54 protein-coding genes (1 of these 54 running past the window's edge) are annotated in these 57,671 nt (G+C 41.5%); 5 read left to right on the top strand and 49 right to left on the bottom strand.

Going from position 1 to position 57,671, the window contains the following annotated elements; all coding sequences use genetic code 11:
• From AB5Y61_RS08110 to AB5Y61_RS08025, 18 genes are all read right to left on the bottom strand, one after another.
• Window positions 1-363: the 5' portion of an Hsp70 family protein gene (locus AB5Y61_RS08110; RefSeq protein WP_368403805.1), read on the bottom strand. The gene continues 1,320 nt to the left of window position 1, outside the view; only the first 363 of its 1,683 coding nucleotides appear in the window; its start codon is at window positions 361-363; its stop codon lies beyond the left edge, outside the window.
• Between the two features lie 172 nt (window positions 364-535).
• Window positions 536-2,503 carry a peptide ABC transporter substrate-binding protein gene (locus AB5Y61_RS08105; RefSeq protein WP_368403804.1) on the bottom strand — a complete coding sequence of 656 codons (1,968 nt, stop codon included), beginning with the start codon at window positions 2,501-2,503 and terminating at the stop codon, window positions 536-538.
• 266 nt (window positions 2,504-2,769) lie between these two features.
• On the bottom strand, window positions 2,770-3,393 hold the full coding sequence (gene nth / locus AB5Y61_RS08100) for an endonuclease III (RefSeq protein ID WP_368403803.1): 624 nt from the start codon (window positions 3,391-3,393) through the stop codon (window positions 2,770-2,772).
• 104 nt (window positions 3,394-3,497) lie between these two features.
• Window positions 3,498-3,806: a hypothetical protein gene (locus AB5Y61_RS08095; protein WP_049486392.1), complete on the bottom strand. Its 309-nt coding sequence runs from the start codon at window positions 3,804-3,806 to the stop codon at window positions 3,498-3,500.
• Window positions 3,807-3,827: 21 nt separating this feature from the next.
• Window positions 3,828-4,520 carry a 5'-methylthioadenosine/adenosylhomocysteine nucleosidase gene (locus AB5Y61_RS08090; RefSeq protein ID WP_049486391.1) on the bottom strand — a complete coding sequence of 231 codons (693 nt, stop codon included), beginning with the start codon at window positions 4,518-4,520 and terminating at the stop codon, window positions 3,828-3,830.
• A gap of 23 nt (window positions 4,521-4,543) precedes the next feature.
• The gene (gene macP / locus AB5Y61_RS08085; protein ID WP_049486390.1) at window positions 4,544-4,879 is read right to left on the bottom strand and encodes a cell wall synthase accessory phosphoprotein MacP; all 336 of its coding nucleotides are present in this window, start codon (window positions 4,877-4,879) and stop codon (window positions 4,544-4,546) included.
• 11 nt (window positions 4,880-4,890) lie between these two features.
• Window positions 4,891-5,436, bottom strand: a complete 546-nt coding sequence (locus AB5Y61_RS08080) for an NUDIX hydrolase (protein WP_368403802.1) — start codon at window positions 5,434-5,436, stop codon at window positions 4,891-4,893.
• A gap of 9 nt (window positions 5,437-5,445) precedes the next feature.
• Entirely contained in the window at window positions 5,446-6,825 is a 1,380-nt protein-coding gene (glmU, locus tag AB5Y61_RS08075; protein ID WP_368403801.1) for a bifunctional UDP-N-acetylglucosamine diphosphorylase/glucosamine-1-phosphate N-acetyltransferase GlmU, read from the bottom strand.
• Between the two features lie 103 nt (window positions 6,826-6,928).
• The gene (locus AB5Y61_RS08070; protein WP_368403800.1) at window positions 6,929-7,369 is read right to left on the bottom strand and encodes an ASCH domain-containing protein; all 441 of its coding nucleotides are present in this window, start codon (window positions 7,367-7,369) and stop codon (window positions 6,929-6,931) included.
• Entirely contained in the window at window positions 7,311-8,213 is a 903-nt protein-coding gene (locus tag AB5Y61_RS08065) for a putative PEP-binding protein (protein ID WP_368403799.1), read from the bottom strand. The genes AB5Y61_RS08070 and AB5Y61_RS08065 overlap by 59 nt, the downstream gene beginning before the upstream one ends.
• Window positions 8,214-8,254: 41 nt before the next feature.
• Window positions 8,255-8,983, bottom strand: coding sequence for a GNAT family N-acetyltransferase (locus tag AB5Y61_RS08060; protein WP_368403798.1), 729 nt, complete (start codon window positions 8,981-8,983; stop codon window positions 8,255-8,257).
• A 7-nt stretch (window positions 8,984-8,990) separates the two neighbouring features.
• Window positions 8,991-9,470 carry an NUDIX hydrolase gene (locus AB5Y61_RS08055; RefSeq protein WP_368403796.1) on the bottom strand — a complete coding sequence of 160 codons (480 nt, stop codon included), beginning with the start codon at window positions 9,468-9,470 and terminating at the stop codon, window positions 8,991-8,993.
• 9 nt (window positions 9,471-9,479) lie between these two features.
• Window positions 9,480-10,178 (bottom strand): 3-oxoacyl-ACP reductase, encoded by a 699-nt coding sequence (locus tag AB5Y61_RS08050; protein WP_368403795.1) that lies wholly within the window; start codon window positions 10,176-10,178, stop codon window positions 9,480-9,482.
• Window positions 10,171-10,407, bottom strand: a complete 237-nt coding sequence (locus AB5Y61_RS08045; RefSeq protein ID WP_000141913.1) for a DUF2829 domain-containing protein — start codon at window positions 10,405-10,407, stop codon at window positions 10,171-10,173. Before AB5Y61_RS08045 ends, AB5Y61_RS08050 begins: the two co-directional genes overlap by 8 nt.
• Window positions 10,408-10,511: 104 nt before the next feature.
• Window positions 10,512-11,903: an APC family permease gene (locus AB5Y61_RS08040; RefSeq protein ID WP_368403794.1), complete on the bottom strand. Its 1,392-nt coding sequence runs from the start codon at window positions 11,901-11,903 to the stop codon at window positions 10,512-10,514.
• A 117-nt stretch (window positions 11,904-12,020) separates the two neighbouring features.
• Entirely contained in the window at window positions 12,021-12,848 is an 828-nt protein-coding gene (locus AB5Y61_RS08035) for a hypothetical protein (RefSeq protein ID WP_368403793.1), read from the bottom strand.
• Window positions 12,845-13,645: a hypothetical protein gene (locus AB5Y61_RS08030; RefSeq protein WP_368403792.1), complete on the bottom strand. Its 801-nt coding sequence runs from the start codon at window positions 13,643-13,645 to the stop codon at window positions 12,845-12,847. Before AB5Y61_RS08030 ends, AB5Y61_RS08035 begins: the two co-directional genes overlap by 4 nt.
• Window positions 13,642-13,968, bottom strand: coding sequence for a PadR family transcriptional regulator (locus AB5Y61_RS08025; RefSeq protein WP_368403791.1), 327 nt, complete (start codon window positions 13,966-13,968; stop codon window positions 13,642-13,644). Before AB5Y61_RS08025 ends, AB5Y61_RS08030 begins: the two co-directional genes overlap by 4 nt.
• A 258-nt stretch (window positions 13,969-14,226) precedes the next feature.
• On the opposite strand from AB5Y61_RS08025, the gene AB5Y61_RS08020 reads away from it, so the two are divergent.
• On the top strand, window positions 14,227-16,191 hold the full coding sequence (locus AB5Y61_RS08020) for a peptide ABC transporter substrate-binding protein (protein WP_368403790.1): 1,965 nt from the start codon (window positions 14,227-14,229) through the stop codon (window positions 16,189-16,191).
• Between the two features lie 356 nt (window positions 16,192-16,547).
• On the opposite strand, the gene AB5Y61_RS08015 is transcribed toward AB5Y61_RS08020, so the two are convergent.
• The 6 genes from AB5Y61_RS08015 to AB5Y61_RS07990 all read right to left on the bottom strand — a co-directional run bounded on the left by AB5Y61_RS08015 (window position 16,548) and on the right by AB5Y61_RS07990 (window position 23,753).
• Window positions 16,548-18,551, bottom strand: a complete 2,004-nt coding sequence (locus tag AB5Y61_RS08015) for an FtsX-like permease family protein (protein WP_368403789.1) — start codon at window positions 18,549-18,551, stop codon at window positions 16,548-16,550.
• On the bottom strand, window positions 18,544-19,311 hold the full coding sequence (locus tag AB5Y61_RS08010) for an ABC transporter ATP-binding protein (RefSeq protein WP_014713035.1): 768 nt from the start codon (window positions 19,309-19,311) through the stop codon (window positions 18,544-18,546). Before AB5Y61_RS08010 ends, AB5Y61_RS08015 begins: the two co-directional genes overlap by 8 nt.
• A 328-nt stretch (window positions 19,312-19,639) precedes the next feature.
• Window positions 19,640-20,200, bottom strand: coding sequence for a hypothetical protein (locus AB5Y61_RS08005; RefSeq protein ID WP_368403788.1), 561 nt, complete (start codon window positions 20,198-20,200; stop codon window positions 19,640-19,642).
• A 214-nt stretch (window positions 20,201-20,414) separates the two neighbouring features.
• Window positions 20,415-21,533 carry a DUF4767 domain-containing protein gene (locus tag AB5Y61_RS08000; protein WP_368403787.1) on the bottom strand — a complete coding sequence of 373 codons (1,119 nt, stop codon included), beginning with the start codon at window positions 21,531-21,533 and terminating at the stop codon, window positions 20,415-20,417.
• A gap of 83 nt (window positions 21,534-21,616) precedes the next feature.
• The gene (locus AB5Y61_RS07995; protein ID WP_368403786.1) at window positions 21,617-22,474 is read right to left on the bottom strand and encodes an alpha/beta hydrolase; all 858 of its coding nucleotides are present in this window, start codon (window positions 22,472-22,474) and stop codon (window positions 21,617-21,619) included.
• On the bottom strand, window positions 22,461-23,753 hold the full coding sequence (locus AB5Y61_RS07990) for a PTS transporter subunit EIIC (RefSeq protein ID WP_368403785.1): 1,293 nt from the start codon (window positions 23,751-23,753) through the stop codon (window positions 22,461-22,463). Before AB5Y61_RS07990 ends, AB5Y61_RS07995 begins: the two co-directional genes overlap by 14 nt.
• 312 nt (window positions 23,754-24,065) lie before the next feature.
• On the opposite strand from AB5Y61_RS07990, the gene AB5Y61_RS07985 reads away from it, so the two are divergent.
• On the top strand, window positions 24,066-25,460 hold the full coding sequence (locus tag AB5Y61_RS07985) for an MFS transporter (protein ID WP_368403784.1): 1,395 nt from the start codon (window positions 24,066-24,068) through the stop codon (window positions 25,458-25,460).
• A gap of 437 nt (window positions 25,461-25,897) precedes the next feature.
• Window positions 25,898-26,593 carry a VIT family protein gene (locus AB5Y61_RS07980; RefSeq protein ID WP_368403783.1) on the top strand — a complete coding sequence of 232 codons (696 nt, stop codon included), beginning with the start codon at window positions 25,898-25,900 and terminating at the stop codon, window positions 26,591-26,593.
• Window positions 26,594-26,787: 194 nt separating this feature from the next.
• Here AB5Y61_RS07980 and AB5Y61_RS07975 read toward each other — a convergent pair whose 3' ends face one another.
• The 15 genes from AB5Y61_RS07975 to AB5Y61_RS07905 all read right to left on the bottom strand — a co-directional run bounded on the left by AB5Y61_RS07975 (window position 26,788) and on the right by AB5Y61_RS07905 (window position 42,821).
• Window positions 26,788-27,327: an NADPH-dependent FMN reductase gene (locus tag AB5Y61_RS07975; RefSeq protein WP_368403782.1), complete on the bottom strand. Its 540-nt coding sequence runs from the start codon at window positions 27,325-27,327 to the stop codon at window positions 26,788-26,790.
• 168 nt (window positions 27,328-27,495) lie between these two features.
• Window positions 27,496-28,419 (bottom strand): L-lactate dehydrogenase, encoded by a 924-nt coding sequence (locus AB5Y61_RS07970; protein ID WP_368403781.1) that lies wholly within the window; start codon window positions 28,417-28,419, stop codon window positions 27,496-27,498.
• A 153-nt stretch (window positions 28,420-28,572) separates the two neighbouring features.
• On the bottom strand, window positions 28,573-29,520 hold the full coding sequence (locus AB5Y61_RS07965) for an Rpn family recombination-promoting nuclease/putative transposase (RefSeq protein WP_368403780.1): 948 nt from the start codon (window positions 29,518-29,520) through the stop codon (window positions 28,573-28,575).
• Window positions 29,521-29,632: 112 nt separating this feature from the next.
• Window positions 29,633-31,234: a type I restriction-modification system subunit M gene (locus tag AB5Y61_RS07960; RefSeq protein WP_368403779.1), complete on the bottom strand. Its 1,602-nt coding sequence runs from the start codon at window positions 31,232-31,234 to the stop codon at window positions 29,633-29,635.
• 21 nt (window positions 31,235-31,255) lie between these two features.
• On the bottom strand, window positions 31,256-31,549 hold the full coding sequence (locus tag AB5Y61_RS07955) for a helix-turn-helix domain-containing protein (RefSeq protein ID WP_021144391.1): 294 nt from the start codon (window positions 31,547-31,549) through the stop codon (window positions 31,256-31,258).
• On the bottom strand, window positions 31,539-31,895 hold the full coding sequence (locus AB5Y61_RS07950) for a type II toxin-antitoxin system RelE/ParE family toxin (RefSeq protein ID WP_368403778.1): 357 nt from the start codon (window positions 31,893-31,895) through the stop codon (window positions 31,539-31,541). Before AB5Y61_RS07950 ends, AB5Y61_RS07955 begins: the two co-directional genes overlap by 11 nt.
• Window positions 31,896-32,086: 191 nt before the next feature.
• Window positions 32,087-33,943 (bottom strand): P-loop NTPase fold protein, encoded by a 1,857-nt coding sequence (locus AB5Y61_RS07945; RefSeq protein ID WP_368403777.1) that lies wholly within the window; start codon window positions 33,941-33,943, stop codon window positions 32,087-32,089.
• A gap of 14 nt (window positions 33,944-33,957) precedes the next feature.
• Complete coding sequence (locus tag AB5Y61_RS07940) at window positions 33,958-35,178, bottom strand: restriction endonuclease subunit S (RefSeq protein WP_368403776.1); 1,221 nt, start codon at window positions 35,176-35,178, stop codon at window positions 33,958-33,960.
• Window positions 35,179-35,201: 23 nt separating this feature from the next.
• A complete protein-coding gene (locus AB5Y61_RS07935; protein WP_368403775.1) occupies window positions 35,202-36,572 on the bottom strand; it encodes an SIR2 family protein in 1,371 nt (456 codons plus the stop codon).
• Between the two features lie 24 nt (window positions 36,573-36,596).
• Window positions 36,597-37,751: a hypothetical protein gene (locus tag AB5Y61_RS07930; RefSeq protein ID WP_368403774.1), complete on the bottom strand. Its 1,155-nt coding sequence runs from the start codon at window positions 37,749-37,751 to the stop codon at window positions 36,597-36,599.
• A gap of 100 nt (window positions 37,752-37,851) precedes the next feature.
• Window positions 37,852-38,430: an HNH endonuclease family protein gene (locus tag AB5Y61_RS07925; RefSeq protein WP_368403773.1), complete on the bottom strand. Its 579-nt coding sequence runs from the start codon at window positions 38,428-38,430 to the stop codon at window positions 37,852-37,854.
• Between the two features lie 10 nt (window positions 38,431-38,440).
• Window positions 38,441-41,434: a type I restriction endonuclease subunit R gene (locus AB5Y61_RS07920; protein WP_368403772.1), complete on the bottom strand. Its 2,994-nt coding sequence runs from the start codon at window positions 41,432-41,434 to the stop codon at window positions 38,441-38,443.
• A gap of 126 nt (window positions 41,435-41,560) precedes the next feature.
• Window positions 41,561-41,926, bottom strand: coding sequence for a TIGR02328 family protein (locus AB5Y61_RS07915; RefSeq protein WP_368403771.1), 366 nt, complete (start codon window positions 41,924-41,926; stop codon window positions 41,561-41,563).
• Window positions 41,927-42,304 carry a YbgA family protein gene (locus AB5Y61_RS07910; protein ID WP_227038145.1) on the bottom strand — a complete coding sequence of 126 codons (378 nt, stop codon included), beginning with the start codon at window positions 42,302-42,304 and terminating at the stop codon, window positions 41,927-41,929.
• 259 nt (window positions 42,305-42,563) lie between these two features.
• A complete protein-coding gene (locus AB5Y61_RS07905) occupies window positions 42,564-42,821 on the bottom strand; it encodes a SemiSWEET family transporter (protein WP_040803284.1) in 258 nt (85 codons plus the stop codon).
• Between the two features lie 281 nt (window positions 42,822-43,102).
• Here AB5Y61_RS07905 and AB5Y61_RS07900 point away from each other — a divergent pair, with 281 nt between their 5' ends.
• Window positions 43,103-43,366: a SemiSWEET family transporter gene (locus AB5Y61_RS07900; RefSeq protein WP_003012241.1), complete on the top strand. Its 264-nt coding sequence runs from the start codon at window positions 43,103-43,105 to the stop codon at window positions 43,364-43,366.
• A gap of 370 nt (window positions 43,367-43,736) precedes the next feature.
• On the opposite strand, the gene AB5Y61_RS07895 is transcribed toward AB5Y61_RS07900, so the two are convergent.
• The 8 genes from AB5Y61_RS07895 to AB5Y61_RS07860 all read right to left on the bottom strand — a co-directional run bounded on the left by AB5Y61_RS07895 (window position 43,737) and on the right by AB5Y61_RS07860 (window position 51,812).
• Window positions 43,737-45,722 (bottom strand): FtsX-like permease family protein, encoded by a 1,986-nt coding sequence (locus AB5Y61_RS07895; protein WP_368403770.1) that lies wholly within the window; start codon window positions 45,720-45,722, stop codon window positions 43,737-43,739.
• Window positions 45,723-46,481 carry an ABC transporter ATP-binding protein gene (locus AB5Y61_RS07890; protein WP_302990885.1) on the bottom strand — a complete coding sequence of 253 codons (759 nt, stop codon included), beginning with the start codon at window positions 46,479-46,481 and terminating at the stop codon, window positions 45,723-45,725. It abuts the gene before it with no gap.
• 15 nt (window positions 46,482-46,496) lie between these two features.
• Window positions 46,497-46,625 (bottom strand): hypothetical protein, encoded by a 129-nt coding sequence (locus AB5Y61_RS07885; protein WP_256263169.1) that lies wholly within the window; start codon window positions 46,623-46,625, stop codon window positions 46,497-46,499.
• A 113-nt stretch (window positions 46,626-46,738) separates the two neighbouring features.
• A complete protein-coding gene (locus tag AB5Y61_RS07880; RefSeq protein ID WP_368403769.1) occupies window positions 46,739-47,827 on the bottom strand; it encodes an AAA family ATPase in 1,089 nt (362 codons plus the stop codon).
• A 4-nt stretch (window positions 47,828-47,831) separates the two neighbouring features.
• Window positions 47,832-48,518, bottom strand: a complete 687-nt coding sequence (locus AB5Y61_RS07875) for a hypothetical protein (protein ID WP_368403768.1) — start codon at window positions 48,516-48,518, stop codon at window positions 47,832-47,834.
• Window positions 48,519-48,526: 8 nt separating this feature from the next.
• Window positions 48,527-50,152, bottom strand: a complete 1,626-nt coding sequence (locus AB5Y61_RS07870) for a hypothetical protein (protein ID WP_070450363.1) — start codon at window positions 50,150-50,152, stop codon at window positions 48,527-48,529.
• A 15-nt stretch (window positions 50,153-50,167) separates the two neighbouring features.
• On the bottom strand, window positions 50,168-51,142 hold the full coding sequence (locus AB5Y61_RS07865) for a sensor histidine kinase (protein WP_061604881.1): 975 nt from the start codon (window positions 51,140-51,142) through the stop codon (window positions 50,168-50,170).
• The gene (locus AB5Y61_RS07860; RefSeq protein ID WP_368403767.1) at window positions 51,135-51,812 is read right to left on the bottom strand and encodes a response regulator transcription factor; all 678 of its coding nucleotides are present in this window, start codon (window positions 51,810-51,812) and stop codon (window positions 51,135-51,137) included. Before AB5Y61_RS07860 ends, AB5Y61_RS07865 begins: the two co-directional genes overlap by 8 nt.
• Before the next feature lie 168 nt (window positions 51,813-51,980).
• On the opposite strand from AB5Y61_RS07860, the gene AB5Y61_RS07855 reads away from it, so the two are divergent.
• A complete protein-coding gene (locus AB5Y61_RS07855; RefSeq protein WP_368403766.1) occupies window positions 51,981-53,165 on the top strand; it encodes a DUF2974 domain-containing protein in 1,185 nt (394 codons plus the stop codon).
• Window positions 53,166-53,246: 81 nt separating this feature from the next.
• Here the strand turns inward: AB5Y61_RS07855 and AB5Y61_RS07850 are convergent, their stop codons facing one another.
• Both AB5Y61_RS07850 and AB5Y61_RS07845 read right to left on the bottom strand, forming a co-directional pair.
• Window positions 53,247-56,462 (bottom strand): pneumococcal-type histidine triad protein, encoded by a 3,216-nt coding sequence (locus AB5Y61_RS07850; RefSeq protein WP_368403765.1) that lies wholly within the window; start codon window positions 56,460-56,462, stop codon window positions 53,247-53,249.
• A gap of 7 nt (window positions 56,463-56,469) precedes the next feature.
• Window positions 56,470-57,405 carry a metal ABC transporter solute-binding protein, Zn/Mn family gene (locus AB5Y61_RS07845; protein ID WP_368403764.1) on the bottom strand — a complete coding sequence of 312 codons (936 nt, stop codon included), beginning with the start codon at window positions 57,403-57,405 and terminating at the stop codon, window positions 56,470-56,472.
• Between the last annotated feature and the right edge of the window lie 266 nt (window positions 57,406-57,671).

The raw sequence follows: 57,671 nt of genomic DNA, 5'->3' as shown, positions 1-57,671 counted from the left end.
ATTGAAATAAGCTGGAACACTAACAATAATTTCTTCAACTTTCTCACCTGTGTAGCGTTCCGTATCTTCAATTAATTTGCGAATCACAAAGGAACTCAATTCTTCTGCTTGATAGGTCCGATCTCCCAGTTGAATGGGATGCTTCGTCCCCATAAAGCGTTTGAATTGTGCTACCGTCTGATCTGGCTTTGTCACAAGACGTTCTTTGGCTAGCTTGCCAACAATCAGTTCGCCGTCATCATCTAGTCCAACTACAGAAGGAGTTAGAAAATCACCAAAAACATTTGGGACCAACTCTACTTTTCCATTTCGAAAAATACCAGCTAATGAATTTGTTGTCCCTAAATCTATTCCTACTATCATGGTACACCTCTACTAACAAACATTAATTCTTTTATTATACAGGAAAAAATGCCTATTTAAAAGTTTGTTCCTAATTAATGATAGTTTTCACTTCTCTTAGGACAGTGCAAAAAAGCCAGACCCCAACCAAAGGGTCCGACTTTTGTTGATCATCTTCAATGAGAAAGCGATCTTATTTTTTCTTCTCAATATGATCTTTGAGATCTTCTTGAGCTTTTTTATTGGATTCTGCTTTTTTCTTCAACCATTCTTCTTTGGCCTTGTTAAAGTCTTTTGTTGTGACAACATCTTTGGACATTTCAAGGTATTTGTAGAAGGTTCCTGTTCCTTTTGTACCAACCCATGAAGCAGCACGGCTGTATGGTACGGTCCGTTGAAGCATTGGAGCACCACCATTTGAAACAGTTGGAAGCGTAATCGAGCTATCTGTCAACCAAGCTTGCGCTGCTGCATATTTTTCATAGCGTTTTCCTTGATCCAACAATTCAGCATCGGCGTCTTTCAACATGTTAGCGTATTGATCCAAACCAACTGTTGCAATGGCTGGATTGTTTGAACCTGCATCAATACCAAGATAGTAGAAGACAGAACCATTTACTGGGCTGATACTTTCGAGGTAAGTCGATGGGTCTTGGTAGTCAGGAGCCCAACCACCGCCTGAGATATCGTAATCTCTCGCAGCCGCTGTATCGCTGAAGTAGGTGATATTTTGGAAATCATCATCCGATACCTTTTGAAGGTCCACAACGACATTGTCTGCACCAAGCGCTGACTCTACAGATTGTTTGAAGGAGCTAGCTTGTTGGACCATGCTGTTGTCCACTTGGCTAACAATGTAGTCCAAATGAATTGGGAATTGAACGCCTTGTTTTTGCAATTCAGCTTTAGCTTTCGCAAATGAAGCCTTAGCTTTTTCTGGGCTGTAAAGGCTCGTTTGACCATCGGCCAGACTCACACCCTTCCATTGATCCCCATAGGTAACCAATTGTTTTTCAACGACCTTACCAAAATCTTCTCCATTGACTTGGACATAAGTTGGTGGCACCAAAGTGCTACGAAGGGTATTTTCAGCCGCATCAGATCCAGATACTTGTGCCGCATATGATTTGCGGTCAAAACCAAAGTTCACCGCTTGACGGAAGTCCTTGTTCAGGATTGCTTTCTTGGTAGAAGCCTTTTGTTCATCCGTTGTTTTGGCAGTATGGTCATACTTTTGACGGTCCAAGTTGAATCCAAGATAGTAGGATGTTCCCAATTGCAAACCGTAGACAATGTTGTCGCCAAAGTTTTTCTTGACACTCTTATAAGTCGAGCTGTTTGGCATAACAGATGCAAAGGAATATTGACCTTTTTCAAAGTTCTTAATGATAGAATCTGGGTTTGATCCATCGTTAAAGGTCAATTTGACATTGTCGATATGAACATTTTTCGCATCGTAATAGTCTTTGTTCTTGACCAATTCAATTTCAGATTTTGAAGTCAAAGATTTCAAGTAGAATGGACCATTGTATAAGATGCTGCTAGGTTTCAACGAACCAAAATCTTTTCCTTGAGATTTCAAGAAATCCGCATTGACTGGGAAAAGAACACCTGAGGTTGTTTTTGAGTTCCAGAAGCTTTCTGGACGGACCAAAGTATATTGAATGGTGTGGTCGTCTAAGGCTTTGACTCCAACTGTGTTAAAGTCTTTGGTTTCCCCTTTTACGTAGGCATCCAAACCTTTGATCGAATTTTGAATCAAGAAGAGACCTTCTGATTTAGACTCAACCGCATGTTTGATCCCTGTAACAAAGTCTTGAGCCGTTACAGCACCATATTCTTCTCCTTCACTCGTATACCATTTGGCATCCTTACGAAGTTTGTAAGTATAGGTTAATCCATCTTCAGAGACAGTCCAATCTTCTGCTAGACTTGGCACAAAGTTTCCGTATTGGTCATTTTCAAGAAGACCATCTACAAGGTTACTTGTGACATCTGAAGTCGTTGTACGAGTTGCAGCGATGTAATCCAAGGTATTTGGATCTGCTGAATAAACGAATGAGTAAGTTGCTTGGTTGCTACTACCTCCGCTACACGCTGCTAAGAGAAAGGCACCTGCAACAGAAACTCCTGCAAGAGCTAACAGTTTTTTTGCTTTCATCACTATCTCCTTATGTTAGATTTTCTACCATTATACACTATTCCTAAAAAAAAACCAAATATATTTTAAAAAAGTTCGTTATTTCTGAATGAATATAATAAGATATAAAGAAAAAGCATCTTGAAATCGATCTCAAAGAAGCCGGATAGGCGAATCTAGGCACCTACCACCAGATCCAACAAAGATATCACCTTTCAATCCTTTTTATAAATATACGTTTCATTACAAAAAAGAACCTCTGCTCTTTCGAGCAGAGGAACTGATTCCTAATCAAAATGATAGAGTTGAGGATACTGGTCACATTCAGGATTTTTGGGGTGGCAGATAGCCCGTCCAAAATAAATCATGGCTTGATGGGCAGCTAGCCATTCGCTCTTTGGCAGAACATCCATAACCCGCTTTTCAACTTCTAATGGCGTCGCTGATTTCTTTACAATATCATGGTGCTTGCAGATCCGCTCCACATGGGTATCGACAGCAAAAGCTGGAATACCAAAACCTACACTCATGACAACATTAGCTGTCTTGCGCCCTACTCCTGCTAGGCTTTCTAACTCTTCACGAGTCTGAGGCACTTGCCCATCAAAGTTATCCAGCAATTGCTGGGCACATTTTTTGAGAAATTTGGCCTTATTTCGATAGAGGCCTAATTTAGAAATATGCTTGGCGATATCGACTTCACTGGCTGCTGCCATGGCTTGTGGGGTTGGAAAAGCCGCAAACAAACCTGGTGTCGCTTTGTTAACAGCCGCGTCTGTCGTCTGAGCTGAGAGCATGACTGCTACTAGTAATTCAAAATGATTACGAAAATCCAGACTTGGCTTGGCATCTGGAAAGAGGGCGATAATTTCTTCAATCACATGACGTGCCCGTTTCTTTGATAAAACCATATTCTCTCCTTTACATTACTAGTCTTTATTATAGCATGAAAGTTCCCTATTTCTGAAAGATTCGGCTTCAGAAAAGGACTCGTCCTTGGACAAGCCTTTTTCGATCAGTCTATAAAATGAGTATGCTTGGTAACCCATTGAGTGACCTTGATATTTAACCAGAACACATAGATTCCAAATGTAATGATGGTAAAGAACCACCATTTGATCCAATTTCCAAATAACTGCATGGCCGTGCCATCAAAGTACTGACGACGACCATCAATCACAGTATGCTTAACCTTCCAGTTATACAGTATGCACATGCCCCAAGGAGCACAAATCCCCAAAGTAAATACTGTAATGAAGGTTGCTAATAAAACATGACCAATATATGAAAATAGGCCTCCATCAAAATACGATTCACGATACATGTTCCATCTCCCTATCTTTTTTTACACCAATCTCTTCAAGAAGGTAATCAGGGTTTGAGCAGAGCGTTCGCCAGCCTCAACGATAAATTCATCAAAAGAAATATTGGCTGCGTGATCGGCCGTATCACTCATAGCGCGAATAACCATGAAAGGACGGCCAGCTGCATGAGCGGCCTGAGCAATAGCTGCTCCTTCCATCTCAACAGCCAAGACTTCTGGGAAATGCTCCCGAATCGTTGCGACTTTTTCTTCACTCGCGATAAAGCTATCTCCTGTTGTAATCAAGCCCACATGCGTGGTTGCAGCTTCTTCTTCCAGAACTTTTTTCATTTCTGATACAAAATAGCGACTGGATTCAAAGTAAAGCGGTTGGCCTGCCATTTGACCGTACTTGTAGCCAAAGGCTGTTACATCCACATCATGATAGGCCAATTTGTCGGCAAGGACGATATCCCCAACAGCCATTCCCGGTGCAACAGCACCTGCAGAACCCGTATTGATAATGGCTTCCACCTTAAAATCGTTGGCCAATACTGCTACACTTATAGCAGACATGACTTTCCCGATACCACTCTCAACCAAGACGACCTCATGGCGACCAATCGATCCTGTATAGTAGACTTTTCCAAGGCGGAGGTGTTTCTCTCCGTTCTGCAAAGCTTCCACTAAGATTTTTAACTCTTGTGGCATGGCCGCAATGATTCCAATTTTCATGTTTTTCTCTCCTTATAACGACTTTACAGTCGCCAAATAGCAATGATCAAGGCAATGAGGAGCACAATGATCCAGAACAAAATCTTATTGAGTTTGGATTGGACCACACTTTGCTTTTGTTCCTCAATGCGACGACTCTTTGTCACTGTGGGCTCTACTTGGATCTGCACAGTATCCTGAGAATAACGCTCTTGCGGACGCTCCATACGACTCTCTCTCATAGGACGTTCATAGCCAAATCCTCTGTGGTCTGTCCGAATAATTTTCGTCTCTTCAGCATCGACCATTTTAGGACCGGTGATGTCCTCACCTCGCCTTGCTCGTTCAATCATTTCATCGGTTAATAAAGGTTTTCCCATCGGATCCTCCTCTATTTATTGGATAATTCCCAGTACTGAATCGCCATAATGGTCTTGGCATCACAGATTTCACCTGAAAAGATCAAATCTTTAGCCTCCTTCAAGGTCACTTCTAATAACTCTAAGGTCTCATCCGCATCTTGTGGACGTGGATTTTCCACCTTTTCCAAGTTGGTCGCAGCATAGAGTTTGATCCGCTCGTTGCAAAATCCAATGGCAGAATAAAAATCATACAACAACTCTAGATCCGCTGTGTAACCAATTTCTTCTTCTAATTCACGCAGAGCAGCTGCTTTAGGATCCGCATTTTCACCCTTTTCCAACTTCCCTGCAGGGATCTCTACTGAAGTCCTCTCGATCGCCTTGCGGTACTGCTTGACCAAAATAGTCTTGCCCTCATCTGTGATCGGTAAAACCGCTACTGCTCCGTTATGGAAGATTAAATCACGCTGCGCTTGACCTTTCCCGTCGGGCAGTTCCACTTGATCTGTCACCACTTGGAAAATCGGTCCTTGGTAAATCTCCTTGCGCTCAATGGTTTTTTCTTCAAATTGCATGAAAATCTCCTATTTATTTTTAGGATGGTGTGGCAAGCGAAGAGCATACTCTTCTTTATTCACTTGACGGCCACGACCGATCGCAATCGCATCTGCTGGCACATCTTTGGTAATGGTGGATCCAGCACCGACTAAGGAATTGTCGCCTAATTCAACTGGTGCAATGATGGTCGAATTTGAACCAACAAAGACATTGTTGCCAATTGTTGTTTTAAACTTGTGTTGCCCATCGTAATTCACCGTGATAGTTCCAGCACCAAAGTTGACGTTGCTACCAACTTCACAGTTGCCAATGTAAGTCAAATGACCTGCTTTGGTATTCTCTCCGATAGACGAACCTTTGACTTCGACAAAGTTTCCAATATGGACATCTTTTGCCAAGCTAGATCCTGGACGAATATGAGCATATGGTCCTACCGTTACGCCATCGGCTACCGTGCTCTCTTCAATCATAGAGTTAGTAATAACGGCACCTGCACCAATTTCACTGTCCACAATATAGGTTCCATTAGTTAAGACGGTTTCAGCCCCAATTTTTGTGTGACCTTTTAGGGTAACATTGGCTTCGATTTGCACTTCTGGTGCGATCTCAACATCGACATCGATATAGGCTGCATCAGGATTGACAAAGCTCACTCCATTGACCATATGAGCTTGGTTAATGCGACGACGCATGATGCCTTCTGCTGTCGCAAGGGCCACGCGGTCGTTAACCCCGAGACTTTCATCAAAGTCTTTGAGGGTATAAGCCCCGACTTTTTCACCTGCCTCTCGGAAAATTCCGATCACATCTGTAATATAGTATTCACCTTGGGCATTGTTGGTATTGATATTTTTCAAAGCTTCAAAGAGGCGCGCATTGTCAAAGACATAAGTCCCTGTATTGATTTCCTTGATTTGTTTTTCAAAATCTGTCGCATCTTTTTGCTCAACAATTCGAAGCACTTCCGCATTGTCATTGCGGACAATCCGACCATAGCCAAATGGATTGGCTGCTTCTGCTGTCAAAATCGTTGCTACATTCTTGTGGTTGATATGGAAGTCGATCAAGTGTTTGAGACTGTCACCTGTAATCAAAGGAGTGTCTCCTGCAATGACGAGGGTATGCCCTTCAAGACCTTTCAAGACTGGCTCTGCCATCATTACCGCATGACCAGTTCCCAATTGTTCGGTTTGTTTGACAAATTCTGTTTGTCCCGCCAAGACTTGCTCTACCAATTCCGCCTTGTGGCCCACAACTGTTACAGTCTTTTCTGGTGAGATGGCTCCAACACTATGGAAGACATGCTCCAACATAGAGATCCCTGCAACCTTGTGAAGAACCTTGGGCAGATCTGATTTCATACGGGTACCTTTCCCCGCTGCTAAAATAATGGCATAATTTGGCATAACATTTCTCTTTTCTGTACAATATCGCTTACATTATACCATTTTTTAGCCCTTTTGGAAAATAAGACCAGATCAAAAAACTCTCCGAAAAGGAGAGCGTGTTCTATAATGGATAAACCTTGCGAAATTCTTCTAAAACTACCTTGCTGTCAGGTGTAAAAACCAGACCTGCTTCTCCAAAGCAGTCTTTGAAAAAGTCTTCATGAACCTGACGCCAATAAGCTAGAGATTTGTCTCCTTCACCTTCCTTATAGGCATGGTCAGCTGACACTTGATGGAAAGGCTGAACAGAAACCTTGGTAATTTCGACAATGCAAACAGCCTGATTTTGACTGTCTAAAATAACATCAAAGGTCCCTTCTTGGGGAAGGGGTTCGTCCTCTAGTGCATAAAGGTCATAAGCTGAAGCTGTTGCTGTTTTTTCGCCTTTAAAGACCAGTTCCGCTAAAAGGTCTGGATCTACTCCAAAAGCCCAGGCGTCTATCTCATCTCCGATAGAGGGGTTGATTTGCTTGTAGGCATTCCACATTTCTTGAGGTGTCATAGGTTCTCCTTTGTAATTTTTTACTTTCTTCTTTTATATGTTTAAGATGATCTGGATGGTCAATTTCTAAATCAAAAATCTCTGAAATAGAGCTGTAATGGAGAATACATTCGATACCCATCTGATTCATTTTTTGTATGAAAGAAGTATTCAGATAGCCTGCTACAGCAAAATCAATCTTGTTCTTCCTTGCTTTATCCTGCATCTGTCTCAACATATCTAACATAATTGGACTTTCCATATCATGCCATTGACTGTTTCTCACAGTCGCAAAAATAAAAGAAGTTAAATCATTCATTCCAACTACAATCTTTGAAATACCCGTTTCCAGTATCCTGTCCAAGTCGAAATAAGCTGATGGTAATTCAATCATCGTGCCGACTTTCCCGGTAAAACCATACTGACGCAATACTGTAATAGCTTGTTTTAATTGTTCGGCATCATTGACAAAAGGAAAAATAACAGACAGATTGGGATTGGTTTGAAAAACTTCTGTAACAACATTTGTCTCAGCCTGAAATTCATCTGGACACGCCAACAAACGCCTGATACCTCTGTATCCAAATAAGGGGTGGCGTTCGTCAAAATACTCTTTAGTTCCGTCTAGACTATTTGCTTCTGCATTTGTTAACTCTGAAAATCGATACCAGACTTCTTCATCTGAGTACAAATGGCAAATAGTGTCTAGATAATCTTTTACAAATTGCTGACAACTTGGTAACAGGATGTTTTGATTGAGCTCTCTCAACAAGTATTCCCCACGAATCAAGCCGACGTGGTGCAATAAATGGGGATAAACTTTTTCAACAATTTTTTCGCCACTAAGAGCTAGTTGATTTTGCATGTTCATTCACCTCGTCTTAAAAGATACAATATCAGATATCATTATACGACACTTTCCTCTAGTTCAAAAGCTTCATAAGGTTCAACTAACTCATATCCTAAAAATTCTGCTACTTTTTTGGAAGCCTCGTTATGAGCATCCCAAAGTGGAAACATATCTCTATTTAAACTCTCTAGAATCATTGCAGCACCAAGCTTTTTGGCAAATCCATTTCCTTGTTCGTTTGGTCTAGTTGCAACTTCCACTTCAACCGCTTCACGGTAAACTAACCCTGAGGAAATCCCAGCAATCACTTCATTATTTTTAAGAATCACAAAGCCAAATCCACCTTTTAAAGCAAAATCCTGGTAGGACTCAAAATCCCCCTGTAAATCTTGTGACCATTCTTCCTCAGAAAGGCAGTTATAAATACGATTATCAATAGGTACAATATTGCAACCTTTCTCTAACTGACTAACTAGATCATTTAGAAATTCAACTTGAAAATTTGCCTTATCTTTAAAAGAATAGCGAGTAAAAGAAATTAACCCAACTTGCCGATGCAGAAAATCTTGCCACTTAGTGTCTTCTGAAATAATAATCTTATAATCTAAACCATATTGCCTAACAAAATCTTCCCAAAATCTGGAATCTAACTCCCCTGCTAGGTATAGAAAATTCCCAATATCATAAAAAATCGTTGTCCTATCACTGTTTCGATAAACAGTCCCGATTTGAGATTTAAGACCATAGAGAACCATACATTTCTTCCATGTTTTAAATAGTTCCATTATCCCTCTATTTTACCTTCCAATTCCTATAACTTGTCAGTTCTAATTCAGGAAATCCTCGTAACTCTGCCTTCACTTTTAATACTAAAGGCGAGGCATTTTCTTCGGTAATCTGCTCAAGAGGAAGCCAAATGGCATTTGCTGAATCATTACTTCCATCAAGAACCTCCTGAGGAAGGGATTTTTGAGAGCGCTCGAAATTGAGCACTACATCATAAAAGGCCATGATATGGTGTACAGCAAAATCTTGCCCTTCTTCTTGAACCAGCACATCATACATCCTAGGATTTGAGTAACTATTAAGTGTATATCCTGTCTCCTCCAGAACTTCTCGCTTGAGGGTTTCTGTCAGCCCTTCCCCTACTTCCTGGCTACCACCCGGTAGATCAAAACGCTGTTGGTAAGGGCCTCTTGTTTTTTCAATGCAGAGCAGTTTCCCCTCTTGAAGACAGACTCCGTATACCCCAAAGTGATTTTTAATTTCCATCAGATTCTCCTATTTCAAACTCCAACCACCATCAATAGTCAGAATCTGTCCCTGCATAGCACTCGCTTTCCCACTAGCCAAAAAGAGACTGACTTCCGCCACTTCCTCTGGCTCAATCCAGCGTTTGATAGGTGTTTCACTGGCTACCCAGTCTGCCAGACCACCTGGCTCAAAGTCTGCCGCGGTCATGCCAGTCTTGACGGCCCCTGGTGCAATGCCAAAGACTTGAATGCCAGCTTCCGCATAATCCAGGGCCAACTGCTTGGTAAAGCCCGCTAGAGCATGCTTGGAGGAAGTATAAGCGTGACCGCCTCCACCAGCTAGACTAGATGCAATGGAGCACATATTGATGATGATACCTCGCTTCTTCTCCAACATTTTAGTCAGATAATGCCGTGTCAGCTCCACCGGAGTCACATAGTTAATCTCAAAAATCTCCTGAATCTCCTGAGCACTTTGCTCCAGAAGCGGTTTGTAATCATCCAAGACTCCTGCTGTATTGCACAAGACCTCTACCTCAGGACACCAGTCGAAAATCAGCGTCAAATCAAGAGTTAAGTCCCGTTGCAAGAAGTGAAAATCACCTGCTAACTGAGGATCCGCTCCCTGGTCCACTCCATAGACCTGGTAGCCCTTTTCTAGAAAGAGGCGAGCTTGAGCCAGACCAATCCCGGAGCTCACGCCTGTAATCAAGACCCGTTTAGTCATGTACTTCCACCCAATCTGTCGCTAGAACATCACAGGGAGTTGGACTCCACATGGAAAAGCCTTCGCCTTCACCAGACACGTTAATGAGGAAATAAGGTGTCACTTCCAGAGCCACCCCATTTTGCTCGATGGTATCAAACAATTGGACATAGTTTTCTGCTCCACCCCATCCTGTTCGTACATATTTTTTCTTGGCCTTTAATCCTGGTAAAATCTCTTCAAATGTCATGGTGTTCTCCTTTGTTATCTATTTAACTTTCTCCCTTTATTATACCAAAAAAAGAGCTTTCCCTATACAAAAAGCCAGAGTTCTTCTACTCTAGCTTTCATCTTTTATTGATGTTCTTCTGAATGGCGATACCCATAGCCAAAATAAATTCCTATCCCAATCAAGAGAGCAACTCCGAAGGCCAGCCAGGTCGATAGAGAATACTGGGTCATAAAGGACACACAGACCACAATCGATAGGATTGGCAAGACCGGAACCAAAGGCGTTTTAAATTCACCAGGTCCAGGAGCCCCGTGTTCCTTGCGCAATTTCAAGAGGGCAAAGGCCAACATAACCAGGTAAGCCAAGGTACAGATATTTAAAAAGGAAGCGATACTAGCTAGCGGAAAAACTCCACCAGCAATGGCAGCCATTACTCCAGCGACCAAGGTCGCATTTTTTGGAATTCTGGTTTTAGGATCGAGCTGTTTCATCGCTTTTGGCAAAAGGCCATCTCGCGCCAAACTGTAAATCATCCGTGAGAGGGCAAAGGTCATCGAAATGCAGACGGTAATCAGGGTCAAAATAGCGACCAGCGATACATAATTCCCTGCCCAGCTGGCTCCTACCTGACGAAGGGCAAAGGCAACCGCATCATCTACATTTAAGTTTTTAAAAGGAACCATGCCGGTCAAAACCAGGGTAACCAAGATATAAAGAACCGTTGTGATCAAAAGACTAAGGACGATGCCGCGAGGAACGTTCTTTTGTGGTTCCTTGATTTCATCGACCGCCATTGAAATGGACTCAAAACCAAGAAAGGCAAAGAACATGAGCGAAGCGCCAGCCATAATCCCTGTTTGACCACCATAAATTTCGCCAAAGCCATAAGGGGCAAAGTTTGCCCAGTTGCCAGGGTTTAGGTGAAAAATCCCGACAAGAATAAACAAGGCAAGAGCTGAGAACTTGAGTAAGACCAGCAAGGAATTGAAGCGTAAGACGGCTTTTGCATTCATAAGGACCAAGGCTGTGACTAGGACCATGACCAAAATAGGTAAGAGATCCACATAAGTTCCTGCAGCTGGATCAAAAGTCCCATTTAAAGCCGTCGGCAGACGCCAGCCAAGATTGGCCAACAACCCCTTGAAATAAGCAGCCCAACCTGAGGCTACCCCTGATACGGCGGTCATGAATTCCATCACAGTCAACCAACCTGCAATCCAGGCTGGAAACTCTCCAAAGATGGTATAGAGGTAACTATAGGCTCCACCAGTTGAAGGGATGCGAGAGGCAAATTCTGCAAAGAAGAGGGCAGATAGGCCGACGCAAAACGCCGCAATCACAATCGAAATGATGAGGGCTGGACCAGCTAAATTTGCCGCTGCAGTCCCCGTAATCGTGAAGATCCCTGTCCCCACCATGGCACCGATTCCTAAAATAATCAAATCCCACAACCGTAAATGGCGGTTTAACCCTGGGTGAACCTGTCCCAAAGCTTTTTTTCGAAATAGATTCATCCCTTTTTCCCCCTTTTATTGTCATCATTCTATCACACTTAGATTGAAAATGGTAGCCTATCTCTGACAGTAGCTTCTCCAACTAATAAAGGAGGGGCACCCCTCCTTAACTGTATTTTAACCTTCTTCAGCCTTCATCTTTTTCAAGGCCCGAATGGTAAACCAATAGTATATAACTAGCCCAAAGATGATGATCACTGTGGGCAGAAGAACCGTCATACCAAGATTCTGAATTCCTTGTGCCAAAGTCCAGCGATGCAAGAATCCCACTACTAAGAAGGACAGAATAGGAAAGATGAAGGCACGAGCAAACTCTTCTTTCCACTGCCACAGGATAAGTCCTGCAGAAGCACCTGTCATCAGGAAAGTATCCCATGGATTCGGTACCGTCAACCAGGCAAAAGCTGGCAAGAAACGGACCCCAACTATTTCACTGATAAAATAGATCCCCAGAACGAGAACGACTACTCCATAAATTGCTTTTTTTGACTTCTCTTCTGCAAAAATAAGGCGACGAAGGAGATAGAAGAGTAGTCCAACGGCCAAAAGCCCTAAAATACCATCCGTTAGATAGACAAGTGGCTTAAGAACCAGGACTGCTTGTGAAGCAAAATCACTTAAGAGGCGATAAAAAATCACAATCCCCGAGATGATTGCCCCATATTTTAGAACAGATCGCGTGGATTCTTTGGGCATATTTTCGATGATTTGGTCTGCCATTTCCTTTGGATCGAGACCAAAATAGTCCTTTGCCGTCAAGCCATCCGCTCCTGCTTGCGAAAAATCTAGCGCTAGATTATAGACCTGCTCTCTCAAAGCCTTCTCCTCATATAAGAAACCGGCGAAATTGAAATAATCCCAGAGGTCTTGGAAATAAGCTTGGTCCTCCTGACGAAAGGTTTGAACCAAAGCCTGCGTTTCTTCATAATAAATAGCTGATGTCATATTGCTTTCCCCTTTCTTTGGAGACGAAATACAAGGAAGAACAGGACTAGCCCTATAAGAGGAAGTAGCCAGCCTATTAAATGAGCAGTTTCCTGATTAACAAGACGAATCCAGCATCCAGTTACAAGGAAAGTCAGCCCCATTACCAGTAGACTCGTCATCAGACGATCTCTACTTCTATAAGCCAAAACCACAAAACCAAGTAGGACTAAAACAGCAAGAGCAATCGCCCAACCATCTGATAAGAAAATACTCCCAATGTGGCCAAAATAGGTCGAAAATAGTCGTACGATGTTCAGAAACACTAGCAGGCTGATCACACTGATAAAAATAGCCCAAGGACGCTTCATTTCTCCATAGCTCTGTTTGGACCAAAGCCACAGGATGAACTGATTGAATACCAAGAAATTAAGTAGAATGACAACATATGTTAAGGGTTGTATTTTCAGTGGCATCATCCAGGTAAAATCCATTAAATAACGCATGCCAACTAAGATCACTCCAAGGATGAAGACGAGTCCCACATAAGATCCTAAAGAACGTTTAGGTAACTCAGCAAACACTTGATCCACCATCGCTCGTGGATCCTTTCCAAAATAATCCACTGCTCGAATGCCTTCTTTCTCAGCAACTTTCAGGTCGCAAACCATATTGTAGAGTTGTTCACCGAGTGCTTCATCATCATAAAAATAGGCCTTGGCCCCAATATAGGCCACCATTTTTTTCATATAGGCTTGATCTTCCTTATTTAGATGCATCAATTCGACTGACATTTTTTCTGTATAATCTTCGATCATTCTTCTCCCTCCTTTTTCACACGTTCGACTTTACTAACCAAATCCTGCCACTGGTCCCAAAATTCCCCTAAACGCTCTTTTCCAGCATCACTGAGTGAAAAATACTTACGATCAGGACCATCTGGAGACGTCCTCATTTCCCCATGAATAATTCCTTGTTTTTCTAATTTTTGAAGTAGGGGATAAATGGTCCCAGCGACAATCTTATCAAATCCCATCTCTTTGAGACTTTGAATCAATTCGTAGCCATAGATGGCCTTTTTGGAAATAATCTCCAGCACACAGCCCTCCAAGACTCCCTTTAGTAATTGGGACTCTTTCATCCTTCTCACCTCTTTCTTCACATATTCACTAGTTTGTTTTGCATACTAGTTTATTCACTATCAGTATACTCTTTCTCAACTAGTATGTAAAGCAAAATAGTAACTTTTTTAAAAAAATTTTATTCCTTAAAAATCCTTTAAAATCAAGGCTTTCACTGTATACTGGTGTGTAAATATACAAAAAAAGTTCAAAAAACACTTTATTTTATAGATTGATTGGAGTATAATAATTAAAATTATTCAAAAGGAGACACGAATATGAAAAAATCGAAGCTTGCTCTTTTAGCAGGTGTCGCCGCGGCTTCAACGCTTTTCCTTGCTGCATGTGGCTCATCTTCTAATGCGTCAAAAGGGACTACCTACAACTACGTGTATGGTACAGACCCTGATTCCTTGAACTATTTGACTTCAAATCGTTCAACTACAAGCGACATTACTACCAACTTGGTCGATGGTTTGTTTGAAAACGACCAATACGGTAACCTAGTGCCTGCTCTTGCTGAGGACTGGTCTGTTTCAAAAGACGGTCTGACTTATACCTACAAGCTTCGAAAAGACGCGAAGTGGTATGATTCAGAAGGAAATGAATACGCTGACGTCACTGCAAAAGATTTCGTGACATCTCTGAAATATGTAGCAGATAAAAAATCTGATGCTCTTTACTTGGTTCAAAACTCAGTCAAAGGCTTGGATGACTATGTAAATGGGAAAACCAAAGACTTCTCAACTGTTGGGGTCAAAGCTGTTGACGATCATACTCTTCAATATACTTTGAACCAACCCGAATCTTTCTGGAATTCTAAATTAACCACTTCTACCATGATGCCAGTTAATGAAAAATTCTTGGAATCAGCTGGGAAAGACTTTGGTAGCGTGAAACCAAATGGGATCCTCTACAACGGGGCCTACATTTTGAAGTCCTTCACTTCAAAATCACAAATCGAGTTGGAAAAGAACCCTGAATACTACGACAAGAAAAATGTTCACATCGATACCGTTAAATTAACTTACTTCGATGGCTCCGACCAAGACTACCTTGCTCGTAACTTCTCAGATGGGAACCTATCTACTGCTCGTCTCTTCCCAACAAGCTCAACCTACAGTACGATTGAGAAGAAATTCAAGGATAACATCGTTTATTCCCCACAAGATTCTACTGTTTACTACGCTTACTTCAACGTCAACCGTCAAAACTACGGCCATACGAAGAAGACATCTGATGAGCAAAAGAACAACACGAAGACAGCCCTTCAAAACAAAAACTTCCGTCAAGCTTTGAACTTTGCTTTAGACAGAACTTCCTACAGCGCTCAAGTTAACGGGAAAGACGGAGCGTCAAAAACTCTACGTACCCTTCTAGTTCCACCGACATTTGTGCAAGCAGACGGGAAAGACTTCGGTACTCTCGTTGAAGAAAAACTTGCCGCAACAGGAGATGAGTGGAAAGGTGTTAGCTTCGCAGATGCTCAAGATAGCTTGCATAATGCGGACAAAGCCAAAGCGGAACTTGAAAAAGCGAAGGCTGAATTGCAATCACAAGGTGTTCAATTCCCAATCCATATCGACTATGTCGTAGACCAATCTTCTAATGCTCTTGTCCAACAAGCAGACTCTATGAAGAGCTCAATCGAAGCAGCTCTTGGTAAAGACAATGTCGTGATAGATGTACAAAAATTGTCTACAGACGATGCAGATAACGCTACTTACTTTGCCCAATCACCAGAGCAAAAAGACTTTGATATGGATATCACTGGTTGGGGACCTGACTTCCAAGACCCATCTACTTACTTGGATATCTTGAACCCAACAGATGGTTCAACCTTGACTGGTATGGGACTTGATCCTAAGAAAGACCAAGCGCTCATCGAAAAAATTGGTTTGAACCAATACAAAGAATTGTTGGATGCTGCCAATGCTGAAAAATTGGATACCAATGCACGTTATGAAAAATACGCTGCTGCCCAAGCTTGGTTGACAGAAAACGCCATTGTTCTTCCAATCTACTCTAAGGGTGGAGTTCCATCTATCACCAAGGTGACGCCATTCTCAGCAGCAAATTCTGCAATTGGTATTAAAGGTGAAACAAGCTTCTTCAAATACCAAAAAGTGCAAGACAAGACAGTCACAACGGCTGACTACGAAAAAGCTTATAAGAATTGGTTGAAAGAAAAAGAAGAATCAAACAAAAAAGCGCAAGAAGAACTTGCAAAACACGTGAAATAATCACGATAAAAACACCGAGGATCAAATCCTCGGTGTTTTTGATTAAGGAAAAACCTATCCTTGAAACTTTCCTTAGGTGAGTACGGACGTTAGGTGAAATTATCCAGTGGATGATTTCAGCAATCCAGGAAGTCCCATAACTTAGTTTTGGACCTAAGGTTCCAAAACTCCCGAGTGCTAGAAATACTAGTATTTCTAGCACTTTTCTCACGGCGGAAAGTTTCGGTATTTGTTTAAATAAGCTTAATAATTTAGATTATTATAATTCTTTCTGCAACACTTAGCTTGTTCTAAGTAAAAAAACAGTTTGTCTATTTATTGGATTTTTCATTTCTCAATCTTTTATAGACTCAGCGCTACCTCACGACAATCTTCCGATAACTTCTAGAAGTCAGAAGAAAGACGAGGACATAGGAGATGAAAAAGACAGCGCAGATTGCTAAGGTTGTTTGAAGGACCAAGCCCGCATTGCTCGCTCCTAAGAGAGCAACGATTTTTGCAATCATCTTATAGGCCACTCCTAGGTAGAGGAAGGAGAAGAATAGAGGAAGGAAAAAGACGGTGAGAATCTGTTTGCGAATGGTGGTGGCCGTTTGCTTTTGGTCCAATCCTACTTGTTGCATGATCACAAAATTTTCCCGGTCCTCATAGCCCTCTGAAATCTGTTTGTAGTAAATGACGAGAACCGTAGCCAATAGAAAGATCACAGATAGGAAAACACCAATAAAGAGGATTGTCCCTGCTGATTCACGCCAATCTTTCTCTATACTATATCGATCATAGCCACTAAAATAAGTCGCACCATATTGACTCATTTTGTCTGTCGAATGAAGCTCTTTGATAACGCCAGCAAGGAAAGCACTATTTTCTTTATCTTTGGCAGTAATAGAGAATTCCAAATTTTTATCCATTTTTAGTCCCAATTGACTCAAGTCAGGGAGGACAAGGTACAAGCCCATTTGATGTTGAAACAGGGCGTCTTGAGGAATTTTTCCTTGGATAAAATTGGAATCTAGTTTTTCTTTAATCGTGAAGGTCTTCCCATTGATTTCTAACTGCGCGTCTAATTTCCCAGGATAGTGATACCCATAAGCTAAGATTTCATTTTCCCCAAGCTCAACTTTTTGACCCGTCAATTGTTCATAGGTCGCCTGATCAAAAAAGTAGACGGTTCCTTCTGTCTTCAATTCCTGATCAGTTTCTGGAGTGAACTGGTCATTCACCTCTAAGACCTTTCCATCAATCTTTCGAATTTCAGCCGACCAGTATGTTGTCTGTGCCACCTGATAATCTGACAGATTTGTCGCATCGGCTGTTTTCTGAATAATAGCTTGAACATCTTCAACAACCGGTTCTGTTTCAGCTTCTGAAGTCATATGCCCCACACTAATATTGTAGTCCGAAGGGTACATAGTATCTAGGTAATTCTGCCCTCCAATAAAGAGATTGAGCGACCCTGTTAAGGTGACCAAGACCATGGTGGAAAGAATACTAATGGTCGCAAGGCCCGCTGCATTTTTTCGCATCCGTGCTATTAAGTTAGAGACGGATATAAAATTCTCCGGCTTGTAATAGTAGGATTTCCGACCTTTGAGCATTCTTAAGAAGGTAATGGATCCTGCGTTAAATAAGAGATAGGTCGCTAGAATGACCAAGATGACGGCAATAAAGAATCCTTGAACCGCCGCAACCGGACGCTCTGCGGTTAGCGCCAGATAGAAAGCAATTCCTAAGAGCCCTAGTCCTAAAAGAGTTTGGACTAACAAGAAGCGTCCCTTCTTCTCTCCTGCCTTCTTTTGTTGCATGAGGTTTAGGGAACTGTAGCGCAAGAGGCGGATAGAATTCAGCAAAAGAATGAGGCCAAAAGCAATAGCTAATCCTAACAAAGTCTTAAACACAGCCCCTATCTGGAAGGTTGATTGAATGACAACTGGAAGCCCCATACATTTTAAGAGGAGGGCAAAAATCAAGCGATCAAACAAGAGTCCCAAGCCCAGTCCCGCGCCAACCGTGAGGATATAGAAGAAAAGCAATTCCCATAAGGTCATGACGAGGAGGTGCTTCTTCTCCATCCCCAAAACACTGTACAAGCCCAGTTCTTTGGAACGATTTTTCATGACATAGCCATTGGCATAAGCCACTAAAATGACGACGACCAGCTGGACAACGAAACTTCCAAAACCAAGGACAGCTCTTGCCGTTCGTCCTCCGTAAGAAGCTTCTAAATGAGGGGTCGTTGCCAGGGCGATAAAGCTATAGAGGATCATGGTCGTTAAAATGACGGCCAAGGCAAAGGGGTAATAGAGCTTGCGATTTTGTTTGAGGTTAGAAAGAGCTAATTTACTTGATAATTTAAACATCGCTATCCTCCTTACCCGCCATGACCGTCAAGGTATCTGAGATTTCTTGGAACATCTGACGCTCAGTTTTTTCTCCGCGGAAGATCTGGTTGTAAAGAATTCCGTCCTTGATAAAGAGCACGCGCTTGGCCCGAGCTGCCGCTGCGGTTGAGTGGGTCACCATGAGAATGGTTTGGCCCATGCTATTGATATCTTCAAAGACATCTAGTAACGCCGCCGAAGACTTGGAATCCAGCGCCCCTGTTGGCTCATCAGCAAGAAGGATTTCAGGTGAGGTGATAATAGCCCGTGCTACAGCCACCCGTTGTTTTTGCCCACCAGAGATTTCGTAAGGGTATTTTTCAAGAAGCTGGTGAATGCCCAATTCCCGACTGACGCTATCCACCTTGCTCATCATTTCCTTGACGGGTCTCCGTGATAGGACTAGAGGCAAGAGAATATTGTCCTTGACAGACAGGGTATCGAGCAAGTTGAAATCTTGAAAGACAAAGCCCAGTTTTTCGCGACGGAAGCTGGAGGCATCCTTGTTCTTGATGGTTGAGGTGTCGGTGCCATTGAGGTAGACCCGTCCTTCCGTCGGCTGGTCCAGCATGGCCAGGATATTGAGGAGGGTCGATTTCCCGGATCCTGATTCCCCCATAATGGCGACGTACTCCCCTTTTTCCACGGTAAAATGAATGTCTTTCAAGGCTTCGACTTGCGTGCCTTGAAAGCGGGTTTTGTAGATTTTTTTGATGTGTTGAACGTCTAGTAGGGTCATGGTCTATTCCTTTCTAGCTCGATATAAGCTTCAATCGTTTTTTACAAATCTATTGTACTAAAACTGAAACGCTTTCACCATAACATAACCTTACATTTTACCCTTGCAATCTTACATTTTTGTAAGAAAGCAAAAATAGAGGCTGGGACAAAAGTCCTAGCCTCTTCTTGTTTTTGGATTGTCGAGTAAGACGCAGTGGTTGAGTGGGCTCTACTACGCTAATTTCATCAGCTTTTACAGCCCTACTCAACTGTGCGGAGGTGGGACAACGAAATCGAATTCTAACGAATGACCGATTTCTGTCCCACTCTCTATTTTCATTTATGAATTATTCATCATCTGAAGATGAAGAAGTATATGGTGAAATTGCTTGATAAGCACTTTCAATAGCTTGTTTAGCAATATCACGAGCACTCTTTAATTGTTGTGCAACTTGAGCACGAGGTTGCTCAGGAATAACTGTATCATCAGAACCAAGGGATGAAAGTGAGTCGTTAAAAGCTTTTCTTGAACTTTCCATAGCTTGGATAGCTGGGTCTACTTGATTATTATAGGCCTCTTTTCCAGCAGCTGGAATCTTATCACCAATTTCTTTGACATATTTTGTGTAGTTATCGAGCATTTTTCCATAAATGGTTTTCATATCACCAAGTGTTTTGGCGTTATCGATTTCTTCATCTGTTACCAAGACGATTTCTGGAACATCAACAGAAGATTTTGATGTTTTTGAGGAACTGCTTGATTTGCTTTCTGAAGTAGATGATTTTTCTACTTTGCTAGAAGATGCCTTCGCTTCTTTGTTAGAAGATTCTGAAGCAGTTTTACCAGAACATGCTGCCAATGTTGCAACTGACAAGAGAGCCACACCGGCTGTAAGAAGTTTTTTCATCGTTATTCTCCTATAAATAAAGTTTGAATATATTTTAAATGATTTCCCTTTTATTGTCAAATGTTTTCTGTTTTTAAATACTTTTACAACGGCATTTATTACTATCTTTTAACATATTTTCTTTCCTAAATATCTTTTTATAATTTGGTTTTTTATTCATTTTATGAATAAATGAAAACCAGAAAACAATCATTTTCTGGTCTATTCTTCCTTCTTACTGATGAAGGATTTGAGTAAATGCTTCTTGAAGTTCCTTGTTGTCCGTTGGTTTTAGATACATCTTTCCACCATTGGTCGTTGGAGAGTGAAAGACAATGGCTTCTCCTGTATCTGTAATGGCAAAGAAATAACTATGCACATCTGGATACTTGTCCCAATTGCTATAGCGTTCTACGATTCGGTATTTTGCATTTCCTTGGCCAGTATCTGTATAAATAGCATCCATCTTGCTATTGTCCCCTAGAGTATAGAGGTTGTCTGGTCCTACATCACCGCCAGCGATGCCTTTTTGGTAGTTGGGCTGCCCCATCTTCTCACCCCAAGTCTTCATAAATTCTGCTAATTTTGCTGATTTTTCAGCATTCCATGGCGTTTTCTCCTGGCTTTGGGTATCGCCTCCTGATGGTGTGCTTTCAAAGGTTTGCCAGTCAAAACTCTTGAGGTCCAGTTTATCCTCATCCGATTTTCCAAAAAGGGCATTCAGATCTGAACCAGGTACCTGAACTTCTTCTTCCTGGACTTTTGTCGCGGCTTGAGGTGTCTTTTCTATTCGTGAAAGCACGGCTACACCACGGCCAGTTCCCGACAACCAGCTGACTTCCAGGACATCTCCTCCCTTATAGAGGGTTGTCGCATTGCGCGCTCCTCCGTGTCCAGCGACGAAACCTTCTGCAAGCAAGGTCGGCTTTTGGTCCTTGAGGTAGTAGATTCCTATCGCAAAGTAGCTCCCATCGGTTTGCTGGTTGGCGATGATCATCTCATCTACCCCATCGCTATTTAAGTCCTTAAAGGCATAGCGAACAGCTGCTGGCTGATTGATGACAGTCTCGATCACCCAGCTATTGATCATCCGATCTTCTTTGGCTAATGCATCATTCAATTTGGAAATGGCATCCAAATCCTTTGAAGTGGCAAAAATCTTTTGGTAGTCTGAAAAAACAGACTGGTATAATTGTTTGTTGTCTGCTTTTTTCGCTTGTTTTTTAGCTGCTGTCTGGCTGGTTGCAACCTCTTTTTTAGGACTGGACTGGCGCTGGTATCTTTGGTAACATCCTGTTAACAAGACCATACTTGAAGCCACTAATCCCAACTGGATCCAATGTTTTCTTTTCATCTGATCTCCTTTAGTCTCCCGTGTTTTCATACTGAACTTTATTATACTAAAAAAAGAGTGAGGAAGGAATCCCTTCTTCACACTTAGTTTTCTTTATTTGGTTTGGTTCTACGATCCATTTGACTTTCAATATGCTCTTTCACCAAGGCAACCACCTCATCATTGGTTGGAAGGTCCGAGTGCTGGGCATCTTCCCCCGTCACTGTGATCTCCGTATAACTAGCAGCTTGGTTTTGGTAGATATATTTCCCAGCAGAAACACTGGCATCTGGGACTAACTCATCGGAATCATAGGTGATGGTTCCTGCTACTGAATACATATGAAGCGTATTGGGGATGGCTTTTTTTCCCTTGATAAAATCGGCTAACATCTCAGATTTATTTTGAATATTGGTTTCCGTGAAATTATAGGGAGTTCCGATGGTCATGAGGGTCTTTAGATCCACATCATAATCTTCTAGATAATTTTCGATAAAGGCTGTATAAATCAAGCCCCCGTTAGAATGACCCAAGCCCTTGAAATTATTAAAATTGTATTTTTCTTGAAGGGCTTCAAAGGCTTGATTGAATAGTTTAGCCTGCTTTTTAATATTGCTATAGCCATCTTTGTTGTTTTCAAAACCAACCACAATCACTGGTTCATTGTCCTTGGCATCAATACTACCGCTATAGGTGATTTGCCCATCATTCCATACCTTGACCTTGAGAAGACTGTGCTTGGTGCCTTGGCGGCCTTGGTTGAGCTTGGTCACCAAGCCATCAAAGCGGTTCTCTGTTGCTGAGCTTCCTGGAATCATGATGATGGGCGACAGTTTGGAATTATAAAATTTCTCGATTTTTGAAACATTGGTTCGAGTCCAGCTATAAGAAGGAATGGCTAAACCGATCAAGAAAAGACAGACCAAAGTGAGGACGATGGCTGTTTTTTTAGAGACTTTCATCGCTTTCTCCTTTCACTTTTAGATCTTTTCGAATACGATTTCCCATGCGGACAAATGGTAGATAAAGGAGCACGTCTATCGCAAAACAAAGTATACTCACAGCTAAGGCTCTCAGACTTCCTCCCGTTCCAATGAAAGCATAGAGAAGGCTAGGAGTCCCATCCGGCACTGGATAGACGGCTGCTGGCATAAGCTTAAAGCACAAAGCCACAGCAGCGATGGCCATATTGACCAAGGGGATCAATAAGAAGGGAATCACATATAGAAGATTGAACAGGACTGGAATCCCTACCATGAAGGGGGCACCGTTATTAAAGAGGCCTGGAAAAATACTGAGGAGACTGACCTTCTTGTCCTTTCGACTGTGGGAGACCAGTAAGATCGCTACCAAAAGTGCTAGGACAGCGCCAATTCCAGCTACCATGCCAAAACTCCGGTACAAATTGGTCAAGGTATAGAGATGAGGAATCCCCGTCGTTGTATGATGGGTCACAGCGTAATTCAGATTTTCTAAAGCAAAACTGTCATCCACAATTGAGTTTAGGGCAAAAGCCTGACTGTTGCCGACCCAAGCTGATAAGCCACTGGAGAGTCCCATGACAAAGGTGGACAGGAGATGATGACTGCTTTTAGTCAGAAAACTAAAGGATTGACCGATCATTTGAAAAATACGGTACTGATTGCCAATAAGGAGGAGAATATTCAGGCTAACCCCTAGAACCAAGGACAAGAAAATAGGACGCACAGTCTTGGGCTGATAAATAAAGTCTTTGTCCACAATCTGGTCGTCACTAGCCTTGGATAGTCGAAAGATCTGTCCGATTAGATAGCCTAAAACAATGGCTAAGAGGATATTGGTCGTCGCAGGTAAGTTAATTCGCGTCAGTTGCCCATCATTGAGTGGTCCCATCAACAATTCCTGAGACCCTACAATCAAGCTGACCAAAAGAGCAGTCACGCCGGCTGTCCCCGTACTTCTACCATAGTGCCCAGCTGTATATTTCCCAGCGAAGTAAGTTGCTAAAGGCCCTGCTAGACCTCCTAGAAAGTTGGAAAAATTAATAAGAACCTGGCTGATAGCTTGATCCCATGGCAACCAACTATCCATCGAAAAGAGCTGATGGATATAGCCTCGATCAGAAAAGACCGATAAGGCAATCACTCGAATGATTCCTGAAAATAAGAAAAAAGGAAATAAGGAAACCAGGGTTTTCTGGGATATTTGAATCAAACTTTTTTCTCGTAACCAGAAAAACTTCTGGACTAAATACTTGGTCATGGCGCCCCCTATTGGTGTGTTCACATTGCTTGCTTTCATCTTATTATATCATAGTGGTGAGCAATCCCTTTCATTTGGAGAAGCATCATCTTTTGAGAATACTTTTAAAATTTTCATAATTTTTGAAAAACTCTTTGACAGGGGTCTTCATTTCCTCTATACTATTTGTTAGCTAACAAAACGATGAATCAGGTTAACGTTGGTCCTGCTATACTCATAGCAATTGGATTTGACGGGAAATGAGATCGCTACGATGGATTTTCAGACCATTTTTACAGCATTATAGGAAGATTTAGGAGGAATCAGACGTCTATGTCACAAGAAAAAATTTCAGCCAAGGTCTTGTTCGCGATCTTTGCGACAGGGATCCTGTCCTTTTGCGGGGTGGCTGGAGAAACTGCCATGAACATCACCTTTCCAATATTGATGAAGGAATTTGAGATCAACACCGCAACAGTCCAGTGGGTTACCACCATCTATCTCCTAGTGGTTGCCTGTGTGGTCCCCTTATCTGCTTATCTCAAGCGTTCCTTTAAAATGAAGTCCATCTTTTTAGTTGGAAATCTCCTATCTATTTTAGGTGTTCTTATCGACTTCTTATCTCCAAGTTTTGGCTTTGTGGTTCTGGGTCGATTGGTCCAAGGAATGGGGGTTGGTTTTGCCCTTCCTCTGATGTTTAATATCATTTTAGAGCAGGTCCCAAAACGCAAGATCGGTCTCATGATGGGAGTGGGGACTCTGATTACAGCCATCGCTCCCGCTATTGGGCCTACTGTCGGGGGACTCTTAACCGCTAGCTTCGGCTGGCGGTCCATCTTTTTAGTTCAATTCCCGATCCTTCTGGCTTCGCTGGTTGCAGGACTTCGCTCCATTGAGCAAATCAGTAAAATCAAGCGAGAAACGCTTGATATCATGAGTCTTCTCGCCATTATTGCTTCATTTTTAGGGTTGATTCTAGGTATTCATGGCCTAGCGGATCATGCGTTCTTCAGTTTTTCTGTGCTTGGTTGGCTTGTGATCGGGTTCTTGGGACTCATTCTCTTAGTCTGGCGGTCTAATCGCATAGAGACTCCCATTATCAACCTTGCTATCTTAAAGAACCATCTCCTCACTGGCCATATTCTTGCCTTTTTCACTTTCCAATTAGGTTCTCTGGCCATGAGTTTTCTTCTTCCTAATTATGTCCAATTGGTCAACCACTCAAGCACGACGCTTGCAGCCTTGATGCTGCTTCCAGGAGCTATCATTGGAGCTGGCTTTGCTCCTTTCTCTGGTCTCATTTTAGATAAGTTGGGTGCCCGCAAACCGATTCTCCTTGGTGCTGCTTTCATCCTTCTGGCCCATTTTCACTTCACCCTCTTGGGCCTGAAGCTGACAAATGGCTTGATTCTTATCTTTTACATGATCTTCATGACCGGTATGGGACTGGCCTTTGGCAATATCATGACAAACGGACAGAAACAACTCTCTCTGGAAGAGCAACCCGATGCGAACGCAATCTTTAATACTTTGCAACAATTTGCAGGTGCTGTTGGAACAACTCTGGCTTCCTTGATCGTTGCCATGAGCCAAGCTAATCAAAAGATGGACTTCACCCAAGCCACTGCTAAAGGAAGTCGCAACGGTTTTATGGTCCTATTTACCTTAGGCATCTTCCAACTCCTTCTCTTATTTTGGGTTATCGGAAAAGAAAATGAAACGAACTAATTAATCTCATTAAAAGAGAGTGGGACAGAAATCGGTCATTCGTTAGAATTCGATTTCGTCGTCCCACCTCCGCACAGTTGAGTAGGGCTGTAAAAGCTGATGAAATCAGCATAGTAGAGCCCACTCAACCACTGCGTCTTGCTCGACAATCCAAAGATAATGGAGAGGCTAGGACTTTTGTCCCAGCCTCTTTTTGTTATCCTTTTCTTACCCTCGTTACAATGCCATCAGGATCCTCAAAAATTATGCACTTCTGCTAAATAAACCTTGATAGGATAGGTGTATGTCAAATTCTCTCTCCATTTTGCTTGTAATGTCAAATTTTACAACTAAAAGGTTCCATTAAATTGTCTAACTTTTATCATTTGAGTTAAAATCCTTGATTTCTTTCTGTATTTTATTTATAATCATTCTAAATAAGGAAAAGGAGACATTGTATGACTGAAATAAAACATGGAGTAGATGAATCATTTAGCGATCGCTTGAATATTTTGAGAGCTGCGGTTCTAGGGGCCAATGATGGAATCATTTCTATCGCTGGAGTGGTGATCGGGGTGGCCAGTGCCACGCATAACATCTGGATCATTTTCTTATCTGGCTTGTCTGCAATTCTGGCCGGTGCCTTTTCGATGGCGGGTGGTGAGTATGTTTCTGTTTCCACACAAAAAGACACGGAAGAAGCTGCTGTGAACCGCGAACAAGCCTTATTAGATCGTGATCCAAAGTTAGCTAGAGACTCTCTCTACCATGCTTATCTTGAAAATGGAGAATGTGAAACTTCAGCAAAAATTCTGACAGAGCGGGCCTTTCTGAAACACCCCCTCAAAGCCTTGGTCGAAGAGAAATACGGCATTGAATACGAAGAATTTACCAATCCTTGGCATGCAGCTGCATCTAGCTTCCTTGCTTTTTCTATTGGTTCCCTTCCTCCAATGCTCTCTATTATTCTCTTTCCAACTACCTATCGCATTCCGGTGACGGTCTTCGTTGTTGGACTATCCTTGATCTTCACTGGCTATACCAGTGCGAAACTGGGAAAAGCACCTACCAAGCCAGCCATGCTTCGCAATCTCATCATTGGCCTTCTCACCATGGGAGTAACCTATTTCTTTGGACAACTCTTTAGTATCTAAAAAAGCTGAGACTTTTTTCTCAGTTTTCAGAACGTAGACAAACCCTACCAGCAATAGAAACATTGCCATTTTGTAGGTTGGACACCATATAATGAAAACTCTTAGGAATGCTGATATAGCGCTATTCTTAAGAGTTTTTTACTTTCTCTATTTTTAAAAAAGACTGAAGAAAATTGTCCAAAACGGACTTTTTATTATGCTTCTAATAGAGCTTGTGCTTGTTTTTTCAATCCTGCGAGCGCTTCATCTGTCAAGACTAATTCACCTGTTCCCCAAGCTTCTGGGTTTACGGTTGTTCCAGTGAACTCTCCCACTACTTGAGTTCGAACGAATGGCAAGAGCGCTTGGTATGCCGCAAACATTGGTTCGTGTCCTGCATTAGCGACTGAAGAAACCGTTACGATCTTGTCTTGGAGGGCAGATGGACCACGAGTTTCTGACAGATCAAGGGCACGGCTAAGCCAGTCGATCAGGTTTTTCACTACACCTGGAATGGCAAAGTTGTAGACTGGTGAGAAGATCCATATGGCATCCGCAGCAAGGACCGCATCACGCGTTGCTTGCACAGCTGGCAAGGTTGGCGTTTCTAAATCTTGGTTAAACAAAGGGATGTCCTTGTAGTCCAAGTAAGTCACCGTTGCTTTTCCTTCAAGAAGGCTTTCTGCTTTCTGGGCCATTTGGTGGTTGAAGGATCCTTGACGAAGAGATCCGACGATAAATAAAATGTTTTCCATAGTTGCTTTCTCTTTCTATTGTAAGACTATTTGTTACAATTAATATTATACATATCTTAGATGTAATGTCAAGGATTACAACTTGGAATTTACTAAGCTTTATTAAATTCACTAAGCAAGGGCTAAAACAATTAAAAGGCTAGAACTTTTGTCCCAGCCTCCTCTCTTTTATACATGCTCCAGCCCTTTTCGTGTGTTTTCCTTAATGGTTTCGGCTGAATGGAGTAATTTTTCTTTTTCTTCTTCTGTCAAATGCAAGTCCAATCGTTCGATAATTCCTTTTCGACCTACAATCGCTGGATAGCCAAGATAGGTTCCATATTCTGGACGATAGTTAGAGACCGGCATTTCCTCGTGGCTATCATTGATCACAGCTTCTGCTAAGCGTTGGGCTGCTGCAGCAATCCCAAAGTTGGTATAGAATTTGCCAAAAAAGACAGTATGACCACCACGCAAGGACTCGTAGTTGATGGCATCCAGCTCTTCTTGAGAGAAGAGATCGGTAATAGCGTGTCCTTTGACACGGACCTGACTCCAAGCAACATATTGAGAATTTCCATGCTCCCCAAGGTTATAGCCTGATACACTAGCAGGAGAAACCTGCAAACGATCGGCGACTGCGCGCTTCATCCGAGCTGTATCCAGCAAGGTCCCTGTCCCAATCACCTGCTCTTTTGGAAGGCCGGTATATTGTTGATAGAGTTGAGTGACTGCATCGACCGGATTGGTCACTACCAATAAGACACCACTAAAGCCAGAAGCCTTCAAATCACGCGCTACTTGCACCACTTGCTTGCTAGTAAAAGGAAGCTCTGCAAAACGGTCATCAGTGTTATTAGCCTGCAACTCGATATTTCCAAGAGTCGACACCACGACATCCGCATCTTTTAAAGCCGCGTAGTCATTGACTGTGATATGAACTGGATACCCCGTATTGGCAACTGTATCACAGAAATCCAAGGCATCTGCCTTGACTTTTTTCTCATTGGTATCAATCAAGACCAAGTGATCACAGGTGTGTTTCAAAATCATGCTGTGGGCCAAGGTCGCACCCACATGCCCCAAACCAATAATACCAATTTTTCTTGTCATCAGAATCCTCTTTTCTAGTATCGATCACACTGTTGGTGAGGATCGCTCTTTATTGACTCTATTCTACCACAATCCTAGAAAGGCGGATTGAAAAAATGGCGAAATTTTCAAGTTTTTTCAAAAAAGAAAAGAGGCGGTGCCTCCGTTAACGACTCAGGAAAGAAGAGTCTCAATTTCTTCAATGGACAACCCCGTCATCTCTGAGATAAGTTCAGGCGACATTCCTCGTGAGATCATTTTGCGGATTAACTGCAGACGTTCTTCATTACGACCTTGTTCCAGGCCTTGTTCCAAGCCTTTTTCTAAGCCTTGTTCCAGACCACGTTCCAATCCTTGCTCCAAACCTTCTTCTCGCGCTTCATCAATCGCCGTCTCCATGGTCATATCATAATTTTCTTGAATACGAATCCGCTCGTCTATCATGGTCTTCTCCTCCTTGGTCCAGCTAGATGAATCTAATAATGAATCTGCGTGAGCAACGGCCTGACTGGGAGCTTTTGTAAAGGGAAGATTCCCAAAAAACTCCAACCATTGTCTGCCTGCATCTGTCAGATTCTCATCTTTATTATACTTGTCTAGCTCTAAAAAGGCAACCTGCAGAAGATTTTGATGCTTTCCATTTTTATAATAGGCCTTGAGTTGCTTGCCAGACCTACTATTGGTCAGCCAGTATTTGTTGATGGCGGCCTCTTCGTCTAGTAAGAGCGACTTCTCCAAAATCGCAATCCCATAGACGGGCTCCATCTGCTCGTACATCTTATGTGTCTGTCCTTGCTGGCGCAGTTTTTGCACATTCTCCACCAGTTGATTGGCCAAATAGTAATGGAACCGATTCAAGAAATACTGCTGCTTGCGAATCTGGATCTCGATGATCACCTCGGTTCCATCATGGAGCTTGGCTCTCACATCCACCGCAGTGGAGAACAAGTCATCCTCCTCATAGGCCATGCTGTGGGGCTGGCTTCCCTCCACAATCTGAGCGTCCGCCACATCCAGCTCTAAAATATCTCGAATAAATGCTGCCGTCACCTCTGGTAAACTAAAAATCTTCTTGGCCATGATGTCCAAGGTCGGCGATACATGCGCGTGTCTCTTTTGCATCCCTGCTCCTTTTCGATAAAAAATAGAGGGAAGGTCCCTCTACTTCTATAATTCGAAAAAAATTGGGAATATCGAAAGGAATATCCTTTCCCTGCTACTATCTCATCATACCCTAGCCCTTAAACTCCTCGACAAATTTCTTGAGTTCGGCATCGGCTTCTGGCGTTGTTCCATGCAGCTGGCTGAGCATGTCTAGAAGAGAGGCTGTCTGGGTTTCAATCGTCGCATTGGTTTTGTTGATCTTAGCCATGATGTCTGTCAGTGGCTCTACTTCTTCTTCCTCAAAGGTATCCACATAGCGTGGGATATTGAGGTTATAGTCATTCTCGACGATTTCCTCAAAGCTAGCCAGATGGGCGAACTTATCCATATCCTCTCTGCTCTTATAAGCCTTAAGGATCTTCTCGATATGGGCATCCGTCATGATGTTCTGGTTCTTGCCCTTATCAAATTCCTTAGAGGCATCAATAAAGTAAACGTCCCGATTGGTCCGGTTCTTTTTGAGAATGATGACCGTCGTTGGGATACTGGTATTGAAGAAGATATTGGCAGGAAGACCGATCACGGTATCAATAGCCCCTTCTTCCAGCAAGGCCTTGCGAATGATTCCTTCAGCATTGCCACGGAAAAGGACTCCGTGAGGAAGGACGATGGCCATCACACCATTGTCTTGTTTCAAGTGATAGTAACCATGCAAGAGAAAGGCGAAGTCAGCCTTAGACTGAGGCGCAAGCTTGCCAAATGGGGAGAAACGAGGATCTTGGAGGAAGCCGGAGCTTGCAGACCACTTAGCTGAGTAAGGTGGGTTCATAAGGACACCATCAAAGTTGGTCGGCTCTTGGGTCGGCCAGTCTTCATCCAGCGTATCAGCATTGTGCAAGAACTGGTTTTCCACCGGAACCCCGTGTAGGATCATGTTCATCCGAGCCAGGTTATAGGTTGAGGTATTAAGCTCCTGACCAAAGTACTGGACCGTTTGAGGCTGGTGAGAAAACTTCTTGGCATTGAGCAAGAGGGATCCTGATCCCATGGTGGCATCGTAGATGGTAAAGCCCTGCACGTCTTCACGCCCTAAAAAGGCAATCTGGGTCATGAGCTTGGCTACAGGCTGGGGCGTATAAAACTCTCCTGCTTTCTTACCAGAGTCAGTCGCAAACTGACCAATCAAGTACTCATAAGCATCCCCAAGCATATCACCCGCATGACCAGCCACATCTAGCACTGACAATTCTTTCATAACGGCAGCCACTAGCTGGTTTTGCTTTTGAGGTGTCGCTCCTAGCTTTTTGGAGTAGAGATCAATGTCCTCAAAGAGATTCTCATAGAGGTCATCACTTTGCTCGATGTCTCGGAAGCCCTGAGCTAGATCTTCTAGCTGGAAGGTGCCTTCATTGACCCGGTCCACCAAGGCCGTAAAGGTCAAGTCTGGCTTGATGACATAGTTGAGCTCATCTGTGATGACGGAGATCAAGTCCTCTTGAGAGTCTGGATCCTCATAGTAAGAACGGTAAAGCGCCAAGGCTTCATCCAGACTCTCTGTCTCCTCTTCCATGGTCTCCGCCACGAAGAAGAGCAACTTATCTGAGAGGTACTTGTAAAAGATCATCCCCAATAGATAGGACTTATAGTCATTGGCATCCATCTTAGAGCGGAGCACATCCGCTGAGTTCCACAGGGCTTGGTAGAGCGACTGGGAGGTTTGTGTTGTTTCCATAGTAATTCTTTCTGATTTCTTTTATACCTTTTCTTGTTCCAGTGGGACGACAGCAAGGGTCTTGCCCAGACTGGCTAAGACTTTCAAAACCGTGTCCAATTGAGGACTAGTCTTTCCTGTCTCCATCCGAGCGATGACCGGTTGACTGACCCCACTGAGTTCTTCTAGTTTCTTTTGGCTAATGCCCTTTTCATGCCGAGCCTCGATCAACTCTGTCATAATCGCGACCCGCAGATCACTTTCCAGGATTTCTTCCTTGGTGAAGAGCTCTGCTCTCACATCTTTCCAATTGCTGCCGATGGCACTATTTTTCATCTCTTAGCCCTCTTTCCTTCAAATCTTGCAACTCCCGCTTGGCTTTCTCGATCTCTCGTTTAGGTGTCTTTTTGACAAAATGATGCAGTAAGACAAAGCTTCCATCTAGCCAAGCCACGAATAAAATCCGATCCCTCAAGGGTCTCAACTCCCAAATCTCTGCATCCAAATGCTTGATGTAGGGTTGGCCAGCACGGGTCCCATGTTGGCTCAACAGTTCGATATAGTCATTGAGCTTGTTAAGTTTGATCCGGCTGTCCTTATTATCACGACGAGCTAGCTCTCTCATGTAGTCCAGGACCGGTTGATTCCCCTGGTTGTCCTTATAAAAATAAATAGCGTGCACAAAGCAACCCCTTTTCAAATTTATTATAACTCTAAAGTTATTAAAAGTAAATACTTTTAAGTTATTAAATACTAAGGAGCACCCTTTGAAAAAATCAAAGGGGCTCACTTATACTATTCGAAAAATGCTGTACTTAGGAATGCAGATAAAGGGAATTTTTGAAGGTTAGATAAACATATCTTGCAAGAGTTTTATTCTATTAAATTTTCTTTCTTTATTTCTTTAATAAATGTGTATCCATTTGATTTCATTTTACAAATTCTATCATTAATTTTTGAGATTACAGTATCATTGTAATCTACATATTCATGAGATGATAGATACCTTCTAGTCCAAATAATATATGTCTTATTTTCAGGAATTATATCATAACTACCGAATCCCATCCCATTGGAAACGATTGATTGTAGTATCCAAAATGATAAAAATTCTCTATCACTAAAACAATCTAGAGCTTCCCATATATAATGATCCCACTCTTCAAATTTACCAGATTTATCAACTGAACACAGATAAGTTATTAGGAAAAAATCTTTGCGTTTTAATTTTCTATAGTACTCAGTATTTAGTTCTAAATCTGTATAATATAGTCCTAAATCATGAAAACTAAGTATTCCATGCTTTTCAATGAAATATATTATTTCTGATTGGTCTAAACCTTTTTCCTTAAGTATTTCTTCCCAATTTTCAACAATTTTAGCTCTTGTTTCATCTGTTAGAGGAGATCTTTCATATATTGGTAAATAATCATCTAAAACACCTTGAACAATGTAATCCATTGCAGGACTATCATAATAATTTAGAGATTCAGATATAACTAGTTTTAATAATTGTTCTTTCTTTTGATCAGAAAAAGTTCTGAATTGATTTGCAAGATATTGATAAAAATCTGTTGAATTATCAGACATTCTTAACTCTCTTCTTAACTCTTTCGAATCATCTTTGAATAAAGTATCTAACTCCTCTTTAGTTCTATTTAACGGTTCTTCATAAAGTAAATATCCCTTTCTGTTTTTGGCAAAACATAAAGGATACTGTTTATTGTCTTTTTGTTGAATGTCAACAAAAGTTTCTTTAATCGTAAAACCAAAACTAATCAAATCAGCGAAATCAGCATGTTCCTCATTTGAAATTTTAATTTTTATGTTTTCTAAAAGCATATTATAGAATTCTGGATAGAAAAGATAAGCATAAATAATCCAAAGTTGTTGTTCAATTTGAACATGGCCCAATTTCCCTCTGGAGAAGAATTCTTGGTTCACATAATCATTAAAGCGAAATCTATCTCGTAAATTTCTATTGTCCGAACTAATTCTTTGCTTAAAATCATTTGATAAAACTAGGTTAAATTTATTTTCCAAAGTAATAAAGTACTCTTTCCAAATATTAGAAGAGTGCAACACAATTGGCAATTCAATTTGTCGATCAATAATCTTTGATAAATAATTATCATCTTTTAAATATACTCTTTGAATATCACCAACAAAAACAATAGGTAATTTGCCGTTAATTAAACTGAAAAGTTTGTAACTTTCTTCTTGTTGTTTCTCAGACATTCTATCAAAATCATCTATAATCAAGACTTTAGAAGATTTCGATTTGTTACTTAGTAAGAAACAGTATAGTTCATCTGATTTCTTCTTAAATACTTGCCATATTGCAACTATTAATGCAACTACTCCTCCTAGTTTTAAAAACAGAGGTTTTAAGTCACCAAAATAATCACCTAATCCTATATCAACAATATTAGTCATCAAAATTGAAACAGCGACTAATAAAACGACAAGTATTCTTATACACCAATAAATAAAAGGGTGCAGTTTTGAAAATGCTATCTCAATTGTTGTTCGGGTATCAGTTAATCTCCAAAAATCAACCGTAATAAATTTTTTTTGTGAATTTTTCTTGACCTCATTTAAAAATTCTGTCTTACCTGATCCCCAACTACCATTTAAAAAATATGTTCTTCTCTCACTAAGTAAATTAGAAAAATTTTTCGCTGCATTTGAGGTATCTATATGTTCTAATACTATGAATTTTTCGTCCATATTTTACTCCCTTGTTAAATGAACATATCTTGCAAGAGCTTTGTTTTGAGTATTTCGAGCTGCGAAATTTTTTCTTGGTAGGAAGTAATTAGGTTATCGAGATTTGCGAAATAAGAGCCGATGGCTTGTTGTTCTTCGCATATTGGTATATACAACTCATATTCCCCATATTCCTTACCATTAACTCCTGGTTGCCCCGATCTTTGAGAAGTTACTTTTACATACTGTGTGAATCTATCAGTCAATGTATTTTGAAAAATAAATTTTGAATCAAATTTTTCTTTTATTCGAGCACGAATCAAGAAACCGGCAAAATAAACTTTGCCATCTTTTATGTCATAAAGATATGTTTTCCCAACACTTGCACCAGTACGAGCAAATAATATATCTTTCTCGCACAATAGATAGTTGTCGCATTCACTTACGTTAATGTCTGGAGAGGTTATACTATCTTCTTTAAATTTACGAGAAACATCATCAATATCAGTTATACGAATATATTTATTTTCTCCATCAAATTCCTTAGCTGAGGCATTTAATCCGTATTCAATACTCTCAGTTACATCTTTCAGCTTCACTTTTTCCCACTCACCTTCAAATCCATTTAATCGAATCTCAGGTACCGTCTGTCCAGCTTTGGGAAACATCTTGGAGAGCATAGTTGTCTTTAGGGATTGGTGGTTAGCGAGATTGTCCTTGTAGCTAGCCAGAAGGTCGTCGAGAATGCGGAAAAGGGAGCCAATGGTGGATTGTTCATCTTGGCTAGGTAAAGATAATTCAATACTTTTAACTATTGCAGCAGAAAGATTCCCTTGCCCACCTTGTAGATATTTTTCCAGAATATTTTCTTTCTCTTTTTTTAGATAATTCATAATAAACTCAGAAGAATATCCTGAATTTGGTTTAATAGCAAGTATAGCCTGATTGATGGCACCATTTATCTGACTTATTGCTACCTCTCCACTTGTTGCACCATATAGTGCATATAAAATATCACCTTTTTCTACCATTTTTGCTGAAGAGTTTTTCAAAGCTTCATCACTTATAAATAATTCTGTTTGCTTTGTTTTAATTTCTCCAGAACGAATAAAAGGAATGTTCCCCTCATAATAAGTCTTATTACTTGATTTTGGAGTCCCTCCTGAAAAACTAGTCGTTATATCTCCTATTGTTTTTTTTTCAAGAGAATTATCATATCCCTTAAATCTAATTTTTGGATTATTATGTTGATTCATTTAAAATCTCCACTAAAATACATCTAACAAAACCATGGCATAAAATGAGGAATAACCCCGTTCTTATATAGAGTAACCTTTTCTTTACAATATTTGTAAAGTTTTTGGTTTCTATTATCTTTTAAATGGGATAATAATGATTCTAAATCGACAAAATTTTCCTCTTCAAAAAAGAACATCGGCGGTAATAAAGCATCTTTGCTTTTACCACATGCAAACATTTCCAATGCTAAAAAACCATCAGAATACCCTCGATCATAATATGCTCGTAAATGTTCATTTTCATTCATCCTTTGGTTATATAAAAGTAAATAGCTACGAACAACTTTATGAATATTTTGTGGCATTAACATTCTTCCTGACTTTTTATCGGCATAACACCTCTGAAAAGCATGAATTAGGCCATCTTGATAAGCAATAGTTAATAAAAGTTCGGGATATTCTTGTAAAATTTTATGAAATTTTTTATCATCCATCCACTTAACATGCTCATTTACCAAAGTATCATTTGCATATTCAGTAAATTGGTATAACTCACTATCAAAAATTATTTTTCTTTTAATAAGTTCCTTTTTTAAAGAATTTACAAAATACGTCCCATCAGTAATTATTGGAATTATATTTTCGGGGTGATTATCTAACCACTTTTCATCAATTGTAACTAAATAAAATTGATTAGCAAACTGTCCCAAATCATCTGAAAGAATTTCAATAATTTTATTCAAATCTTCATCACCAAAAGAAAAACCTATAAACACCACTGTCTTTGTAGATAAAATTGTTTTTAATCTGTCACCAATAGGCTTTGTTGATAATTTTAAATAACAATTTTCATAATCTGCATCGGTAGCAATAATTGATCCTAAATTCTTAATAGAGCCATGAATTTTAAATACTCTTTTTTCAAACGTATCCCACAGAGCAACGTCCTCATTGTAAATAATTGGGAACATGTCACAATTATCCTCAAAAAGACAATCCCAATTAGTCGTTATCACTGTTTCAATTTGAGGAATTTGTGAAACTTCAGTATGGAACTCAGATGCTATTCTGTACAATTCAGGAAAATTCTCAATCATCTGAAATCTCTTATTTATTTTTTGAAATAATTTTTTCCGACCATTATAAACATTACTACAGTATAGGCTCATAAGTGATGAAAAAGATAAATCAGCTCTCACATTAACCTTATTATCTTTTTTTAATTCTTCAAACACATCTGTATAAAAAGTGTAAGGCATGACTTTTTTAGATTCTGTGCTAATACCTGCCCCACAAAATAGCACCAAATTTTTATTAATAACAGCTTGAATAATATCTTCAGGTAAAAGAAAATCTTTATTATTCAAACATTGAAAGCAACCTTCTATATTTTCTCCACTAACATGTGCCATAATTATAATCCACTCTCAATCAACTTAATTTTTTATATAAAATCCATCGTAATTAATTATCTTGTAAATAATAGAATTAATTCTATCAATTTCATCATCCACTATTTTCATTAAATTCTTAAAATTTATTTTAGTTTCATACTCAACCATATCTATAAAGTAACTACTAGAATTTAAAAAAACTAGTTCGGGAAATGCTTGAATCTTGTAATGAAATATATTATTTCTTAAGCTACAATTATTTGAAAAAAACTTGTTTTTAACTGTAAAAATTTGCTTGAAATCATCCTCATATTCTTTTTTTAAATATTCACTATATTTATTATGTACTTTTATCAGATAATTAACACTTACAAGATAAGTTTGAATTTTTGATCTATAAAATAGAATACCTTTAGAATTAAATACTTCTGATAATACACTAGTTATAAAATTATTCTGACATAATACATTGAAAAGCTGTAATTGAACCTCCATAGGAAGATTTCCTTGCAAAATATTTCTACGTTTCTCATCAATAAGAAAATAATCTTTATGGCTCATGTTATTACTGTCTATTTTAATTTTAGAACCTTTAGAAATAGAATTTGATTTATTAAACAGTTTTATTATATATTCAACAATAAATCCAATATGTTTAGAATACTCAAAAATAACCTGTTCTATTTCTAATAACCATGTTTTAAAAGATACATTTTCCTCAAACTTTATAAAATCTTCAAAATAAAGAAACTGTTGACTGGTATTTCCAAAAGGAATATTATTTATACTAAAAACTCCAAAGTCGCATTGCCCAAACATATAAACAAAAAGTTTTTGTAAAGCATTATAATCTGTTTGAAGTATGGCTTTAAATTCTCGCGAATTTTTTTTAAGTAGTTTACCAGCCTTTGATAATTTTTTATCAGAGTATAATTTTAATCCAATTCTTGAACTTTTTAGTAATTCCTCAAAATTATAATCCCCTATTTTAAAGACATCCATTTTTACATCTTCTTCTTTAAATATTTCAAGCCATCCTAAACAAACAGATGAGATAATTGGAATTAAAGCAATATATATTTCATTATCGCTAACTTCATCTTTGGAATTATAAATCAATTCTAAAATTTGTCTTAATTCTATAGTTTCCTCTAGCAAAATTGATTTGGATACTTCATGTAGACATTTTTGTTTCATTATTTAGCCATTCTAATACTATTTTATCTCACATATTGTCATTTTATATATTTACAAAGTATAAATAACAAAATTAGAAATCATCTTCAATATTTTTGGATTATATTTTTAGTACTTTTTTGCAATAAACGTCAAAATTATCGTTTATAATTTCACCTAAAATCATTGTTAAATCAATTGATCGATTTTCAATTTCAGATTTCTCAAAATTTTCTGTTCTAAAAACTTCGTTAATGTAAAACTTTGACTCAACTTTATCAAGTAATACTTTCTTTTTTTCTACAAAAGTTTCATTTGAGATTTTTACATTTGTATCCCTGTGCAATAAAGTTAAATTTCCTAATTTATTCTTGTAACAATCTCCATTCTCAAAATCACTTTGAGGTATAATATGTTCCAACTGCCAAATCAATTTACCTTTATGATCTAATTCTGTAAAATCTACTGATATCCCTTTATTTTTATATTTCTCAATACTAATAAGCAGAAAACGAGTGAAATGAACATTGGTTCTTCTATAATAATCAATTCGATCTCTCTGTTCATCCTCAACAAATTTCTGAATTACTTTTTTATAGTCATTCAATTTAAAGTAATGGTGCTTCTTTTCCTGTTCTTTAAAATATTTTAGAAATCCATTACCAAAAACTGTTTCAAAACTATCTAATAATTTATCCACAATAATTCCTCTACCTCCCCACTCTAAGTGGTTCAATCACCTCTTCGATCAGTTGGGTATAGGCTTCTTTGATTTGTTTTTTGTAGCTGAGTGGGTTGAGGGCGTCTGCTACTTCTGCTTTGTAGTCTTTGTAGCGTTGGCTCTTGGTCAGCTGGCTTTCGCCGGCTTGTTTTTTGGCGCCTTTACGGTAGTGTTGGATATAGTAGCGCAGTTCGTCAGCTCCGATATACCAGTTTTTGGCAAAGCTTACGATATGGCTATCGATGATGGATTCAATCATCTGGTCCAAGACTCCGGTGATGGATTGTCCTCGGTAGCGTTCGGGCTCTTCTTGGACTTGGGTCCAGAGGTTTTGGATGATCTCGGCTAGGCTTGGATTGGTCCGGTTCAAGCTCTCAATATAACTGTCCACAGTTGCAATATCCTTGTCACTCAGGGTCTGCTCGTCATTTTCCTCCTGCTGGATCATACTCTGGATCAGCATGAGGATATAGGCATAGTTGATCTCATCGACTTGGACAGACTCCAGCTCATAGTGGATGTCCAGCTCATCTTGGCTGTCCACTTCTGGATCTCTGCTCTTGATCTCTGCCAGGATATTTTGATAGAGGCCTAGATAGGCTTCGAGCTGGCTGTCGCTGAGGCCTGTTTCACGGTAGATCTCTTCCTTATCATACTCCGAGTAGACGCGGATCGAGGCTTGGTACTTGTCAAAGACCTGATAGGCTTTGGCAACCTTACGGAGCTGGGCCGTTGGGGCCTGCTCGAGGGCGACTCCCTCTTCTTCCAAGTCTGTAACTTGGCCTTTAAACTCTGCCCAGGCTTTTAAGAAGTTGCGCTTCTCTTCATCCCAACTTGGTGCTAGGACCTCATTTTCTCCCCCATTGGAGTAGAGCTTGAGGGCATTGTCGACGGCTTCCTTAAAGGCTTGAGGGCGCTGGAAGGTGATGATATGGCCGAAGTGCTTCTTGTCATCAAAGATCCGATTGGTCCGGCTGAAGGCCTGGATCAAGTCCTGTGGGCGCATGGGCTTGCGATCGATAAAGAGGGTAGAAAGACAAGGAGCATCAAAGCCTGTCAAGAGACGATCAACCACGATAACCAGATCCAACTGCTCATTGCGGTAGAGGTACTTGTCCTGCTTTCTGGCCAGGCGATTGTTGACATCGGTGTTAAAGCCCCGCAGATCCGCTAGGCTAAAATGCGTGCCAAACTCTTGGTTGTAGTCCTCCATGACCTGCTTCATGTGGTCTTGGTAGCCGATGGCTTCTTCCTCATTTTCAGTCACCGAGTAGGTGATGGTAAATTTTGGAAAATCTGGTAGGTATTGTTTGACCCGCTCAGAAACTTTGACCCGCTCCTTGCCAGCGAGAATGCTCTTGAGCAGATTATAGTAAGCCTGTGCTCGTGGGATGGACTTGACCGTCAAGATCGCCTCATAGCTCTTTCCGATCCCTTTAGGGATATTGAGCTGTTGCTGGCTCTTATTAAGGATGGCATCGAGGACCTCTAGCATGTGCTCCTTGTCCTCATAGGCCTGGTCTGGGATCTCTTCTTCTAGGAGATCAGAGATGATGGTATTGCGGTAGTCGACCTTAAAGCCCAGAACCGCTCCATCATGGATGGCTTCCTTGACCGTGTATTCATGTAGGCGATCACCATACTGTTGGTGGGTGGTCTGAGCCAGGTCTCCCACTTGTTTGCGTTTGTTTTCCTTAAAGATCGGAGTTCCTGTAAAGCCGTACCAGAGAGAGTTCTTGAAGTAGGCCTTGATCTCCTTTTGCGTCTGTGGCGTAACCGCCCGATGGCACTCATCCACGACAAAGGCCACTCGCAGGTCCTTGATCTTCCCAGCATCCCGCTGGTACTTCCCTTCTTCAAACTTGCGCATCATAGTCGTGATTTTCTGGATGGTCGTGACTACCACGCGCTTGTCATTACCCCCTAGTCGCTTGACCAGCTCATGGGTATTGTCCGTCTCGTCGATATCGATGACATCATTGGCCGCATAAGAGAGGAAGGACGAGGTCGTCTGTTGGTCCAGGTCTCTGCGGTCGACGACAAAGATGGTCTTTTGAATGGCTGGGATCTGCAAGAGATTGCGCGCCACCTTGTAAGAGGTCAGGGTCTTGCCTGAGCCGGTCGTGTGCCAGATATAGCCCGACTCTTGGCGACGAGAGGCTTCCTGCACAGCCTCGATGGCATGGATCTGGTAGGGACGCAGGAGGATGAGGGATTTCTTGCTATCATCGATGACCGAGTACTGCATGACCATCTGATGGGCCCGAGGGATGGAGAGGACCTCATGAGCAAAGCTATTGAGATCGATCATGGGCTGGTTGTCCTTGTCCACCCACTTGGTCAGGAATTGCTTATTTAGCTTGCTTTCACGGGCTGCAGCGATATAGCGTGTGTCGATTTTATTGGTCACGACAAACATCTGTAAGCTGGAGTATATGCCCCGGAACTTGCCTTCACGGTCGTACTTTTTGATCTGATGAAAGGCATCTAGAAAGGCCACTCGTGGGCTCTTGAGTTCGGTATGGATGAGGGGCAGGCCATTGATCAGAAGGGTCGTATCGAGCCGTCGATCCTGGTCTAGCGGATAGGCCTTGTCGCGTTCGACTTGGTTGACCACTTCATAGCTCGACTTACCAGCTGCGATATTGTCCCGCCAGATGACCGCGAGACGAATGGTGCCTAGACTAGCATCTTCTCGCTGGACTTCTACCTTGGCGATCCCATTTTCACCAGCAAGCCACTTGGCCGCTTCATAATAGCTAACAAAGTTAAGCTGGTTCTTGATCTGACGCTTTTCTTGGTCGGTCAAGGGATGGTCCGCCAGCACAGCAACATTGTTTTGCGCGAGCTTATCAAAGAAATTGTCCCATAACTGGTCTTCATTCTTGAGATCCTCGCGATAAGTCCACTGACTCTCGCCTGAAGTCAACTGCTGGATCAACTGTCTTTCAATCTCAAGTTCTGGAGTTGCTACTGCCTTCATCCCTCTATCCTTTTCCTGTACATAATCTCCTATTATTATAGCATGTTTGGGAAAGAAATTAACGCTTTCAAAGCATTTTGTTGGGATTTGGCGCAAAAAAACGAACCTGGTCTGGTTCGTTTTTTCTTAGTCTAAATGAATCCCCTTTTCTGCTAGATTGTCTAAGCATTCTTGAAGGTAAGTGTCCTGGTGCTCGGGATAGATGGGGGTGCTCAAGGCTTCCTCTTCCAGTTCTGGGTAGGCTGGGCAGGTCTTTCCTCTGTAGGTCGACTCCCACCACTCTGGGCTGACCTTATAGCCACGAGCGGTCATCTCCTCCATGATCAGACGATGATAGGCATAGAGGCGATAGGGCGAGTAGTCAAAGACATAGTTGACCGTCGCGTGCTTCTTGCCCCAGCCATTACCTCGAAGGGCGCAACATTCCCGGTGTTGACCCAGGAGCTGGGGACGAGGGAGTTTGGGAATCAAGTCTTGGTGCCAGAGTCTCATCTATTGACCTCCTAGTAGCGTTGAATCTTGTAAGTAGCGATTCGGGTAGCGCTCAAGGAGAGTCTGGATTCCCTTGATCAGATCCTCTTGGCTAGCTTGGCCATGCTGGTACTTCTCAAGTAGCAACATAAAGTCCGCCTTTTCCTCTGCAGTCGCCTTCTTTTTGAAATAGCCCCAGATATGCTGGAAGGCATTGGAGACCTGGCCACGATTTTCCGGCAAGGCCAGTGCTTGCTGGATCAGGTCCTCGACGTGGCTGACCTCTACCTGGTCTTGCTTGAGGTATTCCCGGATTTCCTTGTAGATATTACTGGAATGACTCAGCACCAGGTATTTATTTTTCGCCCATAGGACTTGACAGTGATGTTTTTGATCCACTCTTGTCTCCTTTTGATCTTCTCTATGAATAGTCCTCTCATTATACCATGGAAATGAGTGAAGTCATAAAAAAGAGGCTGGGACAAAAGTCCTAGCCTCTTAATTATTTTTGGATTGTCGAGCAAGACGCAGTGGTTGAGTGGGCTCTACAACGCTGATTTCATCAGCATTTACAGCCCTACTCAACTGCGCGGAGGTGGGACGACAAAATCGAATTCTAACGAATTACCGATTTCTGTCCCACTCTCTCTTTCATTGATTACAAGGCTGTGATGGCTGTGATCAAACCAAAGATGATCCCTGGTGCATTAGCTGCAGCAAGTGGGATATCGCGTTCTTTTTTAAAGAGTCCATAATAGACCCAAAGACTACAGTTGATGGCTGCGACAAGAGGTTGAATAAAGTTTCCTTTGTGACCAGCGAGATTATCTATAATTTGTGGGAAGTAAGAGACATACATCATCACAGACATAAAGGTCGCAACCCAACCAAGAATTTTCATTTGTTTTTCATTCATTTTCATGATACCTTTCGTTTTTTAAGTACGCACTATTCTAACGCTTGCCCTCTTAAAATTCAAGTACTTTTTTCAAATGTTACTAAACTGTAAAGTGTCACAATCTTGTGATTTTGCAGGAAGATGGATTTCTTTTCGAGAGAGTCTTCTCTCTAGTTGCCATTTTTTTGACACTTTGTCTAATTCTTTTGCAAATGTGATCGTTTTCATTTTGCGTAGCATGCAAATTAATTGCATTTTCTTCCTACTTATGCTATATTGATACACAGAGGTAAAATTTTATGAATAAACAAAAAATCAACCAAATCGTTGGCTCGATCGGTGCCTTTATTGGGATTATCGTTTTCATTGCCTACATCCCACAAATTATTGCTAATTTACAGGGAAACAAGGCCCAACCTTTCCAACCCTTGTCAGCTGCTATTTCTTGCTTGATCTGGGTCATTTATGGTTGGACAAAGGAACCTAAAAAAGACTGGATTTTGATCATTCCGAATTCGGCAGGTGTCATCCTAGGGGGATTGACTTTCCTTACATCACTTTAATAGAAAGTGAACAAAGACTGAACTCTACGGGTTCAGTCTTTTTTGTGTATCCCTTTGAAAAACAAAAACAATCGCAGTCGGTTTTCGTACAAAAAAGCCCGCTATGAGCAAGCTAAAAAAATTGACAATTCTTTTCTTTGAATAACCTATGCTGGATTATTGTGCAAAAATATCCAAATGATTTCTAATTATTATTTAGAGTATATTGAAACTTTCCGCTGTGAGAAAAGTGCCTGAAATAATCATGTTTCAGGCACTCGGAAATATTGAGACCTTAGGCTCAATAATTAGTCATGGAACTTCTTCGAAGTTCGCTGACGTCCGTACTCACCTAAGGAAAGTTTCTAATTTGATTCGAGCTTCTCTCTCCTTATATCTGCACAATCTTACGATAGCTCCGAGAGGTGATCCAAAAGACGATCAAGTAGGTGATGAGAAAGACAGCACAGACACTGAGGGTCACGACGAGGACTTGGCCACTATTGATGACACCGAGCACTTTGAGAATGAGGCGGATCATATGGTAGGCAAAGGCCAGGTGGACAAAGGCAAAGATAAGAGGGAGGAAGAAGACGGTCCGCACTTGACGGTTGATGGTCCGTTTGACCTCGTGTTCATCAAGCCCCACCTGTTGGAGGATGACGAAGCGATCACGGTCTTCATAGCCTTCTGAGATTTGCTTGTAGTAAATGACGATGACCGTTCCGACCATAAAGATCAGTGACAAGAAAATCCCGATAAAGAAGATGCCACCAAAGAGGCTATTCAACTCTGCCACATCATTGGCTCGGTTACCTCCATAGATAAATGTTCCTTGACCCTGTTGGCTGCTCAATTCATCGATCATCTTGTCATAACTAGCTGCTAGCTTGAGCTGCTGGTCTTCATCGACATTGACATTGAAACCACCGTAGATATTGGTATTGATGGCAAGATTTGGAAACTGGGCGACAAAGGCTGAGAGGTCAGGCACGATCAGGTAGTTGAAATCCTCCGTCAGCATATTAAACTGATTGGGCACGTGATCGGTGATAAAATCCTTGCTCACTTCTTCCTTGACTTGGAAGTCATGCCCGTTGATAGTAAACTGCTTTTGCCCCTTAAGAGCCTCGTTATGGGCAAAGAGGATGACTTGGTTGCCTGTCAGATCGACGTGTTCGCCTGTCATGTGTTCATAACTAGCTACATCAAAGACCATAAAGACAGTTTTAGGAGTGACGCTGCGTTCATCAGCTGGATAGACGGTGAAATCCGTGCCCTTTTGTGATTTAACCCCAAAGTTGGCATAGGTCATCAGGTCGCGATTTGTGATCTTGAGATGGTGTTCAGAAGCAAATTCATCAAATTTTTGATTGATCTGCTCCAGATCGACCCCTTTCCCTTGGACAGAGAAATCATGAGGCGCCATGATTTTCTTGACCATTTCGCTACCGACATAGATGTTGGTGGCTGCAGAGATAGTCACCAGCACCATGGTCGAGAGGATGGCAATGGTAGCAAGGCCCACTGCATTTTTCTTCATGCGATAGATAAGGTTAGAGACCGAGATCATGTTGTTGGGTTGGTAATAATAGGCCTTCTTTTTCTTAAGCAGGTGCAAGAAAACGGTGATCCCAGCATTAAAGAGCAGGTAGGTCCCGATCATGACCAGGATAACGGCTAGAAAGAAGGTCACAAGCGCAATAATGGGGTCTTTGACAGACACAGCTAGGTAGTAGCCAAAAGCAAGAGCTGCTAAGCCCAGGATGGTTTGAGGCCACAAAAAGCGGGCTTTCTTTTCGCCACTAGATTTCTCACGCGTCAACTGCAAGGCATTCAAACGGAGAATGCGCCAAGCATTGAGAAGAATCAAAAGTCCAAAGATGAGACCAAAGGTGACAAAGACCAAGATGACAATCCCAGGTTGGAAGGTAGATACTAGCTGGACCTTCATCTTCATGAGTTTCAAGAGAAAGGCAAAGATCAGCTTGTCAAAGAGGGCTCCAATCAAGACTCCGGCTGAGATGGTTAGAAAGCCAAACATCAAGAGTTCCTTGAAGATCATGCTGATGAGATGGCGTTTCTCAAGACCCAGCATGCTGTAGATTCCCAGCTCCTTGGAGCGATTTTTCATGACGAAGCTATTGGCATAGAGCACGATGATAGCTCCCGCCGCATTGACCACGAAGAATCCCAAGCTGAGAGTGAACACTATAGAAGAGCCCCCTCGAAGCTCGGAAATGCGGGGATTAAAGGTCAGGGAGTCAAAGAGGTAAGCGATGGTCACTGCGAGAATGACCGCAATCGCAAAGGGATAATAGAGCTTGCGGTTCTTGATCAGATTGGAGCAAGCTAGTTTAGTGGTTAATCGAAACATCTACTCCACCTCACTTGCCATGACTGTCAGAGTATCTGAGATTTCTTGAAACATCTGACGCTCCGTCTTTTCCCCACGGAAAATCTGGTTGTAAAGGATCCCATCCTTGATAAAGAGCACGCGCTTGGCCCGAGCAGCTGCTGCGGTTGAGTGGGTCACCATGAGGATGGTTTGGCCCATGCTATTGATATCTTCAAAGACATCTAGAAGAGCAGCCGAAGACTTAGAATCCAGCGCCCCTGTTGGCTCATCAGCAAGGAGAATTTCAGGTGAGGTGATGATGGCCCGTGCTACAGCCACCCGTTGTTTTTGCCCACCAGAGATTTCGTAAGGGTATTTCTCTAGAAGCTGGTGAATGCCCAGTTCCCGACTCACGCTATCCACCTTAGTCATCATTTCCTTGACCGGTCTGCGTGAGAGGACGAGAGGCAAGAGGATATTGTCCTTGACAGACAAGGTATCGAGCAGGTTGAAATCTTGAAAGACGAATCCTAGTTTTTCTCGGCGGAAGCTGGACGCATCCTTGTTCTTGATGGTTGAGGTGTCCGTGCCATTGAGGTAGACCCGTCCTTCAGTTGGTTGGTCCAGCATGGCTAGGATATTGAGAAGGGTCGATTTCCCGGATCCTGATTCCCCCATGATGGCAACGTATTCGCCATTTTCCACGGTAAAATGAATGTCCTTTAGGGCTTCAACCTGCGTCCCTTGAAAGCGGGTTTTATAGATTTTTTTGATATGTTGAACGTCTAGCAATGACATACTTTTCTCCTTTTACTAGTAGATCAAGAAAAATTCTTGGGTTTGTTGCAGGACTTGGAGACCAAATTCCGTCTTTTCCAGATCGGTTTGGTTATTTGGTTTTTTAATCTTTTTGGGTTGTTTCATCCATTTCAAGAGTTTCATTTTCTTGACCTCCTTCATTTGATGAGACTATTGTATAAAAAATAAAAGGCGGCTACCATAACCTAACCTTTCATTTTACCGTTTATTTCTTACATTTTTGTAAGATGGAGATTCTATTCCTCAAAATCACATGATCTAAGTAATGACAAATCTTCTATATCATTTATCTTTGCTTTATCTAATCTAACAGATTGATTCATTACGAGATTTTCATATATATTTCGAACAAATCTTCCATTCGAAAAGTTCTTCTCATCATTTAGGATACTTGTTTTAAAATAATTGATCAATTTCAACTTCAGATTATCACTTAATCTATAGTCATCCTTTTGACACAAAAATTCTAATATTTTCAATAGTTCATCTGGTACATAATTCCCAAATTCAATGAAGTAATTAAATCTAGATTTCAACCCGGGATTTGAAGAAAAGAACTGTTCCATTGGTCTCGTATAGCCGGCAACAATCACAACTAAATCATCTCGATAATCTTCTAAGGCCTTGGTTAATTCTGTTAAGCATTCTCTACCATAAGAATCGGAATTTTCATTTTCAGTAATGCTATAAGCCTCATCGATAAACAGAACTCCTCCTTTTGCTTTCTCAATCACATTTTTGACCTTCAAAGCAGTTTGTCCTTGATATCCCGCAATTAAATCTGTTCGTGACACCTCAATAAAGTGACCTTTAGATAATAATCCGAGTTGTTTATACATTTTTCCAACAATACGAGCTACTGTTGTTTTTCCTGTCCCTGGGTTACCTGTAAATGCCATGTGCAAAGTTCTATTCGGAATTTTCAATCCTTTTTCTTTCCTTAACTTTTGTATTCTTTGATAGGAAATCAGATGATTAACTTCTTCTTTTACATTTTGTAAACCAACTAATCGATCAAGTTCTTTTTTTAAATCATCAAGTGAGCATTCTTCCGTTACTAGCTCATTTTTATTTTGTTTATAACCTTTTAGACTTACATAGCCTGCATATTTCAAAAGCGCTTCTGACAATTGATTTGCTAGAGTGGCGATCTTTTGAGAACCCTCTTGTTTTTCAATGACCAAGTATTGCAAAATATCAATGACTAATTTTTCAGAGTAATCATTGAGCAAAATAATTACTCGTTCAAGAAATTTTCCTTTTGAATCTGTTTGGCTATCAAATTTTTTTGCTAGTTCAATTAATTCATCCTGATAACGGCTCATTTGCTTACCTCATTAATAAAATGATCAAAGTCACAACAGCAACCCCAGTAGCTATGCCTGTCAAAGCAAAAGAAGCTATTAGTTTATTTGATAGAATATTCAGTTGACTTTTTACAGAATCTAATTCATTCTTTAACTGACTAATTTCTGTGCTTTCATCCTTCAAATCACTAGAAGGTTTTTCCAAAGTCTCAACTCTATTCTCAAGTTGTTCAATAAGACCGATAAGTTGACTAGAATCAATTTCAGATAATTGATTTGACACATTTTCTTTAAACTGTTTTAAGGCGATTAAGGTAGCTTTTTGTTTCTCAATCGTCTGATCAATTCGCTCTTGCTCTATTAAAATCTTTTCATTTGTTTTTTTGATCGCAGAAACAGAAGTTAGTATAGCCTGAATGTAATCCTTATCCAATGCTTCTAAAGCTTTATAAACTTCACCAAATTCTTCAATTAAGTTTTGATCACGATCATAAACCTTTGAAAAATACTTCTGAAGTTTTTCAATCAATGAATTGAGTTCTTTCCCAGTCACTCCGTGTTCAGCCCACTCTAATCCAAAGATATCTTCATGTGTACGAACTTTATCAAACTTTAACTCTTCTACATCTTGTTCAGCAAATTTTTTCAATTGTTCTTTTGCTGCATTAAAATCATGATTACTGACTTGTAAGTCAAATTCCTTTTCCATAATAACTCCTAATCTGTTAACTCTGCCAACAAGGCGTCGATTTCTGTAAATTCATTGTCATTTTTTTCTTTTTCTTCAAGTAAGAAAGAAAGCTCATCCCGCATTATTTCTGCTGCTTGCTGATGTCGATCCCCCATTTGACTCAAAGACTTCATTTTATCCACTTGAACAAGCGCCATTCCAACCGCATTCATTTGGTCTTGTACAATCAGTTTATTATTGTATTTATCAATTTTTTTATTTGTTAATTCATCAATCTGCTTGTCGACAATCATTTGATCAATTAATTTCAAGACAAATGCACCGGCTATACCAGCTACTGTTGCCCCCATAAATGTACCGATCAGGCCAGACAAACTTCCTAGCAATGGAATTTCTACACCAAGTGGAGGAAAAATAGATAACAAAGTTGCTCCAATCGCACTACTTAAAACGATCGCTCCAGCAGCTGTTACTCCTGCAACAATAATTTTTCCTATCTCAAGCATTTTAACACTTGTACTTTTATTTTTATTTTCTGGATTTTTTAAATAGTCAATCGCATCGGTAAGAGATCGCCAACCTTGCTGAATAAATGTCCAAACTTGCATAAATGTTCCAACTACAGGCCCAATGATGGAAGTTGCTAACATGGTAACCATTGATTGCCCAACACCAAGAACATGATGAGAAAGATTGGACATAAAGTTTGAAATTGCTTCCTTTACTTTTGCAATGAAGGTTCCGAAATTCTTCTCTTTTTCACCTAACCAAGAAATAAACTTCTTAACAATTTCCCTCAAAAATTCTGTTAACAATTGAAGTACAGCAGCTTTTAAAGCTTTCCCTGTCACTTTCAAAGCCTCTTTACGTCGTGATTTTTTACCGGATTGTATTGCAATATTTTCATTCTCAGCTTTTCTATTTTTTAGCTCCTCTCTAGCCTCCTGATCATCTTTTTCTAATTGTTTTCTGTCAATATTAAAACGTTCTTCCGGCTTCAACCCATTCCTTTCAGAGTTCAAAAACTCTTTCATAGTTTTATCACCCTTGGACATATTTGCAGATGCATCTAAATCATGCAAGTTTTTAGAACTATTTGCAAATTCTTTAACTTGCTCTTTTGAGAAAAATGTAGCCATTTCAATATCATTTAGTTGTTCTTTAATAGAAACTGTATGATCTTTATGAATAGCAGCGGACCCCATATCTCTTCCCTTATCAAAAAATTTACGCGCATCCTTTTTTAGAACTCTTTCTCCTTTTTTATTAGTAGTAAAATTATCTTGCCACTTGTCATATCTTTCTTGATAATTAACATCTCGATTATGAGTTGCAAAGTTTCCTTTTTCAAAATTTTCAGCAGTTTGTATATGTGCTTCTTTTCGTAAATCTAGTTTTTGTCCGTTGTTATCTTTAATAAACTCTTCACCAATTTGGACTGCTAATTGATTTTGAACTTGATCCCAAATGATATCTTGAATAGCCTCTTCAAGATACTCGTTATTTTGTAATTTTTCTCTATCTTCCTCAATTGAAGAAAGTTCATCTAAAATATCATTTAACTCAACTTGAAGACTACTTTGTAAATCCATCAAATCGCCATATTCTAATTCATTATTAGTAATCTCTAATATTTCATTTTTATTTTCCATAATAATCCCTTTTTCCTAATCCATGACCAACTTCTTCTCTTCAAAGCGAATAGCGACGGTTGTGCCTTGCCCAACCTCTGAGTGGAGGCTAATCTTGTGGCCCAATTGCTCTGCAATTTTCTTAGACAGATAGAGCCCCAGCCCTGAGGATTGCTGTGTCATGTGGCCATTGTAACCCGAGAAGCCCCGCTCAAAGACGCGGAGGACATCGCTATTTTTGATTCCAATCCCGCTGTCTTTTATATAGAGGGTCTGGTCTTTGAAATAGATCTCAATTCCACCTGTACTGGTGTACTTGAGGCTATTGGACAAGAGTTGCTCGATGATGACCAAGAGCCACTTGCGATCGGTAATAACGGCGACATCCAAATCATGCAGGTTCACTGTCAAGTTCTTTTGGATAAAAAAGAGGGCATATTTGCGGACCACTTCTTTGACTAAGTCCTCTAGCGACACGCGCTTTAAGACCAGATCGTCATGAAAACTCTCCAGCCGCAGGTACTGCAAAACCAGATTGGCATAGGAGTCAATCTTGAAAAGCTCCTGCTCCATCTGCTGCTTGACAATAGGTGTCTCGACATCTTTGACCAAGAGCTGGCTAGCTGCAATGGGCGTCTTAATCTGGTGAACCCAGAGGGTGTAGTAATCCATCAGGTCATTGAACTTGGCCTGGGCTACTTTGCCTTGCTCCAGGCGCGCCTGCTGTTCTTCTGTATATTTTTCATAAAGGAGATGTTCCAGTGGTGAGGCAAGCTCTATTTCCTCATACAGCAAAGCTTTGCGGTACTCCTGAAAGGTCATAGCGAAATCCCAGATCAAGATACAGAGTGTAAAAAATCCTAGCATCAGAGTCGCATAGAGGAAAACCGTCCCCGTCTCTGGAAAGAGAAAGGCAAAAACCAAATCGACCATCAAAAAGATGACTACTAGATAGAGCAGGCGCCTGCGGGATACCACATACTGCCAAAAGATGTTCCCATATTTATTCATGGATTAACCCATAACCGATGCCTTTCTTGGTTTCGATGAAGTTTGACAAGCCAGCCTCTTCTAATTTCTTGCGAAGGCGGGCCACATTGACAGACAAGGTATTGTCATCAATAAAGAAGTCGCTATTCCAGAGCTCTTTCATCATATCATCGCGCGCCACGATACTGCCCGCATGCTCAAACAGGACTCGCAGGATCTGAAATTCATTCTTGGTCAACTTGATGACTTCCCCTTCATACACTAAGTCCGTAGACTTGAGATTGAGGATGGCTCCCCGGTGTTCCAGCAGATTTTGATCCGTCCCAAATTCGTAAGAGCGGCGCAAGAGCCCTTGGACCTTAGCAAGGAGCACATTTTGATCAAAAGGCTTGGTGACAAAATCGTCTCCACCCATATTGATGGCCATGACAATATCCATGGCTTGATCCCGTGAGGAAAGAAACATAATCGGAACCTTTGAAACCTTGCGAATCTCCTGGCACCAGTGGTAACCATTGTAGAAAGGCAGTCCAATATCCATGAGGATCAAGTGGGGGTCGGTTTCGACAAAGATCCCGAGGACGTCCATAAAATCCTCTACTGCGACCACTTCATAGCCCCATTGTTTCAATAATTGTTTGACCTGTTGACGGATAATGTTATCATCTTCCACTAAAAGAATTTTATGCATGGCTTTCTTTCCTTCTTTTTTCTTCTTCCTATTATAACAGATTAAGAAGCAGAGAAAAAGACTGTTTCAGAGGGAAAGAAGATCTCACTCCTCCTTTCTTGATGGAAGGCGCTTTTTCTCCATCCATTTTTGTGCTATACTGAAAGAAATAAGACACGGGAGGCACAGATGTCAACTATTTTTGATTACCTAAAAGAAGTGACCTACGATTCCATATACGACCGTCCTTTCAAGGAACTGGATGTCCTGGCACTGACAGAGCTGACCTATCTTCCTTTTGATCGGATCGTGCCCCAAGGGGATACGACCAATATTGAAGTCCGCTTATCTGATGCAGCAGAGCTAGTCGATCGAACCACCGATTTCATCGTGACAGACCAACACCTGCAATTAGTCGATGACTTAGCTAGTTCAAAGCGTTTTAAAAACATCAAACTCCTCAACTATGTTAACGAATATGACCCCGATGTTCAGAAGCAGTTTGCGGCTATGACCTATCGTCTTACCATGGATGTTTATTTAGTTGTCTTCAGAGGAACGGATGATACCTTGATCGGCTGGAAGGAAGACTTCCACATGACCTATATGGACCATGTCCCATCTCAGAGGCGTGCAGCCAGCTACCTACAAAACGTCATGAAGGAATTTCCTAAAGGGCGCTTCTTAGTAGCCGGTCACTCCAAAGGGGGCAATCTCGCAACCTATGCCTGCACTTACCTGCCGGATTCCTTATTTGAACGAGTCGATGCCATCTACAGCTATGATGCTCCTGGCCTCAACAGAGCCATTATCGAGACCGAAGGCTACCAGCGGACATCCCCAAACATTCTTCGCTTTGTCCCTCAAGGTTCCATCGTCGGCATGATGCTAGAAGTTCCTGAGCCTGCTACAATCGTAAAAAGCCGAGCTTTTGGTGGCTTTGTCCAGCATGACGCTTTTACTTGGATGATTGAGAAGGATAAATTTGTGACCCTGGATCAAACCAGTCCCGATAGCCAGCAGACCGACGAGACCTTGAAGCAGTGGGTTCGCGAAACATCGGCAGATGAGCGCAAGAAGTTCTTTGATACCTTTTTTGGCATTTTTCTGGACGCAGGCATCACTTCAATCAATGATTTGAGGAACTTAAAAAATTTCTCCAAGATTAAAGAGATCTTTCAAAATGCTCAAGACCTAGATCCTACAGAGCGAGAAATGCTGGAACGTCTAGCCAAACAACTCCTCGATACCCGTGTCCAAGCTTGGAAAAAATGGCAGACGGTTCCCCGTATTCTGGTTCAAATGACTGCATTTTTCAAGCGAAAGAACGCAGTCGAGTCCTCCTCACCTCTGCTCCTTGAGCACAAGGAATGAGACTCAACAACTGAAAAAAGAAACCACCTCTTCTATTCACTAGAACGCAAAAATCATCTGAAATGTCTTTCAGATGATTTTCTATTGGTCCTGAGAAGCTGGTGCATCTGACGTGCCTTCTTCTATGGAAGCCGGGCTTGCAGGCTCAGTTTCTGTCTCAGTTGTGGTAGCTGGTTTGGTTACTTCGCTTGCAGATGGCACCGCTGCTAACTCTGCCTGAAAGGCTTGGATAGCCTGTAGTAGGGCTGCCTTGTCACTCTTTGGATTAGCCAATTGGTCAAAGAGAGCTTCTAAGCGATCAAATACAGCATCACTAGCCCCCTTTTCCTGCAATTGTTGGTGAAGCGCCATCAATTGGTTATAGAGCTGTTGATAAAGGGCGACATCCCCAATCTGAGGCTCTTCTGTTTGCTTTTGTTTTTGCTTTTCAATGGTGTCACTGATTTCGCGTAACAGAGCTTGTCCACTTGCAATAGCCTTGTCTGGATCCGTCTCATTTCCAAGCTGGGCCAAACTTGCTTCAAAGGCAGTTCGTTTAGCCTGGTCTTCGACTTGTGGCAAGAGCGACTGGATTTGCTCTGAGAGCCCTGTCAGGATGCTGGTTCGTTGACGGGATTCTGTCGCCTTGTCCAACTCTCCATATAAGCCCTTGAGGAAATCATAGACCGCTAAGTTATAAGATGGGGCTTGACTTCCTTTTTGATCCAAAACTGTTTTTTCAATAGGATAGGTTTGGCCTTTTTCTTGAGAGAAGAGCTGCTCAATTGCCTGCTTGGTTTGGTAGAGTTCCATAAAGTGAGCCTTAGCATCCCAGGCTTCTTCAAAGGCTTGGGCTCGATAGAGTTTCAAAGCTAGATCTGCCGCCTTGGTGCGCAGTTCTGGTGTCAAGCGCGAATCGCTCAAGCTTTGATAGAAGTATTTGAGATAGTCGACCGATGTCACACCCGTCCGATCTTGCATCTCCTGAACAGCTTCTAATAGCTTCCCTTCCTGCTCTAAACGCTTGCTGTCCTTGGCAGCATAGGCTTCCTGCAGTTGTGAGACCAAGCCTTCCTTCTTCAGTTGGAAAGCTTCTGTGTCTAGCAAGCGCACTTGTTCCAGCAATTCTTGGTATCGACGATCGAGGGCTGTCTCTTCTTTTGGTTTGATCGCTTGAGTCGCATGGATGTATTGCTCATCAACCTGTTTGAGACTGGCCAGGTAGCCTTCCGTCGAGTTACTTGGGAAGCTCTTGACATTTTCCAAGAAGTGGCCCAGGATGAGCTCAATCCGTCGTTGCTGCAATGGATCAGAAGCATAAAGAGTCCGGCTTTCTGCTAAAAGTTGGTTGACCCTGTCCTCTACTACTTTTTTATCTAAGTCTCCTTTTTTGTAAGGCGATTGGATGGTAGGAAGGCGATGAGCTAAGTAGTCTGCTAGTCCCGCTGATCGCACCTTGATGTAGTGGTTGTGATCGCCATGTGGGATGACAAACTGGCCATTTTCAATCTGGAGGCTATAAGGAGAAATCCCCGAGCGAAGGGCTGTTGCATAAAGTTCATTGATAAAGTCTAGTTCAGGATTACCCGTCTCAAGCGGAATCCGAACATGTTCCTTACGAACGGCATAAGGGTGGATGTGGGTCGGATCGTATTCTTGGTCTGGATTGTTAAAGACAAAGAAACCATTGGAAATCTTAATGGCCTCGCGAGGGACGCCGTAGGTCTTACTGATGTACTGGATCTTTTCCTCATCTGAGGCATCGCGAGAATAGCTGGCGACATCATCTGTCAGTGGCTGTCCCTTATCCTCTTCTTTCTTACCTGCCAGAGTTGCCTCTGCTGCTGCAATCTCTTGAGGAGAGAGGTCCTTTTTATAGAAATAATGAGCGTGGTTTCCATGAGCGACCATGTAACCGTCCTCGTCCTTACTGATGACCATGTCTGCGTGGAAGCCATGATCGTGCTCCTCTTCGTACTCGTGATCATGACTGTCCCCATGTTCATGCTCGTGACTATCCCCATGTTCATGCTCGTGACTATCTCCATGTTCATGCTCGTGCTCATGGTCAATTGGTTTTGTACTTGGACTTGAAGGCCGTTTTGGACTTATTTCAGCAGGTGTAGTAGCACCTTGGGCCCGAAGCAGTTGGAATTGCCGCGCCAGCTCACGTTCTAAAGGAGATAGGGAGCTGTAAGGGATAAAGTGGAAATGATCCCCGTGAGGGTAGACAATTCCTTGATCGGTCCACTTGGTAATCTTACTTGGATCAAAGACAGAACCATCAGACTCCACATGACGAGAAGACAGAGGTGTTTTCTGCAATTCTTCCATCAGATTGCTGAGCGTTGAAGTCGGTTTCGAGTTTACAGGTTTAGACGGCACTGGTGTCGTCTGTGTAGGGGTTGGACTGGCTGACGGCTGGTTGCTCGCTTGCTTCCCAAGGCTTGGAGAGGCTTGATCTGGAGTTCCTTGCCCTTGTTCTGTGCTTGCTCCAGCTAGGCGTGAGCCTCCAGCCTGATGGCCAGCTTGACCACCTAAGGCCGAAAGGGCTGCTGCTAACTCGCCAGCAGATAAGGCACTCTTTGGAATATAATGGAAATGGCTACCATGGGGCACAATAAAGCCGTCCCCTGTATCTGAAATGACATCTCCAGGGCTAAAGACATAACCATCGTCCGTACGATAGCCACCAGCTATATGGTTCTTAGCCGTCAACATCTCAAGAGTCTTTCCTTCTTTCAGCGCTTGACTAGGTTGACGGAAGTCACGGGTCTTGCCTGCCTTGTGCGAGGAGCTCGCTTGCACCGATCCCGTTTCCCCTTCTTCTTTAGCGCCTCCTTTTTGTTGTTGAGCGATCTCTTCGATCGAGCGCACATTAACCGTATGCTGAGCATCCTTTAAGTAGAGATAGTATTTACCAGCGCGTTTAATGATATAGCCATCCTTGACCTTGCTGACAATATCAGCTTCTTGGAGCTGATAGGTTGGATCTCGCAAAATCAACTCCTCACTAAAGATGGCATCAAATGGGACCTTGCCGCTATAGTAATGAAAATGATCCCCATGAGAAGTGACAAAGCCTTCATCCGTAATTTTGATGACAATCTGCTCTGCCTGAGTCTTTTCCTTGGCATTGACCGCTTCGATGCTGTCTTCCTTTTTGCTGGAGGCAGACGATGACGCTTTCTTTTCTGCCTGTAGATAATGAATCTGATTCTTTTTCTCTTCCTTAGCTTGTGGTTGCTGACTGAGCGCATAGGCACATAGCCCTATTCCCAAAGTTGCTACCAATCCAATCGTTCCCTTTTTCTTCATCCTTGATTTACTCCTCTAATTCCTTGGCTAAAGTCGCCATATTTTCTTCTAAATTTGCTAATAGATCCTTATCGTTTTGCGGATCAGCTTCCAGTGGATCCAAGACCTTGACACGCGCCCCTGTTGCCTTGGCGATACTATCTGCCACTTTTGACGACGTGTGCTTCTCTACGAAAATCGTTTTCACCTTGTAATCTTTGACAAACTGCTGGATCTCTGCCAATTGTCGGGCAGTCGGTTCTTGCTCTGGGGAAATCCCTGCAATCCCTAACTGCTTGAGACCAAAGCGTTTGGCCAGATAAGAAAAGGCCGTATGCTGGGTCACAAAGGTCTTTTGCTTGGCCTTATCAAAGAGAGGCTGGTAGTGGGCTACCAGTTCCTCACAGCGCTTTTCAAGCTTTTGAGCATTGGCCTGGTAGAGCTCCTTGTTCTTTGGATCGATCTCTCCCAAGCGTTGGGCGATGATCTTTCCTTCCTCTGCGATTTTTACAGGATCCAACCAAGTATGCGGATCATACAAGTGCTTGGCTTCTTTTCCCTGACCAGCCTCGACATCCTCTAATCCAGCCACCTTATCAAGGGTCATTCCTTGGCTACCTTCAATCACTCGCAACTTGGAACCTTGAAGACTGGGATCTAAGCGACCGGCCCAAGATTCCAGGGTCTGAGAATGATAGACAAATACATCCGCATCATAGATCTGAGCCACTTCCTTGGTTGAGGGCTCGTAATCATGAATCCCTGCACCGGACTGAACCATCCAGATCTCATTTTGATCCCCAGAAATTTCCTTGACTAGGGCATAGATAGGATAAAAGCTCGTGACAATTTTGAGACCTTTTTTAGAAGGGGGCTTGCCTGCATTTCCTTGACTAGCACAAGCTGCAAGCAGAAAGAAACTGAGGAACAAGATTCCCAGCACCTTCATTCTTCTCCTTTTCATCCTTCACCTCTTTTTTATTTTTATTAACCAGTTTATTAATCAGTTAATTAACTAGTTAATAATACTGCTAATCATTTGCTTTGTCAAGTCTTTTTTACATTTTTTTCCTTTTAATGCTAAAGACTAGGGTTTACGAGACTCTACGAGTCTTCCCTGCAGAAAAAAAGAGGCTGGGACAAAAGTCCTAGTCTCTCAATTGTCTTTGGATTGTCGAGCAAGACGCAGTGGTTGAGTGGGCTCTACTACGCTGATTTCATCAGCTTTTA

Source organism: Streptococcus parasanguinis, assembly GCF_040908565.1.
In the GTDB taxonomy this organism is placed as follows: Bacteria; Bacillota; Bacilli; order Lactobacillales; family Streptococcaceae; genus Streptococcus; species Streptococcus parasanguinis_AC.
Note: the sequence above shows the minus strand (reverse complement) of the source record. Positions and strands in the feature narration are given on the sequence as shown.

Bases quoted from the DNA above. Each gene is read 5' to 3' on its own strand.
- AB5Y61_RS08010 (WP_014713035.1), bottom strand. From the start codon at position 19,311: ATGACCCTACTAGACGTTCAACACATCAAAAAAATCTACAAAACCCGC.
- AB5Y61_RS08000 (WP_368403787.1), bottom strand. From the start codon at position 21,533: ATGAAAAGAAAACATTGGATCCAGTTGGGATTAGTGGCTTCAAGTATG.
- AB5Y61_RS07905 (WP_040803284.1), bottom strand. From the start codon at position 42,821: ATGAATGAAAAACAAATGAAAATTCTTGGTTGGGTTGCGACCTTTATG.
- AB5Y61_RS08035 (WP_368403793.1), bottom strand. From the start codon at position 12,848: ATGACATCAGCTATTTATTATGAAGAAACGCAGGCTTTGGTTCAAACC.
- AB5Y61_RS07945 (WP_368403777.1), bottom strand. From the start codon at position 33,943: ATGGACGAAAAATTCATAGTATTAGAACATATAGATACCTCAAATGCA.
- AB5Y61_RS08045 (WP_000141913.1), bottom strand. From the start codon at position 10,407: ATGACATTTGAAGAGATTTTACCAGGATTAAAGGCCAAGAAAAAATAT.
- AB5Y61_RS08080 (WP_368403802.1), bottom strand. From the start codon at position 5,436: ATGCAATTTGAAGAAAAAACCATTGAGCGCAAGGAGATTTACCAAGGA.
- AB5Y61_RS08050 (WP_368403795.1), bottom strand. From the start codon at position 10,178: ATGACTAAACGGGTCTTGATTACAGGCGTGAGCTCCGGGATTGGTCTG.
- AB5Y61_RS07860 (WP_368403767.1), bottom strand. From the start codon at position 51,812: ATGCATAAAATTCTTTTAGTGGAAGATGATAACATTATCCGTCAACAG.
- AB5Y61_RS07865 (WP_061604881.1), bottom strand. From the start codon at position 51,142: ATGAATAAATATGGGAACATCTTTTGGCAGTATGTGGTATCCCGCAGG.
- AB5Y61_RS07985 (WP_368403784.1), top strand. From the start codon at position 24,066: ATGTCACAAGAAAAAATTTCAGCCAAGGTCTTGTTCGCGATCTTTGCG.
- AB5Y61_RS07955 (WP_021144391.1), bottom strand. From the start codon at position 31,549: ATGAAAAATAGTGCCATCGGCAGCAATTGGAAAGATGTGAGAGCAGAG.
- AB5Y61_RS08025 (WP_368403791.1), bottom strand. From the start codon at position 13,968: ATGAAAGAGTCCCAATTACTAAAGGGAGTCTTGGAGGGCTGTGTGCTG.
- AB5Y61_RS07880 (WP_368403769.1), bottom strand. From the start codon at position 47,827: ATGAGCCGTTATCAGGATGAATTAATTGAACTAGCAAAAAAATTTGAT.
- AB5Y61_RS08065 (WP_368403799.1), bottom strand. From the start codon at position 8,213: ATGCAAAATCAACTAGCTCTTAGTGGCGAAAAAATTGTTGAAAAAGTT.
- AB5Y61_RS08005 (WP_368403788.1), bottom strand. From the start codon at position 20,200: ATGAAAAAACTTCTTACAGCCGGTGTGGCTCTCTTGTCAGTTGCAACA.
- AB5Y61_RS07855 (WP_368403766.1), top strand. From the start codon at position 51,981: ATGTCAACTATTTTTGATTACCTAAAAGAAGTGACCTACGATTCCATA.
- AB5Y61_RS07895 (WP_368403770.1), bottom strand. From the start codon at position 45,722: ATGTTTCGATTAACCACTAAACTAGCTTGCTCCAATCTGATCAAGAAC.
- nth (WP_368403803.1), bottom strand. From the start codon at position 3,393: ATGGTTTTATCAAAGAAACGGGCACGTCATGTGATTGAAGAAATTATC.
- AB5Y61_RS07915 (WP_368403771.1), bottom strand. From the start codon at position 41,926: ATGAGACTCTGGCACCAAGACTTGATTCCCAAACTCCCTCGTCCCCAG.
- AB5Y61_RS07970 (WP_368403781.1), bottom strand. From the start codon at position 28,419: ATGACAAGAAAAATTGGTATTATTGGTTTGGGGCATGTGGGTGCGACC.
- AB5Y61_RS07990 (WP_368403785.1), bottom strand. From the start codon at position 23,753: ATGACCAAGTATTTAGTCCAGAAGTTTTTCTGGTTACGAGAAAAAAGT.
- AB5Y61_RS07850 (WP_368403765.1), bottom strand. From the start codon at position 56,462: ATGAAGAAAAAGGGAACGATTGGATTGGTAGCAACTTTGGGAATAGGG.
- AB5Y61_RS08040 (WP_368403794.1), bottom strand. From the start codon at position 11,903: ATGAATCTATTTCGAAAAAAAGCTTTGGGACAGGTTCACCCAGGGTTA.
- AB5Y61_RS07875 (WP_368403768.1), bottom strand. From the start codon at position 48,518: ATGGAAAAGGAATTTGACTTACAAGTCAGTAATCATGATTTTAATGCA.
- AB5Y61_RS08095 (WP_049486392.1), bottom strand. From the start codon at position 3,806: ATGTATCGTGAATCGTATTTTGATGGAGGCCTATTTTCATATATTGGT.
- AB5Y61_RS08105 (WP_368403804.1), bottom strand. From the start codon at position 2,503: ATGAAAGCAAAAAAACTGTTAGCTCTTGCAGGAGTTTCTGTTGCAGGT.
- AB5Y61_RS07980 (WP_368403783.1), top strand. From the start codon at position 25,898: ATGACTGAAATAAAACATGGAGTAGATGAATCATTTAGCGATCGCTTG.
- macP (WP_049486390.1), bottom strand. From the start codon at position 4,879: ATGGGAAAACCTTTATTAACCGATGAAATGATTGAACGAGCAAGGCGA.
- AB5Y61_RS07960 (WP_368403779.1), bottom strand. From the start codon at position 31,234: ATGGAAACAACACAAACCTCCCAGTCGCTCTACCAAGCCCTGTGGAAC.
- AB5Y61_RS07890 (WP_302990885.1), bottom strand. From the start codon at position 46,481: ATGTCATTGCTAGACGTTCAACATATCAAAAAAATCTATAAAACCCGC.
- AB5Y61_RS07930 (WP_368403774.1), bottom strand. From the start codon at position 37,751: ATGAAACAAAAATGTCTACATGAAGTATCCAAATCAATTTTGCTAGAG.
- AB5Y61_RS07995 (WP_368403786.1), bottom strand. From the start codon at position 22,474: ATGAAAGTCTCTAAAAAAACAGCCATCGTCCTCACTTTGGTCTGTCTT.
- glmU (WP_368403801.1), bottom strand. From the start codon at position 6,825: ATGCCAAATTATGCCATTATTTTAGCAGCGGGGAAAGGTACCCGTATG.
- AB5Y61_RS08030 (WP_368403792.1), bottom strand. From the start codon at position 13,645: ATGATCGAAGATTATACAGAAAAAATGTCAGTCGAATTGATGCATCTA.
- AB5Y61_RS07920 (WP_368403772.1), bottom strand. From the start codon at position 41,434: ATGAAGGCAGTAGCAACTCCAGAACTTGAGATTGAAAGACAGTTGATC.
- AB5Y61_RS07965 (WP_368403780.1), bottom strand. From the start codon at position 29,520: ATGCAAAAGAGACACGCGCATGTATCGCCGACCTTGGACATCATGGCC.
- AB5Y61_RS07900 (WP_003012241.1), top strand. From the start codon at position 43,103: ATGAATAAACAAAAAATCAACCAAATCGTTGGCTCGATCGGTGCCTTT.
- AB5Y61_RS07975 (WP_368403782.1), bottom strand. From the start codon at position 27,327: ATGGAAAACATTTTATTTATCGTCGGATCTCTTCGTCAAGGATCCTTC.
- AB5Y61_RS07870 (WP_070450363.1), bottom strand. From the start codon at position 50,152: ATGGAAAATAAAAATGAAATATTAGAGATTACTAATAATGAATTAGAA.
- AB5Y61_RS07845 (WP_368403764.1), bottom strand. From the start codon at position 57,405: ATGAAAAGGAGAAGAATGAAGGTGCTGGGAATCTTGTTCCTCAGTTTC.
- AB5Y61_RS07940 (WP_368403776.1), bottom strand. From the start codon at position 35,178: ATGAATCAACATAATAATCCAAAAATTAGATTTAAGGGATATGATAAT.
- AB5Y61_RS08070 (WP_368403800.1), bottom strand. From the start codon at position 7,369: ATGACACCTCAAGAAATGTGGAATGCCTACAAGCAAATCAACCCCTCT.
- AB5Y61_RS08090 (WP_049486391.1), bottom strand. From the start codon at position 4,520: ATGAAAATTGGAATCATTGCGGCCATGCCACAAGAGTTAAAAATCTTA.
- AB5Y61_RS08055 (WP_368403796.1), bottom strand. From the start codon at position 9,470: ATGGAAATTAAAAATCACTTTGGGGTATACGGAGTCTGTCTTCAAGAG.
- AB5Y61_RS08015 (WP_368403789.1), bottom strand. From the start codon at position 18,551: ATGTTTAAATTATCAAGTAAATTAGCTCTTTCTAACCTCAAACAAAAT.
- AB5Y61_RS07935 (WP_368403775.1), bottom strand. From the start codon at position 36,572: ATGGCACATGTTAGTGGAGAAAATATAGAAGGTTGCTTTCAATGTTTG.
- AB5Y61_RS08060 (WP_368403798.1), bottom strand. From the start codon at position 8,983: ATGGAACTATTTAAAACATGGAAGAAATGTATGGTTCTCTATGGTCTT.
- AB5Y61_RS08020 (WP_368403790.1), top strand. From the start codon at position 14,227: ATGAAAAAATCGAAGCTTGCTCTTTTAGCAGGTGTCGCCGCGGCTTCA.
- AB5Y61_RS07885 (WP_256263169.1), bottom strand. From the start codon at position 46,625: ATGAAACTCTTGAAATGGATGAAACAACCCAAAAAGATTAAAAAACCA.